The 55,891-nt window shown below is 67.8% G+C and carries 52 protein-coding genes (1 of these 52 cut by a window edge); 26 read left to right on the top strand and 26 right to left on the bottom strand.

Going from position 1 to position 55,891, the window contains the following annotated elements; genetic code table 11:
- The 6 genes from bioA to aceK form a co-directional block, all read right to left on the bottom strand.
- Nucleotides 1–743 carry the 5' portion of an adenosylmethionine--8-amino-7-oxononanoate transaminase gene (gene bioA, locus QZM72_RS30765; RefSeq protein ID WP_179233444.1) on the bottom strand. It extends 604 nt beyond the left edge of the window, so 743 of the gene's 1,347 nt are visible here — the first part of the coding sequence; it begins with the start codon at nt 741–743; the stop codon falls past the left edge of the window.
- Nucleotides 744–1,253: 510 nt separating this feature from the next.
- On the bottom strand, nt 1,254–2,522 hold the full coding sequence (locus QZM72_RS30760) for a dienelactone hydrolase family protein (RefSeq protein WP_301739936.1): 1,269 nt from the start codon (nt 2,520–2,522) through the stop codon (nt 1,254–1,256).
- Nucleotides 2,523–2,628: 106 nt separating this feature from the next.
- Entirely contained in the window at nt 2,629–3,066 is a 438-nt protein-coding gene (locus QZM72_RS30755; protein ID WP_301739935.1) for a YchJ family protein, read from the bottom strand.
- 38 nt (nt 3,067–3,104) lie between these two features.
- On the bottom strand, nt 3,105–3,782 hold the full coding sequence (locus QZM72_RS30750) for an SDR family oxidoreductase (RefSeq protein ID WP_301739934.1): 678 nt from the start codon (nt 3,780–3,782) through the stop codon (nt 3,105–3,107).
- Between the two features lie 108 nt (nt 3,783–3,890).
- On the bottom strand, nt 3,891–4,658 hold the full coding sequence (gene can / locus QZM72_RS30745) for a carbonate dehydratase (RefSeq protein ID WP_089468586.1): 768 nt from the start codon (nt 4,656–4,658) through the stop codon (nt 3,891–3,893).
- 53 nt (nt 4,659–4,711) lie between these two features.
- Entirely contained in the window at nt 4,712–6,529 is a 1,818-nt protein-coding gene (gene aceK / locus QZM72_RS30740) for a bifunctional isocitrate dehydrogenase kinase/phosphatase (protein ID WP_301739933.1), read from the bottom strand.
- A 304-nt stretch (nt 6,530–6,833) separates the two neighbouring features.
- On the opposite strand from aceK, the gene QZM72_RS30735 reads away from it, so the two are divergent.
- The 3 genes from QZM72_RS30735 to QZM72_RS30725 all read left to right on the top strand — a co-directional run bounded on the left by QZM72_RS30735 (nt 6,834) and on the right by QZM72_RS30725 (nt 10,053).
- Complete coding sequence (locus tag QZM72_RS30735) at nt 6,834–7,910, top strand: MBL fold metallo-hydrolase (protein WP_301739932.1); 1,077 nt, start codon at nt 6,834–6,836, stop codon at nt 7,908–7,910.
- A 70-nt stretch (nt 7,911–7,980) separates the two neighbouring features.
- Nucleotides 7,981–9,765 carry an SWIM zinc finger domain-containing protein gene (locus QZM72_RS30730; RefSeq protein WP_301739931.1) on the top strand — a complete coding sequence of 595 codons (1,785 nt, stop codon included), beginning with the start codon at nt 7,981–7,983 and terminating at the stop codon, nt 9,763–9,765.
- A gap of 30 nt (nt 9,766–9,795) precedes the next feature.
- A complete protein-coding gene (locus QZM72_RS30725) occupies nt 9,796–10,053 on the top strand; it encodes a DUF6429 family protein (RefSeq protein WP_301739973.1) in 258 nt (85 codons plus the stop codon).
- A gap of 7 nt (nt 10,054–10,060) precedes the next feature.
- On the opposite strand, the gene QZM72_RS30720 is transcribed toward QZM72_RS30725, so the two are convergent.
- The 6 genes from QZM72_RS30720 to argS all read right to left on the bottom strand — a co-directional run bounded on the left by QZM72_RS30720 (nt 10,061) and on the right by argS (nt 18,258).
- Entirely contained in the window at nt 10,061–11,719 is a 1,659-nt protein-coding gene (locus QZM72_RS30720) for an ABC-F family ATP-binding cassette domain-containing protein (RefSeq protein WP_089468581.1), read from the bottom strand.
- Between the two features lie 192 nt (nt 11,720–11,911).
- Nucleotides 11,912–13,516: an ABC transporter substrate-binding protein gene (locus QZM72_RS30715; protein ID WP_089468580.1), complete on the bottom strand. Its 1,605-nt coding sequence runs from the start codon at nt 13,514–13,516 to the stop codon at nt 11,912–11,914.
- 444 nt (nt 13,517–13,960) lie between these two features.
- A complete protein-coding gene (locus tag QZM72_RS30710; protein WP_089468579.1) occupies nt 13,961–14,734 on the bottom strand; it encodes an SDR family oxidoreductase in 774 nt (257 codons plus the stop codon).
- A gap of 19 nt (nt 14,735–14,753) precedes the next feature.
- Nucleotides 14,754–15,392 carry a thiol:disulfide interchange protein DsbA/DsbL gene (locus tag QZM72_RS30705; protein WP_089468578.1) on the bottom strand — a complete coding sequence of 213 codons (639 nt, stop codon included), beginning with the start codon at nt 15,390–15,392 and terminating at the stop codon, nt 14,754–14,756.
- A gap of 70 nt (nt 15,393–15,462) precedes the next feature.
- On the bottom strand, nt 15,463–16,356 hold the full coding sequence (locus QZM72_RS30700) for an SPOR domain-containing protein (RefSeq protein ID WP_301739930.1): 894 nt from the start codon (nt 16,354–16,356) through the stop codon (nt 15,463–15,465).
- Between the two features lie 120 nt (nt 16,357–16,476).
- Nucleotides 16,477–18,258: an arginine--tRNA ligase gene (gene argS, locus QZM72_RS30695; RefSeq protein ID WP_089468576.1), complete on the bottom strand. Its 1,782-nt coding sequence runs from the start codon at nt 18,256–18,258 to the stop codon at nt 16,477–16,479.
- Between the two features lie 200 nt (nt 18,259–18,458).
- Between argS and QZM72_RS30690 the strand changes: the two genes are divergently transcribed.
- Complete coding sequence (locus QZM72_RS30690; protein ID WP_006489103.1) at nt 18,459–18,782, top strand: DUF1840 domain-containing protein; 324 nt, start codon at nt 18,459–18,461, stop codon at nt 18,780–18,782.
- A gap of 306 nt (nt 18,783–19,088) precedes the next feature.
- Here QZM72_RS30690 and QZM72_RS30685 read toward each other — a convergent pair whose 3' ends face one another.
- The 6 genes from QZM72_RS30685 to QZM72_RS30660 form a co-directional block, all read right to left on the bottom strand.
- Complete coding sequence (locus QZM72_RS30685) at nt 19,089–19,529, bottom strand: hypothetical protein (RefSeq protein ID WP_301739929.1); 441 nt, start codon at nt 19,527–19,529, stop codon at nt 19,089–19,091.
- Nucleotides 19,530–19,613: 84 nt separating this feature from the next.
- Nucleotides 19,614–22,352, bottom strand: a complete 2,739-nt coding sequence (gene metH, locus QZM72_RS30680) for a methionine synthase (RefSeq protein ID WP_256979684.1) — start codon at nt 22,350–22,352, stop codon at nt 19,614–19,616.
- A gap of 20 nt (nt 22,353–22,372) precedes the next feature.
- Nucleotides 22,373–23,440 (bottom strand): homocysteine S-methyltransferase family protein, encoded by a 1,068-nt coding sequence (locus tag QZM72_RS30675; RefSeq protein ID WP_301739928.1) that lies wholly within the window; start codon nt 23,438–23,440, stop codon nt 22,373–22,375.
- A 202-nt stretch (nt 23,441–23,642) separates the two neighbouring features.
- On the bottom strand, nt 23,643–23,900 hold the full coding sequence (locus QZM72_RS30670) for a DUF3567 domain-containing protein (RefSeq protein ID WP_006477667.1): 258 nt from the start codon (nt 23,898–23,900) through the stop codon (nt 23,643–23,645).
- Between the two features lie 243 nt (nt 23,901–24,143).
- On the bottom strand, nt 24,144–25,406 hold the full coding sequence (locus tag QZM72_RS30665; RefSeq protein WP_301739927.1) for a DUF3108 domain-containing protein: 1,263 nt from the start codon (nt 25,404–25,406) through the stop codon (nt 24,144–24,146).
- Between the two features lie 119 nt (nt 25,407–25,525).
- Nucleotides 25,526–26,392, bottom strand: a complete 867-nt coding sequence (locus tag QZM72_RS30660) for an IclR family transcriptional regulator (RefSeq protein ID WP_089468572.1) — start codon at nt 26,390–26,392, stop codon at nt 25,526–25,528.
- Nucleotides 26,393–26,534: 142 nt separating this feature from the next.
- Between QZM72_RS30660 and QZM72_RS30655 the strand changes: the two genes are divergently transcribed.
- The 6 genes from QZM72_RS30655 to rfaE2 all read left to right on the top strand — a co-directional run bounded on the left by QZM72_RS30655 (nt 26,535) and on the right by rfaE2 (nt 32,543).
- A complete protein-coding gene (locus QZM72_RS30655; RefSeq protein WP_089468571.1) occupies nt 26,535–27,527 on the top strand; it encodes a fumarylacetoacetate hydrolase family protein in 993 nt (330 codons plus the stop codon).
- Between the two features lie 130 nt (nt 27,528–27,657).
- Entirely contained in the window at nt 27,658–28,485 is an 828-nt protein-coding gene (locus QZM72_RS30650) for an enoyl-CoA hydratase/isomerase family protein (protein WP_089468570.1), read from the top strand.
- A gap of 81 nt (nt 28,486–28,566) precedes the next feature.
- Complete coding sequence (locus QZM72_RS30645) at nt 28,567–29,295, top strand: PhaM family polyhydroxyalkanoate granule multifunctional regulatory protein (protein ID WP_089468569.1); 729 nt, start codon at nt 28,567–28,569, stop codon at nt 29,293–29,295.
- Nucleotides 29,296–29,319: 24 nt separating this feature from the next.
- Nucleotides 29,320–30,546, top strand: a complete 1,227-nt coding sequence (locus tag QZM72_RS30640; RefSeq protein WP_089468568.1) for a patatin-like phospholipase family protein — start codon at nt 29,320–29,322, stop codon at nt 30,544–30,546.
- A gap of 465 nt (nt 30,547–31,011) precedes the next feature.
- A complete protein-coding gene (locus QZM72_RS30635) occupies nt 31,012–31,890 on the top strand; it encodes a diiron oxygenase (RefSeq protein ID WP_011353352.1) in 879 nt (292 codons plus the stop codon).
- A 167-nt stretch (nt 31,891–32,057) separates the two neighbouring features.
- Nucleotides 32,058–32,543 carry a D-glycero-beta-D-manno-heptose 1-phosphate adenylyltransferase gene (rfaE2, locus tag QZM72_RS30630; RefSeq protein WP_006497810.1) on the top strand — a complete coding sequence of 162 codons (486 nt, stop codon included), beginning with the start codon at nt 32,058–32,060 and terminating at the stop codon, nt 32,541–32,543.
- Nucleotides 32,544–32,559: 16 nt separating this feature from the next.
- On the opposite strand, the gene QZM72_RS30625 is transcribed toward rfaE2, so the two are convergent.
- From QZM72_RS30625 to QZM72_RS30615, 3 genes are all read right to left on the bottom strand, one after another.
- Complete coding sequence (locus QZM72_RS30625) at nt 32,560–32,802, bottom strand: hypothetical protein (protein ID WP_089468567.1); 243 nt, start codon at nt 32,800–32,802, stop codon at nt 32,560–32,562.
- Nucleotides 32,803–33,009: 207 nt separating this feature from the next.
- Complete coding sequence (locus QZM72_RS30620) at nt 33,010–33,810, bottom strand: type III pantothenate kinase (protein ID WP_089468566.1); 801 nt, start codon at nt 33,808–33,810, stop codon at nt 33,010–33,012.
- Complete coding sequence (locus tag QZM72_RS30615; protein ID WP_089468565.1) at nt 33,807–34,727, bottom strand: biotin--[acetyl-CoA-carboxylase] ligase; 921 nt, start codon at nt 34,725–34,727, stop codon at nt 33,807–33,809. The genes QZM72_RS30620 and QZM72_RS30615 overlap by 4 nt, the downstream gene beginning before the upstream one ends.
- Before the next feature lie 490 nt (nt 34,728–35,217).
- On the opposite strand from QZM72_RS30615, the gene QZM72_RS30610 reads away from it, so the two are divergent.
- The 3 genes from QZM72_RS30610 to QZM72_RS35725 are packed head-to-tail and all read left to right on the top strand — an operon-like array spanning nt 35,218 to nt 36,854.
- Nucleotides 35,218–35,769, top strand: a complete 552-nt coding sequence (locus QZM72_RS30610; protein WP_089468564.1) for a hypothetical protein — start codon at nt 35,218–35,220, stop codon at nt 35,767–35,769.
- On the top strand, nt 35,759–36,433 hold the full coding sequence (locus QZM72_RS30605) for a M35 family metallo-endopeptidase (protein ID WP_226211326.1): 675 nt from the start codon (nt 35,759–35,761) through the stop codon (nt 36,431–36,433). Before QZM72_RS30610 ends, QZM72_RS30605 begins: the two co-directional genes overlap by 11 nt.
- The gene (locus tag QZM72_RS35725) at nt 36,336–36,854 is read left to right on the top strand and encodes an OmpA family protein (RefSeq protein WP_089468562.1); all 519 of its coding nucleotides are present in this window, start codon (nt 36,336–36,338) and stop codon (nt 36,852–36,854) included. Before QZM72_RS30605 ends, QZM72_RS35725 begins: the two co-directional genes overlap by 98 nt.
- A gap of 67 nt (nt 36,855–36,921) precedes the next feature.
- On the opposite strand, the gene QZM72_RS30600 is transcribed toward QZM72_RS35725, so the two are convergent.
- The 3 genes from QZM72_RS30600 to QZM72_RS30590 form a co-directional block, all read right to left on the bottom strand.
- Nucleotides 36,922–37,467 carry a hypothetical protein gene (locus QZM72_RS30600; protein ID WP_089468561.1) on the bottom strand — a complete coding sequence of 182 codons (546 nt, stop codon included), beginning with the start codon at nt 37,465–37,467 and terminating at the stop codon, nt 36,922–36,924.
- A 143-nt stretch (nt 37,468–37,610) separates the two neighbouring features.
- Nucleotides 37,611–38,456 carry a tetratricopeptide repeat protein gene (locus QZM72_RS30595; protein ID WP_301739926.1) on the bottom strand — a complete coding sequence of 282 codons (846 nt, stop codon included), beginning with the start codon at nt 38,454–38,456 and terminating at the stop codon, nt 37,611–37,613.
- A gap of 8 nt (nt 38,457–38,464) precedes the next feature.
- A complete protein-coding gene (locus QZM72_RS30590) occupies nt 38,465–40,534 on the bottom strand; it encodes a bifunctional 2',3'-cyclic-nucleotide 2'-phosphodiesterase/3'-nucleotidase (protein ID WP_301739925.1) in 2,070 nt (689 codons plus the stop codon).
- 391 nt (nt 40,535–40,925) lie between these two features.
- On the opposite strand from QZM72_RS30590, the gene QZM72_RS30585 reads away from it, so the two are divergent.
- The 10 genes from QZM72_RS30585 (at nt 40,926) to QZM72_RS30540 (ending at nt 50,029) form a co-directional block, all read left to right on the top strand.
- On the top strand, nt 40,926–42,050 hold the full coding sequence (locus QZM72_RS30585) for an ABC transporter permease (protein ID WP_089468558.1): 1,125 nt from the start codon (nt 40,926–40,928) through the stop codon (nt 42,048–42,050).
- A complete protein-coding gene (locus QZM72_RS30580) occupies nt 42,047–42,961 on the top strand; it encodes an ABC transporter ATP-binding protein (RefSeq protein ID WP_089468557.1) in 915 nt (304 codons plus the stop codon). The genes QZM72_RS30585 and QZM72_RS30580 overlap by 4 nt, the downstream gene beginning before the upstream one ends.
- A 17-nt stretch (nt 42,962–42,978) precedes the next feature.
- Nucleotides 42,979–43,908, top strand: a complete 930-nt coding sequence (locus tag QZM72_RS30575) for an MlaD family protein (protein WP_089468556.1) — start codon at nt 42,979–42,981, stop codon at nt 43,906–43,908.
- A gap of 88 nt (nt 43,909–43,996) precedes the next feature.
- Complete coding sequence (locus tag QZM72_RS30570; RefSeq protein WP_089468798.1) at nt 43,997–44,620, top strand: ABC-type transport auxiliary lipoprotein family protein; 624 nt, start codon at nt 43,997–43,999, stop codon at nt 44,618–44,620.
- A 43-nt stretch (nt 44,621–44,663) separates the two neighbouring features.
- Nucleotides 44,664–45,815 (top strand): VanZ family protein, encoded by a 1,152-nt coding sequence (locus tag QZM72_RS30565; protein WP_301739924.1) that lies wholly within the window; start codon nt 44,664–44,666, stop codon nt 45,813–45,815.
- 154 nt (nt 45,816–45,969) lie between these two features.
- Nucleotides 45,970–46,287 (top strand): ferredoxin, encoded by a 318-nt coding sequence (locus tag QZM72_RS30560; protein WP_027785549.1) that lies wholly within the window; start codon nt 45,970–45,972, stop codon nt 46,285–46,287.
- A 13-nt stretch (nt 46,288–46,300) separates the two neighbouring features.
- Nucleotides 46,301–46,945 (top strand): alpha/beta hydrolase, encoded by a 645-nt coding sequence (locus QZM72_RS30555; RefSeq protein ID WP_301739923.1) that lies wholly within the window; start codon nt 46,301–46,303, stop codon nt 46,943–46,945.
- 490 nt (nt 46,946–47,435) lie between these two features.
- Complete coding sequence (locus tag QZM72_RS30550; RefSeq protein ID WP_089468552.1) at nt 47,436–48,746, top strand: D-alanyl-D-alanine carboxypeptidase family protein; 1,311 nt, start codon at nt 47,436–47,438, stop codon at nt 48,744–48,746.
- A gap of 48 nt (nt 48,747–48,794) precedes the next feature.
- Nucleotides 48,795–49,721: a D-amino acid aminotransferase gene (locus QZM72_RS30545; protein WP_301739922.1), complete on the top strand. Its 927-nt coding sequence runs from the start codon at nt 48,795–48,797 to the stop codon at nt 49,719–49,721.
- Nucleotides 49,721–50,029, top strand: coding sequence for a YbeD family protein (locus QZM72_RS30540; RefSeq protein WP_011546305.1), 309 nt, complete (start codon nt 49,721–49,723; stop codon nt 50,027–50,029). Before QZM72_RS30545 ends, QZM72_RS30540 begins: the two co-directional genes overlap by 1 nt.
- A gap of 19 nt (nt 50,030–50,048) precedes the next feature.
- Here QZM72_RS30540 and QZM72_RS30535 read toward each other — a convergent pair whose 3' ends face one another.
- Entirely contained in the window at nt 50,049–51,038 is a 990-nt protein-coding gene (locus QZM72_RS30535; RefSeq protein ID WP_089468550.1) for a transcriptional regulator GcvA, read from the bottom strand.
- Between the two features lie 102 nt (nt 51,039–51,140).
- On the opposite strand from QZM72_RS30535, the gene QZM72_RS30530 reads away from it, so the two are divergent.
- The 3 genes from QZM72_RS30530 (at nt 51,141) to lipA (ending at nt 53,293) form a co-directional block, all read left to right on the top strand.
- Nucleotides 51,141–51,467, top strand: coding sequence for a DUF2917 domain-containing protein (locus QZM72_RS30530; protein WP_089468797.1), 327 nt, complete (start codon nt 51,141–51,143; stop codon nt 51,465–51,467).
- Between the two features lie 85 nt (nt 51,468–51,552).
- Nucleotides 51,553–52,308: a lipoyl(octanoyl) transferase LipB gene (gene lipB / locus QZM72_RS30525; RefSeq protein WP_301739921.1), complete on the top strand. Its 756-nt coding sequence runs from the start codon at nt 51,553–51,555 to the stop codon at nt 52,306–52,308.
- Nucleotides 52,301–53,293, top strand: a complete 993-nt coding sequence (lipA, locus tag QZM72_RS30520; protein WP_006477693.1) for a lipoyl synthase — start codon at nt 52,301–52,303, stop codon at nt 53,291–53,293. The genes lipB and lipA overlap by 8 nt, the downstream gene beginning before the upstream one ends.
- Before the next feature lie 333 nt (nt 53,294–53,626).
- Here the strand turns inward: lipA and QZM72_RS30515 are convergent, their stop codons facing one another.
- Nucleotides 53,627–55,456: a YadA family autotransporter adhesin gene (locus tag QZM72_RS30515; RefSeq protein WP_301739920.1), complete on the bottom strand. Its 1,830-nt coding sequence runs from the start codon at nt 55,454–55,456 to the stop codon at nt 53,627–53,629.
- Between the last annotated feature and the right edge of the window lie 435 nt (nt 55,457–55,891).

Genomic DNA, 55,891 nt, shown 5'->3' with positions numbered 1-55,891 from the left:
TCGCACAGCGCGCGCAGCCCGCGCACGTACGACGGATCGTGCATCGCCATGCCGGCCGCGCATTGCACGAGCGGCTCGACGATCAGCGCGGCGATCCGGTCGCCGCGCTCGACGAACAGTCGGCGCACGTCCGCGAGCGCGCGGCCAGCGACGTCGGCGGCCGTCTCGCCCGGCAGCGCGCCGCGCGCATCGGGCGACGCGACCACGTGCGCGTGGCGGATCAGCGGGTCGTACGCATCCTTGAACAGCGCGACGTCGGTCACGCCGAGCGCGCCGATCGTCTCGCCGTGATAGCTGTTCGCGACGCAGACGAATTCCTGCTTGTTCGCGCGGCCGCGGTTGCGCCACGCGTGGAAGCTCATCTTCAGCGCGATCTCGACGGCCGACGCGCCGTCCGACGCGAAGAACGCATGGCCGAGCGTGCGCGCGGTGAGCGCATGCAGCCGTTCGGCGAGCTCGATCGCGGGCTCGTGCGTGCAGCCAGCGAGCATCGCGTGCTCGAGCGTGTCGAGCTGGTCCTTCAGCGCGGCGTTGATGTCCGGGTTCGCATGGCCGAACAGGTTGACCCACCACGAGCTGATCGCGTCAAAGTAGCGGCGGCCGTCACGGTCGTACAGCCACAGGCCCGCGCCGCGCGCGACGGGGACGAGCGGCAGGCGCTCGTGGTGCTTCATCTGGGTGCAGGGATGCCAGACCGCGCGCAGGCTGCGCGCGACCCAGTCGTCGGTGGCTGGCGTACTCAAGGCGACTCCGGGGGTAAAACGACCGCGCGGCATCGACGGAATGCCGCGCGGCGGGATACGAAACGCGCAGAGATTAGCGTGTTCCGCCGGACGTTGCACTAGCGGTTACAAACGCCGCGAAGCCTTGCTGGGCGGGAGTTCGGCGCAGTTCGTGGGTGCTCGGGACGGAACGCGGCGGATCCGGAGAAATGCGCGCAGATGACGACGTTCGAGTGACACCCCCCGACAGAAAAAATCGTGGGACGGGGGCGGCCGGGGCGGCGAAATAGGGGAACGATGACGGGCGGTATTGGTGGCGACAACGGGGCGATCTTGCTCCGCGGATTGTCCGATCAATGGGGCGGCGCAAGGCCGGACGACTGGAGGAGATCTGGCGCGAATTCAAGTCGATTGCTCGTAAAAACGAGCATTACGTAGCGTATGCGCGATTTGACGAGCAGGCGGGGGAGTGCCGCGGTGAGCGTGAATCGACGGCGCGCGAAGGGAAGCAGGAGGAAAGGCAGCCGCGCGTCAGCGCGAAGCCAGTGCGCGCGTATCGGTATCGCGGGCGCGATCGCCGTTGTCGGCCGTCTGGGTCGTGTCGGCGTTCCACACGACGCGGTTGTTGACCGCATACAGCCGGCACGCGCCGGCGCCTTGCTTCGCGCAGTTGTCGAGCGCGAGCGCCATCGGATCGTCGCCGCCTTCGGCCCACGACCACGCGCCTTCCGACGACACCGCGAACGCGCGGCTCGGATGCTGGTTCAGGAAGCGGCGATAGCCTTCGCGGCCGGCTTCGTCGACGTAGGGCACCGCGTTGACCGCGTCGATCGACGCGTAGCCGGTCGCTTTCGGCTCGTGCGGGTCGGCGACCGCATAGCGCACCGCGGTCGGCAGGTTCAGTTCGGCGAGGAACGCGTGCACGGCCGGCCACCACACCGGCACGCCGTCGCGATCGACGATCAGCCGGTGCGCGTCGTCCTTGTAGCGGCCGAAATCGACGAACTGCGCCTGCGTGCCGTGCGACACGTACGCATCGTGCATCCGCGCGACGAGCGCGGGCGTCCATACCGAATCGTTGTCGCCGTACAGCCACAGCGAGCGCACGGCCGTGTGCGCGCCGTACTGGTCGAATGCGTCGACGAGGTTGCGCTGCCAGCCGTCGCACAGGTCCTGGCGCAGCCCGCCGGAGAAGTTGATGATGCCGCGCACGCCCGCCGCGGCTTCGGTGCCGTATGCGACCGACACGAGCCCGCCGTGCGACGTGCCGGCGACGACGATGCGCGACGCATCGACGTACGGCTGGCGCGACATGTAGCGCACCGTCGCATCGACGTCGGCGGCCTGCGCGAGGCCGTTCTTGCCGACGTTGCAGCCTTCCTGCTGATACGTGCCGCCCGAACTGGCGAAACCCTGGCGATTCGGCGCGATCACCGCATAGCCGCGGCGCACGAATTCGCGCGCGAACGCGAGCGGCCGGCTGCGCGGCTGCAGATGCAGATCGCCGGTATTTTTGCCGTGGTTGAAGACGACGAGCGGGAACGGGCCGGGCCCGTTCGGCTTGAACAGCGTCGCCTCGAGCGTGATGGCGCCCGACGCGTCGGCCGGAATGCGGAGGATCTGCTCGTTGAGATCGGCGGCGACCTGCGGCAGGTTCGAGTCGGCGTAGTCGAAATGCTCGGCGTGAGCGAGCGACCCGCTGGCGCCCGCGCCCGTATCGGCGCTCGGCAGCGTACCGGCCTGAGCGGCCGACAGCGCGCCGGCCGCCATCCATCCCACCAATACCTTGCTGAACGCCATCCGTAAGCCCTGCCACGCAACATGACCAAGTCGAACCCATCGTAGCCCGACAAAATCAGGTTGTGCAATGCGGGAATTACCCGGCGTCTGACATGGCAACTATTTGTCAGCGTTCACTTACTTCGCCGTCGACATAGCGCCAGAAACCCTGCTCGTCGCGCTCGAAACGGCTCGTCTCGTGGAGCCGGTAAGCGCGTCCGCCGACCTTGTAGCGGGCCACGAATTCGACCTCCGCGTGCCGGTCGTCGAGCGGTACGTGCCGTTTGACCGCGAGGCCGAGCCAGCGCGGCGCGTCCGGCGCGTCCGGATCGGTGTCGAGATCGGGCGGGCAGGTGCGCGCGGCCCACGTCGCGCGCAGGTAGTCGGTCGCGCCGAGCACGTACGCGCTGTACCGCGAGCGCATCAATTCGAGCGCGGTCGGCGCGGCTTGCCCGCCGTCGATGAAGCGGCCGCAGCAGGCCGCGTAGCGCGGTGCCGGCGCGTTGCCGGCGGGCGCTGCGGACGCGCCGCCGCACGGGCACGCGTCAGGTCGATTCAAAGTCATGCGTAATATGAATTAACAACGATCGGTGGCTGGGCCGCTCACCAACTCAGCTCGATGCCGTCGTACTGGAAGAACCGGCCGTTCGCCTGGGACACGTCCGAAGCGGATTCGGCGATCACGCGACGCATGCCGGTCACGCTCGTTTCCGGATCGATCGCGGCCTGCGCGCCGCCCATGTCGGTGCGCACCCAGCCCGGGTGCAGCGAAATGCACGCGGCATGGCGCGTCTGCAGCGACGCGATGCGCAGCGCGTCGTTCAGCGCGGCCTTGCTCGCGCGGTAGAGCCAGCCGGTCGTGCCGGTCGCCTCGGCGATGCTGCCCATCCGGCTCGACACGACGGCCAGCACGCCGCGCGCGTCCTCGACGAGCGGCAGCAGGATCGGCAGCAACTGCATCGGCCCGCGCACGTTCGTATGCATCACCGCGTCGAAATCCTCTGCGGTGATCGTCTCGACGCCTTCGGTGCGCGGCCCGTACACGCCGGACACGAGCACGGCCGCATCGAGCCGCTCGCCGTCGAGCTTCCAGCCGAGCGCCGCGATCTGCGCGGGCTGCGCGATGTCGAGCGCATGCGGCTGCACGCCGAGCGCACGCAGCGCATCGAGCGACGCCGCGTCGCGCGCGGTGGCGATCACGTTCCAGCCGTCGCGCCGGTATTGCCGGACGAATTCACGGCCGAGGCCGCGCGATGCGCCGACGATCAATACGGTTTTCATACCCGTCGCTCCTTGGATTGGCGCCGCCGTGGCGGTGCCGGTGTCAGTCCGTTCGAGGCGCGCCGCGCCCGTGTGGCCGCCGCCGGGCGGCGGGCGCGTCACCGCACGTTACTGCGCGTCGTCGCACGGTTTCAGCGTGGCGGCGACGGCCTGCGCGACGCCTTCGAGCCGCGCGGCATCCGCCGCGACCATGTCGTTGTCCGGCGCGTGCTGGCCGCGTGCGGTCAGCGCGGCCACGCAGCGCTTGTAGGTCTCGTCGAGCGCGTCGAAGTTGGACACGGACATCCCGAGGTTGCGCATCCGGCCGTCGTGCACGCCGTACACGAGCCCGTGCACGGTGAGCGACTGGCCGCGCGCCCACGCGTCGTTGACGATCGTCGTGCGGCACACGTTGACGACCTGTTCGATCGAATTCAGCTCGATCAGGCGGCGATACCGCGCTTCGCCGACCGGCCATTCGTCGAGCAGCGCCGCATGGCGCTCGCGCACGTCCTGCACGTGATGCAGCCAGTTGTCCGCGAGGCCGACACGGCGGTTGTGCAGCGCCGCGTTCACGCCCGAGCAGCCGTAGTGGCCGACCACCATGATGTGCTTCACGCGCAGGATGTCGACCGCGAACTGGATCACCGACAGGCAGTTCAGGTCGCTGTGCACGACCACGTTCGCGATGTTGCGGTGCACGAACACTTCACCCGGCGGCAGGCCGATGATCTGGTTCGCCGGCACGCGCGAATCGGAGCAGCCGATCCACAGATATTCCGGCGCCTGCTGGTCGGCGAGCCGTGCGAAGAAATCGGGATCGTCGGCGAGCTGGCGTTTGACCCAGGCATCGTTGTTGTCGAACAGATGTGAAAGCGGATTGTCTTGGGTAGTCATCGGTGTGGATCCCGTTGGCGGAAATCAAGTCGATATCGGTGGGGGCACCGGCGTCAGGCGGCGCGCTGCGCGTCGCCCGCGCCGTCGTTCCGGCCCGTCGCGTCGAAGCGCGCGGGGTAGCGCACGCTGAAGCGCAGGGCCGTGTCGTACGGATAAAAATCGGGCAATTCGCCCTGCATCAGCTTGTCCTTGCTCGCCTGCCACAGCGCGGGATCGAAAAAGTCCGCGTGATGCTTCATGAAGACGTCGCGCACGCGCGGGTCGCCGAGCAGGAACGGCCCGTAGGTCTCCGGAAAGATGTCGTGCGGGCCGACGGTATACCACGGTTCGCCGGACAGCTCGTCTTCCTCGTTGCGCGGCGGCGGCACGCGCCGCACGTTGCAGTCGGTCAGGTACTCGATCTCGTCGTAGTCGTAGAACACGACGCGGCCGTGGCGCGTGACGCCGAAATTCTTGTACAGCATGTCGCCGGGGAAGATGTTCGCCTTCATCAGCTCCTTCACCGCGTTGCCGTATTCCTTCACGCCGTGCTCGACGTCCGCGTCGCTGCCGTTCTGCAGGTACAGGTTCAGCGGCGTCATCCGGCGCTCGATGTACAGGTGCTCGATCACGAGCTTGTCGTCCTCGTATTCGAGCAGCGACGGCACTTCCTTTTCGAGTTCGCGCACGAGCGCGTGATCGAGCCGCGCGAGCGGCAGCGCGACGCTCGAATACTCGAGCGTGTCGGCCATCCGCCCGAGGCGGTCGTGGCGCTTCACGAGCTGGTACTTCTCCATGATCTGCGCGCGCGTCGTTTCCTTCGGCGGCGGGAAGTAATCCTTGATGATCTTGAACACGTACGGGAACGACGGCAGCGTGAACACGAGCATCACGAGGCCCTTGATCCCGGGCGCGACGATGAAGCGGTCGCTCGAATGCGACAGATGGTGCAGCAGGTCGCGGTAGAACAGGTTCTTGCCCTGCTTCTGCAGCCCGACCGACGTGTAGATCTCGGCCTTCGGCTTGCCCGGCATGATCGTGCAGAGGAAATCCACGTATGCGGACGGCACGCCCATGTCGACGAGGAAGTACGAGTGCGAGAAGCTGAAGATGATCTGCAGCAAGTCGCGGCGCAGCAGCACGGTGTCGAGCGCGAGCACGCCCGGGCGCACGTGGCGGATCGGCACCGCGAACGGCAGCACGCGGTCGGCGTTGATGATGCGGCCGATGATGTACGCGCTCTTGTTGCGGAAGAACAGCGACGACAGCACGTGGATCTGGAAATTCGGCGCTTCGTCGAAGTGGCCGAATTCGTCGTCGATCGCCTGCATCACGCAGCCGATGTCGCGCGTGAGATCCTCGAACGCCGGCTCGAGCTGGAAGTTCGTGACGATGCGCTCGAGCGTGACCGCGAGACCGTCGGTGGCCGGATAGTACGCGCGGTAGGTCGGCTTCGCGGCCGGCTCGTCGTTCTCCAGATACTCGGTCGAGATCGCCGGGCGCACGAAGATGAAATCATTGCTGAAATACGAGCGGTGCAGGATCTTGCAGCACACCGAATTGAAGAAGGTTTCCGCGCACTCGGGCTGGCGGTGCGACGTGAGCAGTCCGATGTAGTGCAGCTTGATCTGCTGCCACACTTCGTCGTCGATGTTCTCCGCGTCATATTCGTCTTCCAGCACCTCGACGCATTCCTTCACGCGATCGTCGTACGACGTGATCCGCTCGCGCGCGAGCCGCTGCAGCCCGTGCCAGTCGCCGCGCTCGAACAGCGTCTTCGCGTCGACCGCCGCTTTGCGGAAGATCCGGTAATGGCGATCGAAGTATTCGAGCATCGTCTGGGCGACGTCGAAACCGATCTGCGACGACAGCAGTTTGGGGAAGTGATTCATCGCGTGCAGGCTCGTTCAAGGGGCTGTAAGCACTCGCCATTTTAGCGCCCAAGTCGGCGTTTCAATGACTTTCGCGGTGACGCGCGAACGGCCGTCAATCGGCGCGTTGATCGCCGTTGGGCGCCGTTCGATGCATCTTCGCGTAAAGATACGGGTACGGAACCGATTCTGACACGAACTTTTTTCTGGCGGGCCGGCGTGCGTCGGGCACCCGTTTCGCGCGACGGCGATAGAATCGACGCACCGCCCGCCGCGCGCTGCCGCCGGCACGCATTCGCACCGATAACGACGAGACGCCCCACCGATGAACGCCCTGGAACACCAACTCGAGTACCCCTTCGCCGACACGCTGCCCGCCGCGGGCGATACGTTCGAGGTCGCGCCCGGCGTGCGCTGGCTGCGCATGCCGCTGCCGTTCTCGCTCGACCACATCAATCTCTGGCTGCTGCGCGACGAGATCGACGGGCAGGCCGGCTGGACGATCGTCGATTGCGGGATCGCGTCGGATGCGATCCGCACGCACTGGGAGCAGATCTTCGACGCGCATCTCGACGGCCTGCCCGTGCTGCGCGTGCTCGTCACGCACTGCCACCCCGATCACTTCGGCCTCGCGAACTGGCTGTGCGAAGGCGGCGACAAGGGCCGCTGGAACGTGCGGCTGTGGATGACGCTGGGCGAATATATGTTCGGCTGCCTGATGGCGGCCGGCAACGGGTCGAACGCGGGCGGCGCGGCCGCCGCCGAGCACTTCGCGCGCCACGGGCTGACCGATCCGGCCGCGCTCGACCAGCTGCGCAACCGCCGCGGCTATTACTCGGACCTCGTGCCGGCCGTGCCGCCGCGCTACCGGCGCCTGCGCGAAGGCGACGCGGTGGCGATCGGCGCGCGCACGTGGCGCGTCGTTACCGGCTTCGGCCATTCGCCTGAACATTGCGCGCTCCACAGCGAAGCGGACGGCGTGCTGATTTCCGGCGACATGGTGCTGCCGCGCATCTCGACGAACGTGTCGGTGTTCGATCTCGAACCGGAAGCGAACCCGCTCGCGCTGTACCTCGAATCGCTCGCCCGCTACGAGACGATGGCGCCCGACACGCTCGTGCTGCCGTCGCACGGCAAGCCGTTCCGCGGCGTGCGCACGCGCATCGCGCAACTGCGCGAACACCACGATGCGCGCCTGGCCGAAGTGCGCGTCGCGTGCGCGGAGCAGCCGATGAGCGCGGCCGACGTCGTGCCGATCATGTTCCGCCGCCGCGAGCTCGACATCCACCAGATGACCTTCGCGCTCGGCGAGGCGCTCGCGCACCTGAACCTGCTGTGGCTCGCGGGCGAACTCGTGCGCGAGCAGGGAGACGACGGGGTGATTCGCTTCGCGCGAGCCTGAGTTCGCCGGTTGCGGAGTGGGAACAGTTTGTCCATCATTTCCGATTCAGCCCCGATACGCTCTATCAGTCATGCCACGCAATGTCAGTCTCTCCGACCTCATCACGCTGTCGGCCATCCGGACACTGGCCGACCCGACATCCTTCGAGCGCGGCCGAGCTTACCATCACGACGGCGCCGTTTCGGGGTTAACCGAACGCGACGGCGAACTGTCGGCGACCGTGCGCGGCACGTATCGCTATCGCGTCGCATTCGCGGTGGGTAACGACGACACGCTGGACTACGCGTGCAATTGCCCGGTCGGTGACGGCGGCGCGTTCTGCAAGCATGCGGTGGCGGTTGCGTTGTCGTGGCTGGGCGACAGCGGCGAAACGGTCTTTCACGACGAAGCGCCCGAGCCGGCGCGGCCGCGGCGCAAGCGCAAGACGCACGCGGAGCTGATTCGCGATCATCTGGAGACGCTCGACGAGCACGCGTTGCGCCGTTACCTGCTCGACGCGGCCGAGCGCGACCGATCGTTGCGCGACAGGCTGCTGTTCGACGCACGTGCCGCGAATGCCGACGACATCGCGAGCCTGCGCACCGCCGTCCGGCAAATGGCCCGTGTGTCGCGGCCGCTTGGCTGGGACGAAGCGCACATTTTTGGAGAAGGGCTGTTTGAACTCGCCGACATGCTGCGCCGACAACTGGCGGGCGCCCATGCAGCGCAGGTCGTCGAGCTGACAGAGCTGGCGATTGCCGACGCGGAAGCGAGCCTCGAACAGATCGACGATTCGGACGGCAGCGTCGCGCCCGGCATCGGCGAACTGGCCGCTCTGCATCTCGATGCGTGCATTCAAACGCGGCCGGATCCGATCAAGCTGGCCGACCGGCTGTTTCGTCTGCAAGCCGGCGGCCAGTGGGATACGTTCCGCGATGTGCTGCCGGCGTACGCACCGGCGCTGGGCGACGCGGGATTGAACCGTTATCGGGAGCGGGTAGAGGAGAGTTGGGCCGTGCTGCCCGCGCAGCCGGCGAACAAGCGCGACGAGTACGCACATGACACGGTGCGCCACAATCTGGAACATGCGATGGAGACGCTCGCGAAACATGACGGCGACGTCGATGCGCTGATACGCATCTGGTCGAAGGACCTGTCGGCGTCGTACCGGTATGCGCAAATCGCCGAATTGTGCGCGGCGCACCGTCGTTTCGACGAGGGGCTTGCATGGGCCGAACGCGGGATGCGCGAGCTGAAGGATCGGCACGACGACCGCCTGCTTGGCTTCTGCATCGAAGAGCATGTGCGCCGACGCGCGTTCGATCGGGCGGACGAGCTTGCGTGGCAACGCTTCGCGCATTACCCGACGGCGGATGCATTTCGCGCGTTGATGAAGGTCGCGAAGCGGATCAGGCGAGACGCCGCCGTGAAAGCGCGTGCGGTTTCGCATCTCCAGTCGCTGGCCCGCGAGCGGGAATCGGCGGGGCGGCCGAGCGTCGGCGCACGGCGCTGGGAGCCGCCGCCGCGCACCGAACTGGTGAAGCTTTTGCTTGCGGAGCGGGATGACGACGCAGCGTGGGAGGCGTTCCAGGGTGGGCCGGTCGATACCCTCGTATGGCCGACGATGGCGGCGGCGCGCGCGAAGACGCATCCGGATGACGCGATCGCGCTGTATCACCGGTATCTGCCGTTCGCGCTCGACCATGGCGCGGGCAGTGCGCGGTACGACGAGGCATTCGGTATCGTGCGCGAGATTCGTGGGCTCCGGGTTGCGCATCGTCAGGAGGCGGCATTCGACGCGGAACTGGAAGCCATTCGCAAGACATACCGGGCGAAACGCAACTTCATCAAGCTGCTCGAGAAGCTCGGCGCGTGATGCGGCCGGCGGAAGGGAGGGTAGATGGAGATGAATATCGATCTGCGGGCTATCGACGACACCGTGCCCGCGCTTCTTCATCTGACGTTGCCCGACGGTAATCGCGCGTGGAAAAGCTTCGATTGGCATGCGTTGAATCGATTGCACGAGCGCGGGCTGATCGGCGATCCGGCCAACAAGGCGAAATCCGTCGTCCTCACCGATGAAGGCTTGCGTGCGTCGGAGCGCCTTTTCGCCCGGCTGTTTGTCGTCGCATCGGACGATGCGCGGACGGACGAGCAAGCGTAGTCCTCACTCATGTGGCGGGTTCGTAACGCCATCCGCCGCGATCCCACTGCATCGTGTGCGTCGGTTCGAGCGCCGCGAGAAATGCGGCGTCGTGCGATGCGACCACGATCGCGCCGGGGAAGCCGGCCAGCGCGGCTTCGATCGCGCGCACCGATTCGAGATCGAGGTGATTGGTCGGCTCGTCGAGCAGCAGCAATTGCGCGGGCGTGCCGCGCCACAACGCGCACGCGAGCGCGGCCTTCAGCCGTTCGCCGCCGCTCAGTTGCCGCGCCGGTTGCGTCGCCCGCGCCGCGTCGAGCTGCAGCAGCGCGAGACGGCTGCGCAGGTCGCCTTCGGCGAGCGGCGTATCGAGCGCGCCCAGTTGCTCGACGATCGAGCGTTCGGGGTCGAGCAGCGCGAGCCGCTGGTCGAGATACGCGGCGCTCACGTGCGTCGTGCAGATACCTGAGCGCGGCGCGAGCTCGCCCGCGAGCATCCTCAGCAACGTCGACTTGCCACAGCCGTTCGGGCCCGTCAGCGCGATGCGCACGGCGCCGCTCGCCGACCACGTGATCGTGTCGGCGTCGCCCGCGACGCGCCACGGCAATCGCGCGCGTTCGAGCGTGAACAGCTGGCGGCGCGCGCTGACTTCCGTGCCGGGCAGCGAGACGAGCACCGGCGCGTCGGCTTCGACGCGCGCGGCCGCTTCCTGCACGCGTATGTCGAGCGTCGCCTTGAAGTCGCTCTGATGACGCCGGACCGTTCCCATGATCGCGCGCGCCGCGCCCTTGCGGCTCTGGCGCGCCATCGACGACAGGTTGGCCGTCTTCGCGTCGCGCAGCGATGCGGCCGCGTGGCGCTGGATCGTGTCGTGTTCCTGTTCGAGCCTGCGCCGCACGCGTCCGCGCTCGGTGCGCGCATGGTCGAGCGCCGCGTGCGCGGCCTCCTGTTGCGCGTCGCGCTGCGCGCGGTAGAGCGCGTAATTGCCGCCGTACGAGCGCGCGCCGTGCGGCGTCAGCTCGACGATGCGCTGCACGCCGGCGAGCAACGCACGGTCGTGGCTCACGATGACGACGCCGCCGCGCCAGCCGTCGAGCGCCGCGCGCAGCCACGCGCGGCCCGGTGTGTCGAGATGGTTGGTCGGTTCGTCCAGCACGAGCAGGCCGGCGCCCGACAGCAGCGCACCGATCAGCGCGACGCGCGCGAGCTGGCCGCCGCTCAGCGCATGCGCGGGCGTGTCGGCGTGGACGTCGTGCAGGCTGGCCGTGTCGAGCGCCGTGCGCAGGCGTTCGGCGAGATCCCAGCGATCGCCGATCAGGTCGAAGTCGTGCGGTGTCGCACGGCCGTCCGCGAGACGCGCGAGCGCGCCGAGCGGCGCATCGAGCGCGGCGATCTGCGCGACGGTCGGCGGGCCGGCCGCCGCGTCGTCGCGGTCGAGGTCGTGATCATGCTGCTGCGCGACGTAGACGACGTGCGCATGCCGCTCGATCGTCCCCGCGCTCGGCGTGCGCTGCCCCGCGATCAGTTGCGCGAGCAGGCTCTTGCCGACGCCGTTGCGGCCGACGATGCCGGTCGGCGTGCGATCGATCGACAGGTCGAGCGAATCGAACAGCGTGACGCCGTCGTCGAAGCGGAAGGAAACGTGATGAAGCGCGACGAGCGCGCCGGTGGGCGTGGCTGCAGCCATAAGCACCTCCAAAAATGCATGAAGACCTTCGCGCGCGGCGTGCGTGGCACGGGCGGCGAAAACATTTCGGGAAGGCTTAGTCGTTCACTTTGGCTGGCGTCCGGTATGAGGAATAGGCGCGCAGTGTAGCAAGCGCGGCGCGCGGGCCGCAAGCGAGCGGCGCGAACGCCGTCGCTTGCGCGCCACGCACGGTTACTGCACGGCGACCGTCGTGAAGTTCTGCCGTCCGAACGGACTCACGTGATAGCCGCTCACGTTGGTGCGCGTCAACGCGGCCGCGGTCGGGTAGCTGAGCGGGATCCACAGCGCCTCGTCGTGGATGATCTTCTGCGCGCTTTCATAGAGCTTCGCGCGCTTGGCCTGATCGGCGGTCGACTTGCCGTCGGCGATCAGCTTGTCGAGCTGCGCATCGCAGAAGCGCGCGAAGTTGATGCCCGACTTCACCGCGTTGCAGCTGAACAGCGGCGACAAGTAGTTGTCCGGATCGCCGTTGTCGCCGGCCCAGCCCATGAACAGCATGTCGTGCTGGCCGAGCTTCGCCTGCTTGATCAACTCGCCCCATTCGATCACCTTCACCTCGGCCTTCACGCCGATCTTCGCGAGGTCGGCCTGCAGCAGTTCCGCGCCGACCTTCGGGTTCGGGTTCAGCACGCTGCCGGTCGGGCGCGTCCAGATGGTCGTCGAGAAGCCGTTCGGGAAGCCGGCCTGCGCGAGCAGCTGCTTCGCCTTCGCGGGATCGTACGCATACGGCGCGACGTCCTTCGCGTAGCTCCACGTGTTCGGCGGATACGGGTTGTTCGCGGCCGTCGCGGTATTGTCGAACACCACCTTCAGATAGGTCGCGCGGTCGAACGCGAGGTTCAGCGCCTCGCGCACCTTGTCGTTGTCGAGCGGCTTCTTCTGCGTGTTCAGCGCGACGAACGCGGTCATGAATGCGGGCGTCTGCACGACTTTCAGCGCGCTTTCGCCCTTCGCGGCGAGCACGTCCTGCGGCTTCGGCGACAGCGCGATCTGGCATTCGCCGGCCTTCACCTTCTGCAGGCGCACCGACGGGTCGGGCGTGATCGCATAGATCAGCCGGTCGACCTTCGGTTTCGTGCCCCAGTACGTCGGGTTCGCGTCGTAGCGGATCAGCGCGTCCTTCGTGTAGCTCTTCAGCACGAACGGGCCGGTGCCGATCGGCTTCGCGTTCAGGTCGGCCTGCTTGCCGGCCTTCAGCAACTGGTCCGCGTATTCGGCCGAGTAGATCGACGCGAAGCCCATCGTCAGGATCGGCACGAACGTCGCGTTCGGCTCGTTCAGCACGAATTTCACCGTGCTGTCGTCGACCTTCGTGACCGACTTCACGAGCTTCACGAGGCCCATCGACTGCGCGTGCGGGAAGCCGCTCGCGCCGGCCACCTTGTGCCACGGGTTTGCGTCGTCGAGCATTCGCGTGAACGTGAACACGACGTCGTCCGCGTTCAGCGTGCGGCCCGGCTTGAAATAGTCGGTGGTCTGGAACGCGACGTTCGGGCGCAGATGGAACGTGTACGTGAGGCCGTCGGCGCTTGCTTCCCATTTGTCCGCGAGCGCCGGCACGACCTTCTTCGCGGCTTCGTCGTAGGACACGAGCGTGTTGAAGATCACGTCGGCCGATGCGTTGGTCGTGACGAGCGAGTTGTACTGCACGACGTCGAAGCCGTCCGGGCTCGATTCCGTGCAGACGGTGAGCGGCTTGGCGGCGGCGACGCCGGGGGCGGCAAGGGCGGCGAGGGTCGTGGCCACGGCGGCCGCGGCGAACAGCTTGACGTGCATAGGATCTCCCACGTGGCGTGTGTTTTTCGCTGGATGACGGAGGCAGGCGCGGCGCGGTCGAGGAGCGGCCGACGCGGCTTGCAAATAGCATACCGTCAAAGCGCGCGACGCGTGGAAAAAGGCGCCGGAACGTGGTGAATTGAGCGACAAACGGCTGCGTTCGCGACGAAACGCGTGTTGGGGCGGCGGTGCGGGCAGGTTAGGAGCGATGCGCGAGGCGACGGCGTCGAGGCGACAGTCGATCGCGATGCGCTGGGCAAATGCGGGGTGCGACTCGAGCGACGAAACGGATACGATCGCGCCAGCGACGCGCGACGCGTGGTGTGGCAGGGCGTCTGGAATGCGGGAATGCGGGAGGATGGGAATCCGCTCGGCGGCGCGCGATCCGACCGCGACGATCAAGTCGCGCCCCGGCGCGCGACGCGCGCCGGATCCGCGACACACTCAGTGCGCGCCGGCCTTCGGCTTGCGCGGCGCCTTCTCGAACAGGCGGTCGTACAGCCAGCGCGGCAGTACGTGCAGCACCTTCGCGACGACGCCCATCTGCCACGGAATCACGCGGAACGCGTGCTGCCGGGCGATCGCGCGCGCCGCGCGTGCGGCGAAGCGGTCGGCGTCCATCAGGAACGGCATCCGGTACGGGTTGTGCGCGGTCATCGGCGTGCGAATGTAGCCGGGCGCGATCGTCACGACGCCGACGCCGGCCGGCCGCAGCTCGACGCGCAACGCTTCCAGATACTTGATCGCGGCCGATTTCGACGCGCTGTATGCGCCCGAGCCGGGCAGCCCGCGCACGCCGGCGACGCTCGCGACGCCGGCCAGCGTGCCGTGGCGCGCGGCCGTCATCGGGCCGACGAACGGCTCGAACGTCGCGACCATCCCGTAGTAGTTGATGTCCATCACGTCGCGGAACGTCGCGAGGTCGCCCTGGCCCGTGACGGCGCCCTGGCTGATGCCCGCGTTCGCGATGACGACGTCGGGGCAGCCGTGCACGGCGATGAACGACGCGGCGGCCGTCGCGAGCGCATCGGCGTCGCGCACGTCGGCGCAATAGACGGAGATGGACAGCTTCGGGAACCGCCGCGCGAACGCATCGAGGGCATCGGTGCGCCGCGCGACGAGCGCGAGCGTGGCGCCCTGGCGAGCGTATTCCTCGGCCATCGCGAGGCCGAGGCCGCTCGACGCGCCGGTGATGAAGACCTTCAGCGGAGTAGTCATGCCGGCGCGCGGGCGGGGATCAGAGCTTCTTGTCCTGAACCTGCTTCACGAGGAAGTCGAGCACCTGCGCGGTACCCGGGATGCTGTTCGTGTAAGCCGGGCCCGTCTTGTACTTGCCCTGGACGACGACCGTCGGCACGCCGTCGATCGCGTAGTCCTTCAGCAGCTTGGCGGACTGGTTCACCTCGCCCTGCACGCTGAACGAGTTGTACGCGTCCATGAACTTCTTCTTGTCGACGCCCTGCGTGGCCAGGAAGTCGGCCTGCGCCTGCGGCGTCAGCAGGTAGTTCTTCTGCTTGTGGATCGCGTTGAAGATCGCCGGCGTGACCTTCTCCGAGATGCCGAGCGCGGACACCGCGTAGTACAGCTTCGAGTGCGGGATGAAATCGTCACGGAAGGCGACCGGCACGCGCTTGAAGTCGATGTTGTTGCCCTGTTTCTTCACCCAGGCCTCGATCGTCGGCTCGAATTCGTAGCAGTGCGGGCAGCCGTACCAGAAGAACTCGATGACCTCGACCTTGCCGGCCGGCGCGGACACCGGCTGCGGCGACTTCATCACCTCGAAGTCCTTGCCGGCGGCCGGCGCGGCGGGCGTGGCCTGCGCGAGGCCCGCGGCCAGACCCAGGGACAGAAGGAGCGTGCTAAGCAGTTTTTTCATGTTGTGAACGTCGAATCAGTTGCTCGGGTTACGGAACGTAACGGGTTCTGCGTGGGCGCGGCCGGTTGGCTTACTGCTTCGTGAAGCGGATCACCGCCGTGTCGACACCTGCATCGGACAGGCGCTGACGGGCCGAGTTCATATCCTCGAACTTCGAGAACGGGCCGACGCGCACGCGGAAATAGGTCACGCCGCTGACGTCGCGCTTCGACACCTTCGATTCGAAGCCCTGGAAGCCCAGGCGCGCACGCTGCTGCTCGGCATCGCCTTCCGTCTTGTACGCACCGACCTGCAGGAAGTAGCCGGTGTTCGCGTCGTTCGCGGTCGGCGGCTTCGCCGTTGCCGCCGCCGCGGCCGCGGCCGACGACGTCGGCTTCGGCGTGTTCGCGGCCTGCTGCTGTTGCTGCTGCTTTTGCGCGGCGGCCTGCTGCGCCTGCTTCTGCGCGGCGAAGCGTGCGAGGTCGTCCTCGCCGCCTTGCTGCTGTTGCTGCGCCTGCTGCGTCTTCTTCGGCGGCGTGGTGTCGGCCGGCTTCGGCGCGACGGCGACGCCGTTGCCCGACGACGGATTGTTCGACGCGGTGGTGTTGTTCGAGCCGGTGGCGCCGTTCGCGTTACCCGACGGCGGCACTTCGACGATCTGCGGCTCGGGCAGCAGGCCGCCCTGGGTCTGGTTCGCGGCCTGGCCGGGCGCGGTGTTGGGCGGCGCGGATTGCGCGGCCTGCGGCACCGGCTGGCCGGGCGTCTTGCCCTGCAGCACGCGGTTCGGGTCGAACTGCTGCGGCTGGCTCGCGCCGTTGTCGGCCGGCGGCGGCGCGACCTTCGACACGAACGGCGACGGCGAACGCGTGATGTAGAGCGCCACCACCACGGCGATCGCGAGGCCGACGATCAGGCCCAGCACGATTCCAAGAAATGTCCCTCCTGCTTGTTTCGATTGCTTCGAAGTTCGGCGTGGTTGTGCCATTGCTTGAGTCACCTGCAAAAAGAATCGTGAGAGGGCTGCGGCGAGCATCCGGCGGCGGGCATTCGCCGGCGGGTGCTGCCGCAGCCATTCGCGGCCCGGTTCGGGGCCGCGCGGACATCCTTACATCTTGGCGGGCGCGGATACGCCGAGCACCGCCAGGCCGTTCTCGAGCACCTGCCGCGTCGCGGCGAGCAGCGCGGCGCGCGCATTGCGCGGCGCTTCGTCGTCGACCAGCACGCGCTCCGCATTGTAGAACGAGTGGAATTCGCCAGCGAGATCGCGCAGGTAGAACGCGACCGCGTGCGGCGCCAGCTCGTTCGCCGCGTGCGTGAGCATGTCCGGATACTCGGCGAGCTTCTGCATCAGCGACGCCGCTTGCGTGCTCGTCAGTTGCGACAGGTCCGCGCCCGGCAGTTGCGCGACGTCCACGTTGTAGCGCGACTTCAGTTCGTTGAGCACCGAGCAGATCCGCGCATGCGCGTACTGGACGTAGTAGACCGGGTTTTCGTCGTTCTGTTTCAGCGCGAGGTCGATGTCGAACACGAACTCGGTATCGGCCTTGCGCGAGATCAGGAAGAAGCGCACCGCGTCGCGGCCGCGCGTGATGGTCGCCTCGTCGATCAGGTCGGGTGCCGCTTCCTGGCCCGCGGCCGCGCCGCCCGACCATTCGATCAGGTCGCGCACCGTCACGTAGCTGCCCGCGCGCTTCGAGATCTTCACTTCCTGGCCGTCGCGCATCACCGTGACCATCTTGTGCAGCACGTAGTCGGGATAGCCCTTCGGGATCCCGACGTGCAGCCCCTGCAGGCCGGCGCGCACGCGCGCGATCGTGCCGTGGTGGTCCGAACCCTGGATGTTGATCACCTTCGTGAAGCCGCGCTCCCACTTCGTCACGTGGTACGCGACGTCCGGCACGAAGTACGTGTACGTGCCGTCCGACTTGCGCATCACGCGATCCTTGTCGTCGCCTTCGTCGGTCGTGCGCAGCCACAGCGCGCCGTCCTGCTCGTAGGTCATGCCGGCCTTGACCAGCGCGTCGACCGTCTTCTCGACGCGGCCTTCGCTGTAGAGCGACGACTCGAGGTAGTACTGGTCGAACTTCACGCCGAACGCCTGCAGGTCCATGTCCTGTTCGCGACGCAGGTACGTGACCGCGAACTTGCGGATCGCGTCGAGATCCTCGACGTCGCCCGTGCCCTTGACCGGCTCGCCGTCCGACGCGGCGACCGTTTCGCCGTTCAGGTAATCGCGCGCGATGTCCGCGATGTATTCGCCGTTGTACGCGGCTTCCGGCCAGCCCGCGTCGCCCGGCTTCAGGCCGCGGGCGCGCGCCTGCGTCGAGATCGCCAGGTTGCCGATCTGCACGCCCGCGTCGTTGTAGTAGAACTCGCGGTGCACCGCGTAGCCCTGGCTCGCGATCACGTTCGCGAGCACGTCGCCGAGCGCGGCCTGGCGGCCGTGGCCGACGTGCAGCGGGCCGGTCGGATTGGCCGACACGAATTCGAGCAGCACCTGCTTGCCTTTCTCGCGATCCGACGTGCCGAACGCGCGGCCCTGGTCGAACACGGCGGCGATCACCGCCTGCTTCGCGGCGGCCGACAGGCGCAGGTTGATGAAGCCGGGGCCGGCGATCTCCGCGGCTTCGACGAGGCCTTGCGCGGCCGGCTGCGCGGTGAGCGCGGCGACGATCTGCTCGGCGAGCTGGCGCGGGTTCGTGCCGAGCGGCTTCGCGAGCTGCATCGCGACGTTGCACGCGACGTCGCCGTGCGCGGCGACCTTCGGGCGCTCCAGCGTGATGGCGGGGGCGACGAATGCCGCGTCGGCGCCTTTCAGCGCGTGTGCGACCTGCTTGACGCTATCCGCGAGCAGGGCTTCGAGGGTCTGTTTGTGTGCTGGCAGCATGCTGGTAGAAGGCTTCGTTGGTGGCGGCCGGAAACGCCGGCCCGCCGGCGCGCTTTTTAAGCGCGCGTTTCAGGGATCGCAGAATTTTAACAGGTGCTAATATGCCGCTCAGGCGGCCCGCGTCCGCGAGGCCGGACGCCGGTCTGCCGGCGTTCCCCAACCGCGCCGCGCAGGCACAACAAGATGAAAAGGGAATTGTCATGATTACGTTCAAGAGCAAGGCGGCACAGGATCTCGACGTGCTGAAGGATTTCGCCGTGTATGTGCTGGGTCTCGTCGGCAAGCAACTGGGCGAGCGTGGTGTCATTACGCACGACGAACTGGACCACGCGATCGCCAAGCTGGAAGGCGCGGTCGCGCAGGCGAAGCAGGAGCGCGCCGAGCACGCCGGCCATTTCCACGAGGACGAAGCCGACCACGCGCACCACGAAGTGCCGCCGAGCCTGGCCCAGCGCGTCGCGCCGTTCCTGACGATGCTGCGCGAAGCGAAGGCCGGCCAGGCCGACGTGCACTGGGGCTTCTGAGCTTCCTTGCTTGGCGGATCGAACGGTTCGCCGGAAAGCAAAGAGCCCGCTTTCGAGCGGGCTTTTTATTTTGTCTGATGAAAGCCGCGCCGAGCGGAAGACGGGCGCGAAATCGGGACGGCAGCGTGGCGCTTGCCTTGACCGACGGGTGAAATTCCTTACAACTCAACGCAAGACTATGTGAAAGCGGGTGCGAAAACATAGCGCCGCCCGGGCAACCGGGTCCCACCTGGAGTGGGTATTTCGTCGAAAGACGGAAAGAGAATCCCGCATGCGACGGCTGCCGAAAGGCGGCCGTTGGTTTTTCTACGCCCGGATCTTGCGGCCTTCGAGGCTTGTGCGCAGCAACGTGCGCAACGCGACTTTCCGGGCTTCCCGCTGGCGCCGGTTCAGGCCGCCTTCCAGCATGCAGGCCGACTGTACGCGCAGGATGAGGCGGCGTTTCCTGATCCGGTCCTTCGACACCTCGAAGAACACGGCGTACACGCGTTGCATGCCGTCCGTTGCGACCGCTTCCACCGTGACGAAATGGGGTTGCCGTTCATCGGCGACGACGATCCGGCGCGTCGCCAGCCCGACGATCATGCCGCGCAGCAGCTCCCGTGACGCGCGATACCGGTCCGCGCAGAGCACGCGTGTCTCGCGGCCGTCGTCGTATATCTCGTCGTCCGAAATGGCATCGCGGGTGCGTCCGTCCCATTTGAAGCTGCGTGTGAAGCAGTGGCACGAGAACAGGACGAGCACCATCCTGATGAAGTGAGTCATTGTGCGACGCGCCCCTGGATCGGGGCGCGTGGCGATGGACGCGGCGGGTCGCCGCAGTCGACGCGGCTACAGTTGCGGCGCGAGCGCGCGGCGCGCGTCGTCGAGCGACAGCGCCATGCGTTGCGCGTAGTCCTCGAGCTGGTCCTGCCCGATTTTGCCGACCGAGAAATAGCGGCTGTCCGGATGCGCGAGGTAGAAGCCCGACACGCTCGCCGCCGGTAGCATCGCCAGCGAATCGGTCACGCTCATGCCGATCTCGTCCGCGTGCAGCACGTCGAACATGTCGCGCTTCACGAGGTGGTCGGGGCAGGCCGGGTAGCCGGGCGCCGGGCGGATGCCCGCGTACTTCTCCGCGATCAGCGCGTCGTTGTCGAGCGTCTCGCCGCTCGCATAGCCCCACAGCTCGCGCCGCACGCGCGCGTGCATCGCTTCGGCGAACGCTTCCGCGAAGCGGTCGGCGAGCGCCTTCAGCATGATCGCGCTGTAGTCGTCGTGGTCGGCTTCGAACTGCTTTTCCTTCACGTCGACGCCGAGGCCGGCCGTCACCGCGAACATTCCGATGTAGTCGGCGACACCCGATTCCTTCGGCGCGATGAAATCGGCGAGCGAACGGTTTGGCCGCATCACGCCGTCGACCACCGGGCGCACGCTCTGCTGGCGCAGGTTGCGCCACGTGAGCAGCACTTCCGAGCGCGACTCGTCGCTGTAGATCTCGATGTCGTCGTCGTTGACGGTGTTCGCCGGCAACAGCGCGATCACGCCGTTCGCGGTCAGCCAGCGGCCCTGGATCAGGCGCGCGAGCATCGATTTCGCATCGGAGAACACGCGCCGCGCCGATTCGCCGACGATCTCGTCGTTCAGGATCGCCGGGTACGGGCCCGCGAGATCCCACGTCTGGAAGAACGGGCCCCAGTCGATGTAGTTCGCGAGTTCGTTCAGGTCGTAGTTCCTGAACACGCGGCGGCCGATGAACTTCGGCTTCACCGGCTGGTAGCCGGCCCAGTCGATCTTCGTCTTGTTCGCGCGCGCGTCGGCGAGCGTGACCATCGGCTGTGCCTTGCGGTTCGCGTGCTGGTCGCGGATCCGTTCGTAGTCGGACTTCAGCTCGTCGAGATACTTCGCCGCGCCTTCGTCGGACAGCAGGTTCGACGCGACCGACACCGAGCGCGACGCATCGGGCACGTAGACGACCGGGCCTTCGTAGTGCGGCGCGATCTTCACGGCCGTATGCACGCGCGACGTCGTCGCGCCGCCGATCAGCAGCGGAATCTTCTTCACGCGGAAGTAGTCGTCGCGCTGCATTTCGGACGCGACGTACGCCATTTCCTCGAGGCTCGGCGTGATGAGGCCCGACAGCCCGATGATGTCCGCGCCCTCGACCTTCGCCTTCGCGAGGATCTCGTTGCACGGGACCATCACGCCCATGTTGACGACCTCGAAGTTGTTGCATTGGAGCACGACCGACACGATGTTCTTGCCGATGTCGTGCACGTCGCCCTTCACGGTCGCGATGACGATCTTGCCCTTCGCGCGCACGTCGCCGCCCGCTTCCGCGAGCAGGCGCTTTTCTTCCTCGATGAACGGGATCAGGTGCGCGACTGCCTGCTTCATCACGCGCGCCGACTTCACGACCTGCGGCAGGAACATCTTGCCCTGGCCGAACAAGTCGCCGACGATGTTCATCCCGTCCATCAGCGGGCCTTCGATCACGTTGATCGGACGGCCGCCGGCCGCGGCGATCTTCGCGCGCACTTCCTCGGTATCCTCGACGATGAAGGTCGTGATGCCGTGCACGAGCGCGTGCGAGAGCCGCTTCTCGACCGGCTGGTTGCGCCACTCGAGGTTCTCTTCCTTCTTCGCGCCGCCCGCCTTGAACTTGTCGGCGATCTCGAGCAGGCGATCGGTGGAATCGTCGCGGCGGTTCAGGATCACGTCTTCCACGCGCTCGCGCAGCTCCGCGTCGAGATCGGCGTACACGCCGAGCTGGCCCGCGTTCACGATGCCCATGTCCATGCCCGCCTGGATCGCGTGATACAGGAACACGGTGTGGATCGCCTCGCGCACCGGGTCGTTGCCGCGGAACGAGAACGACACGTTCGACACGCCGCCGCTCACCTTCGCGAACGGCAAGTTCTGCTTGATCCAGCGGGTCGCCTCGATGAAGTCGACCGCGTAGTTGTTGTGCTCCTCGATGCCGGTCGCGACCGCGAAGATGTTCGGGTCGAAGATGATGTCTTCCGGCGGGAAGCCGACTTCGTTCACGAGGAAGTCGTACGAGCGCTTGCAGATCTCGGTCTTGCGCGCGTAGGTATCGGCCTGGCCGGTTTCGTCGAACGCCATCACGACCGCGGCCGCGCCGTAGCGGCGGATCAGGTTCGCATGGTGGCGGAACGCGTCCTCGCCTTCCTTCAGCGAGATCGAGTTCACGATCGCCTTGCCCTGCACGCACTTGAGGCCGGCCTCGATCACGTCCCACTTCGACGAGTCGATCATGATCGGCACGCGCGCGATGTCCGGCTCCGACGCGATCAGGTTCAGGAAGCGCACCATCGCCGCCTTCGAGTCGAGCATCGCCTCGTCCATGTTGATGTCGATCACCTGCGCGCCGTTCTCGACCTGCTGGCGCGCGACGGCGAGCGCCTCGTCGAACTGGCCGTTGAGGATCATCCGTGCGAACGCCTTCGAGCCGGTGACGTTGGTGCGTTCGCCGACGTTGATGAAGAGCGTTCCGGGCGTGACGTTGAACGGCTCGAGGCCGGCAAGGCGCATCATGTGATCGGTCATGGCGGTGCGAATTCTTTTGATGAAGGACGTGGGGCGGTCGGTCAGGCGTGGTCGCTGTACTGGTTCGGCCAGCGGCGCGGCTTCACGTCGGCGAGCGCCTTCGCGATCTCGGCGATGTGCTCGGGCGTCGTGCCGCAGCAGCCGCCCGCGAGGTTCACGAGGCCGGCCTGCGCGAATTCCTTCAGCAGGCCCGACGTGACGTCGGGGGTTTCGTCGAAACCGGTGTCGCTCATCGGATTCGGCAGGCCCGCGTTCGGGTAGCACGATACGTAGGTGTCGCACAGCTTCGCGAGCTCGGCGATGTACGGGCGCATCAGCGCCGCGCCGAGCGCGCAGTTCAGGCCGAACGTGAGCGGCTTCGCGTGGCGCAGCGAATTCCAGAACGCCTCGACGGTCTGGCCCGACAGGATCCGGCCCGACGCGTCGGTGACGGTGCCCGAGATCATGATCGGCAGGCGCTCGCCGGTGTCCTCGAACAGCTCGTCGAGCGCGAACAGCGCGGCTTTCGCGTTCAGCGTGTCGAAGATCGTCTCGACGAGGAACAGGTCGACGCCGCCGTCGAGCAGCGCCTTCGCCTGCTGGTAGTACGACGTGCGCAGCTCGTCGAACGTGACGTTGCGTGCGCCCGGATCGTTGACGTCCGGCGAGATGCTGGCCGTCTTCGGCGTCGGCCCGATCGCGCCGGCGACGAAGCGCGGCTTGGTCCGAGTCGCGTATTTCGCGGCCGATTCGCGCGCGAGCTTCGCCGATTCGACGTTCATCTCGACGACCAGATCCTCCATCCCGTAGTCGGCCTGCGCGACGGTCGTCGCGCCGAACGTGTTGGTTTCGACGATGTCGGCGCCGGCCGCGAAGTACTGGTCGTGGATCTCGCGGATGATCTGCGGCTGCGTGAGCGACAGCAGCTCGTTGTTGCCCTTGACGTCGCGCGGGAAATCCTTGAAGCGCTCGCCGCGATACGCGGCTTCGTCGAGCTTGTAGCGCTGGATCATCGTGCCCATCGCGCCGTCGAGGATCAGGATGCGCGATTTCAGCAGCGCGGGCAGGGCGGCGCCGCGCGTGTAGCGCGCGTCGAGCGGGACGGGAGCGGCGAGAGGAGTCGCAGACATGGGCGGGAGACCGGCGAAGACGGAAAACCGTCATTGTAGCCGGTGCGTCAAGCGGTCGTCGGCCCTCGCCGTGCGGGCCGGACGGCCCGCCAAAGGAAAGCCCCCGCCGGCGAGCCGGACGGGGGCAGGATCGGAGTGCACGCGGCGCCGCATCGATGCGCGGCGAATGGCCCGGCCGCATGACGCGCCGGGCCGCGAGTCGTCAGTGCAGCACGACCGGCATCATCATCAGGCTGTCGAATTGTCCGAGGAATTCGTCGACTTCGTCGAGCGACGGCTCATCCTCGATCAGCTGCTTCACGTGCGCGCGGAATCGTTCGGCAAGTTCGCCGTCGATGAAGATTTCGCGCTGCGCGTTCTTGTCGACGATTTCGTATCCGCCGGCATTCATCAGGTGATGGCCGGCCTGCGGCGCAAATTCGACGACGCAGTAGTTGGGGCTGTTGTAGATCATTTGCATGGCGGCACTCCTCTTCGCAGTGGCATCTGGCCTTGTTGTCCCCTAGGTGGGGCAAGCCTTGCCGGTTTCAAGGGGCTTGCGCTGCACACCCCGTTCTCCCGTTGCGTGGGGTGTATCGGTTAGAAGCCGATGTCTATCAAACGTTTCTCATTGTGAGCCGGTGGACTGAAATAGTTGTTAAAGAGTGTCATCGGCCATTTCCGGAAAAACTGTAATCGGTCGAAATTGCCGATTCATGTGAGTTTATGGCTGTGTGACCGTCGACGACGCCGGTGGTTGCATCGTCGCGGGCGGTGCCGATGGCGCCGGTTCCGCGGGCGATGCGTGGGAGGGCGATGCCGCGGCGGGCGCGTTCATTGCGCCGCCCGCCGGCGCGGCGTCGGCGGGCACGTTCGGTGCGGCGAGGCGGCCGTGCCACAGCAACTCGATCTGCGCACCGTTCGGCTCTGTCTGCACGAGCCGCGCGGGCAGCCAGCCGAGCGACGGCGCGAGCCACATGTCGATGCGACGGGTGTCGCCGTCGCGGCGCGGCAGGCGCATGAAGTGCCGCGCCGCGACGATGCCGGCCTGCGTCTGCACCTGCTCGTCGCCGATCACCGTGATCGGCCAGGTCTCGCCGCTGTTGTTGTCGATCACGAAGAACTGCTGCGTGACGCCCGGTTTGTAGGCCGCGGGATTGCCGCGCAGCAGCCCCGACAACTGCATCAGCATGCTGAAACGGTCCTGCACGCCGTCGGGCAGCGGTGCGTTGTTCGGCGTGCGCGTGAACACCACCTGCCGGAGCTCGCGGTTGAAGATCGCGATGTCTTCCGGCCGCTTGCCGCGTTTCTCGACGTAACGGTCGGGCGCGACGCCGAATGCGTCGATGCGGCCTTCGCTGCGATAGGTGAACGGGCCGACGAACGGCACCGGCATCGACACCGACAGGTCGTACGTGTGCCCGTCGGTGCGCCAGTGGATCGTGCCGATCATGTTCTGCATGCCGTTGTAGAACGTGTCGTACTGCAGGTCGCCGGACGGCGGCGCGGAGAACTTCACGCCGCTCGTGGCCGGCCCCGGCGTCGCGGCGCCGGGGCCCGCGGCCGACGCGGCTTGCGCGCCCGACGCACCCGATGCGCCGCTCGCCGCGGATGTAGCGGCGGCCGGCGGCGCGCCGTGCTCGGCCGTTTGCGTGGAGGTGAGGACCGGCTCGTGCGACGGCGCGGATTTCGGCGGGGCCACCTTCGGCGGGGCCGCCTTCGGCGGGGCCGCTGTCGGCGCGGCCGGCCGTTCGACCGGCTTCGACTGCGGTGGCGTGGGCCGACGCTCGATCGGCTGCGGTTTCAGCAGCTCGATCTGCACGGGGATGTCGGCGGGTGGCGGCGGCGTGAACGATTCGCGATTGCGCATCAGCCAGAACCCGGCAAGCGCATGCAGCACCAGCACGGCGGCGAGCGCGACGCCCACGCGCAGCCAGCGGCGGGGTAGGGCGTGACGCGGGCGAAGGTCGGCAGACTGCATGGGCATCGGAACAGGGTCGGGGCGCTGGCGTGACGGCGGGCGCGCGGCGCGCGCCACAGGAATCGGACCGTCGGATGCGCTGCGCGTTCGCGACGCGATGCGTGACGTGGCGTGAATCGGATGCGTCAGGCGTCGCGTGCGTCGGGACTATAGCCGAGTTCGTAGGACAGTTTCCGCGCGCAGGCGCGCAGCGCGGTGTCGATCTCGCCGCCCCACGCGATGTCGAACGAGCCTTCCTGGCCGAGCGCGACGATCGCGAGCGCGAGTTCGCCGACCGCGTCGAACACCGGCATGCAGAACGCGTGGATCGTCGGCAGCAGCATCCCCTCGACGCGCGCGGCCTGGTGCTCGCGCACGTCGGCGAGCACCGCATCGACTTCGTCGAGCGTGCGCGGGCCCCCGTGGTGCGGCGAGCGGCGCGTATCGGCGAGTTCGCGCTCGAGCATCGCGGCGGTCTTGCTGCGCGGCAGGTATGCGGCGAACAGCAGGCCCGTCGCGGAGCCGAGCAGCGGCATCACGTCGCCGAGCTTCAGCGACGCCTTTGCCGGATGGCTCGATTCCATCCAGTGCACGATCGTCGGCCCCTGGTTGCCCCATACCGCGATGCCGACCGTCTGGTCGAGACGGTCGCGGAATTCGGTCAGCGCGATCCGCGCGAGCTTCACGCCGTCGACGCGCGCGAGCCGCGCAAGCCCCATCTGCAGCGCGAAGCCGCCGAGCTCGTAACGGCCCGAGACGGGATCCTGCGACACGACGCCGAGCCGCGAGAAGCTGACCAGGTAGCGGTGCGCCTTCGCCGGGCTCATGCCCGCGCGCTGCGCGAGATCGCGCAGCATCATCGCGCGCGGCTCGCTCGTCAGCACGTCGAGCAGGCGGAAGCCGACCTCGATCGACTGGATGCCGGAACGGACTTTCTCGCCGTGCTCGCCGGAGGCGGCGTCGTCGGTATCGGAGTCGGCGAGATCGTCGTCGGGGAGCGGGCTGGCGGGCATGGGCGGCGGGTGGGCGAAAATGCGGCAGGAAACGGAGCGAAAAAACGGGGCGAAAACGGCGTGCGCGATCACGGCGCGCCGCATGGATTCACCATCGTAAAATAGATTCCTTCCATCGTCACTACAACGGCAGATCCTCCCTATGAAACTTGCTTCGCTGAAGGACGGCACGCGCGACGGCCAGCTGATCGTCGTGTCGCGCGACCTGCACACCGCGGCGATTGCCGATGCGATCGCGCCGACGCTGCAGCGCGTCCTCGACGACTGGGCGTTCTATGCGCCGCAACTGCGCGACCTGTACGACGCGCTGAACCACGGCCGCGCGCGCAACGCGTTCGCGTTCGACCCGGCCAACTGCATGGCGCCGCTGCCGCGCGCGTTCCAGTGGGCCGACGGTTCCGCGTACGTGAACCACGTCGAGCTCGTGCGCCGCGCGCGCGGCGCCGAGATGCCGGCCGAGTTCTGGACCGATCCGCTGATGTACCAGGGCGGCAGCGACGATTTCCTGGGGCCGCGCGACGACGTCGTGTGCCCGTCCGAGGAATGGGGCATCGATTTCGAGGCGGAAGTCGCGGTGATCACCGGAGACGTGCCGATGAGCGCGTCGCCCGACGACGCACTGAAGGCCGTGCGGCTCGTCACGCTCGTGAACGACGTGTCGCTGCGCAACCTGATTCCGGCCGAACTCGCGAAGGGCTTCGGCTTCTTCCAGAGCAAGCCGGCCACCGCGTTCGCGCCGGTCGCCGTCACGCCCGACGAACTCGGCGACGAATGGCGCGAGGGCCGCGTGCATCGCCCGATGATCGTCCACTGGAACGGCAAGAAGGTCGGCCAACCCGACGCCGGCACCGACATGGTGTTCCACTTCGGCCAGTTGATCGCGCACGCGGCGAAGACGCGCAACCTGCGTGCCGGCTCGATCGTCGGCTCGGGCACGGTGTCGAACAAGGATGCGAAGCGCGGCTACTGCTGCATCGCCGAGAAGCGCTGCCTCGAGACGATCGAGCACGGCGCGCCGCAGACCGAATTCATGCGCTACGGCGACACCGTGCGCATCGAGATGTTCGATGCGGCCGGCAAGTCGATCTTCGGCGCGATCGAGCAGTCGGTTTCGCCGCCCGACGGCGCGGCATAAGCGGCGCGATACGCAACGACACGGCGAAACCCGGCTTCGGCCCGCGCGCCGGGTTTCGCCCGATGTTTGACCGCGCGGGCTTGGCTACACTCGATTCAAGCGCTCGAGCGCCTCGAGCAAGGAGCAGCAGATGGCCGATCTCGCCGCATACGGCGGCTACGAAGCACTGAAGGTGACGCGCCGCGCCCATGGCGTGCTCGACATCGTGATGAGCGGCGAGGGCGCGAACCGCAGCGGCCTCGCGACCGCGAACGCGCGCATGCATCGCGAGCTCGCCGACATCTGGCGCGACGTCGATCGCGATCCCGACACGCGCGTCGCGGTGATCCGCGGCGAAGGCAAGGGCTTTTCGGCGGGCGGCGATCTCGCGCTCGTCGAGGACATGGCGAACGATTTCGACGTGCGCGCCCGCGTGTGGCGCGAGGCGCGCGATCTCGTCTACAACGTGATCAACTGCAGCAAGCCGATCGTGTCGGCGATGCACGGGCCGGCCGTCGGCGCGGGGCTCGTCGCCGGGCTGCTCGCCGACATCTCGATCGCCGCGAAGGATGCGCGCATCATCGACGGCCATACGCGGCTCGGCGTCGCGGCCGGCGACCACGCGGCGATCGTGTGGCCGCTCTTGTGCGGGATGGCGAAGGCGAAGTACTACCTGATGCTGTGCGAGCCCGTGAGCGGCGAGGAGGCCGAGCGGATCGGGCTGGTCTCGCTCGCGGTCGAGCCGGCCGACCTGCTGCCGAAGGCATACGAAGTGGCCGAGCGGCTCGCGCACGGTTCGCAGTCGGCGATCCGCTGGACCAAGTACGCGCTGAACAACTGGCTGCGCACGGCCGGGCCCACCTTCGATACGTCGCTCGCGCTCGAATTCATGGGTTTTTCGGGGCCCGACGTGCAGGAAGGCATCCGCTCGCTGCGCGAACGGCGCCCGCCCGCATTTCCCGGAGACGCACCGTTCTGACGTGCGCGCTATGATCGAACCACGCGCGGCTGCGCGACGCTCGGCGGCCGCCTCGCTCCCCCAGTCAACCAGGATGCCCGTATGACGACCGATGCCTCCGGCGCCAACCCTTTCGCCGGCTTTGCCGGGTTCCAGCCCGCCGACATGATGGACCGGATGTGGGACATGATGCGGATGTCGCCGTTCGGCGGGATGGCGCCGTTTCCAGGCGCCACGCACGGGCTGCCGCCGTCGCTGTCGAGCATGTCCGACATGATGTCGCCGCTCACGAACGTCGAGGAACTCGACAAGCGGATCACCGATCTGCGCGCGGTCGAGCAGTGGCTGAAGCTCAATCTCGGGATGCTGCAGTCCGCGATCCAGGCGCTCGAGGTGCAGCGCGCGACGCTCGCGACGCTGCGTGCGTTCGGCGCGTTCGCGCAAAGCTCGATGTCGGCGGCCGAGGAAGCGGCCGTGGCCGCCGCGCAGGCCGCGAAACCCGCGTCGGCGGGCGAGGCCGCGGCCGATGCTGCGGATGCGCCGGAAGGCGACCCCGCGCAGCAGCCGTTCGATCCGTCCGGCTGGTGGAATCTGCTGCAGACGCAATTCAACCAGCTCGCGAGCCTCGCGATGGCGCAGCCGGGCATGCAGCCGGCCGCGCCGGACGCCGCGCCGCCGGAGACCGCCGCCGCGCCGGAACCCGCCGCGAAGTCCGCCGCGGCCGCGCCGCGCAAGCCCGCCGCGAAGCGCGCGAAGCCGTCCGGCTCGGCCGCGGCGCGCGCGGCGGCCGCTTCGTCGCCCGAAACGCGTCCGCCGAAGCGCTCGACGTGATGCGGCGCAGGTAGCAGGCCGATCATGCGACTCGCGCTCGTTCTGATGGGAGGCGGCGCGCGCGCCGCATACCAGGTCGGCGTGCTGAAGGCGCTGGCCGAGATCGCGCGCGAGGCCGATCCGCGGCGGCATACGGTGCCGTTCGCGGTCGTGTGCGGTTCGTCGGCCGGCGCGATCAACGCGACGTCGATCGCGAGCCACGCGGACGACTTCTCCCACGGCGTGCGGCGCCTGCTCGAATTCTGGGAGCCGCTGCGCGCCGATTACGTGTATCGCACCGACTGGCTCGGCATCGCGGGCGCCGGCGCGCGCTGGCTCGCGACGATGACGTTCGGCTGGGCGGCCCGCCGCTCGCCGCGCGGGCTGCTCGACAACACGCCGCTCGCGCACCTGCTGCAACGCGAGCTCAGCTTCCACCGGATCGAGCAGATGCTCGAGGCGCGCCTGCTGCACGCGCTCGCGATCACCGCGCTCAGCTATTCGAGCGGCCGGCACCTCACGTTCTATCAGGCCGCCGAGCCGATCCAGGCATGGCGGCGCGCGCAGCGCACCGCGCGGCTCGTCGACCTGTCGGCGTCGCACCTGCTCGCGTCGTCGGCCATTCCGTTCGTGTTCCCCGCCGTGCCGCTCGTGCTCGACGGGCAGGTCGAGTACTTCGGCGACGGCTCGATCCGGCAGATCGCGCCGCTGTCGCCGGCGATCCACTTCGGCGCGGACCGGATCGTCGTCGTCGGCGCGGCCGATCCGCGGCCCGAGATTCCGGCCGCGAACGGCACGGGACGGGCCCGTGGCTACCCGACGCTCGCGCAGATCGGCCAGCAGGTGCTCGCGAGCGTGTTCCTCGACTCGATCGGCTCGGACATCGAACGGATCGAGCACATCAACCAGATGATCGAGCACCTGCCGCACCAGGTCGAGATCGACAGCGGCTGGCGGCACGTCGACGTGCTCGCGATCGCGCCGTCCGAGCGCATCGAACTGATCGCCGCGAAGCACCTGAAGCAGATGCCGGCGACGATGCGCGGGCTGCTCGGCGCGATCGGCGGCAGCCAGCCGGCCGGCGCGTCGTTCGCCAGCTACCTGCTGTTCGAGGAAGCGTTCACGCGCGAGCTGATCGAGCTCGGCTACCGCGACGGCCGGGCCCAGCAGGAGACGCTCGCCGGCTGGATCGCGGGGGCGGACGGCGGCAGTGCGCCGGCGGCCGGCACGCCGCCGGAAGGCGGCCTCGCGACCGGCGAAATACGGATCTGACACGCGCAGGCGTACTGTAAGGTTGCATTTTCGCGACGGCCGGCCGCGACCGATCGCCGCACCCCGGTTGGCGGCGCGCGACCGGCCGGGCGTCTCGGAACCGTCATGCACGCGTGCTATCATGGCCGCCGCCGTATACACCATATCGAGCAGCCCGCCGATCCGGTATCCGCACGGGGCCTTTCGGGGACCCGCCTGGGGCAGGGGACGGGCGCGCCAACGAGCCGGCCAGCGCCGGCCCCCCACTCAGGCAAGCGCGGCCGGCTCCGCTCGAACGGAGCGGGTCGCGGCATGCCCAACGGCGGCAACGCGGCCGCCTGGCTGCCGGACGAGGAATCGGCGTCCGGCGGGTCGGTTTCCCGCGTAAAATTACAGTCTTGGCTGCAAAAAGCGCGCGCGGCGCGCTTGCGCGGCAACAGTCACGTTTAGAGAAGTCGCATTGCGCAGAACAGGGGTGGGACCATCATGAACACCATGCTTTATCCGGAACTTTACAGGTCGCTCGAAGCTGTCCGCTGGGACATGGAGAAGGACATTCCGTGGGACAAGTTCGACGCTTCGCTGCTCACCGACGAGCAGGCGAAGACGATCAAGATGAACGCGATCACCGAATGGTCGGCGCTGCCCGCGACGGAAATGTTCCTGCGCGACAACCAGCACGACAGCGATTTTTCCGCGTTCATGAGCGTATGGTTCTTCGAGGAGCAGAAGCATTCGCTCGTGCTGATGGAATACCTGCGCCGCTTCAAGCCGGAGATGGTGCCGACCGAAGAGGAACTGCACGCGGTGCGCTTCCAGTTCGATCCGGCGCCGCCGCTCGAGACGCTGATGCTGCACTTCTGCGGCGAAATCCGCCTGAACCACTGGTACCGCTGCGCGGCCGACTGGCACACCGAGCCCGTCATCAAGCAGATCTACGAAACGATTTCGCGCGACGAAGCGCGTCATGGCGGCGCGTACCTGCGCTACATGAAGAAAGCGCTGAACAACTGCGGCGACGTCGCCCGTGCCGCATTCGCGAAGATCGGCGTGCTGATGGCGTCGGCGCGTCGCACCGAGAAGCCGCTGCACCCGACCAACCTGCACGTGAACCAGGCGCTGTTCCCGCGCGACACCGTGCAGTCGCGCCTGCCGGATCCGGAATGGCTCGAGCGCTGGCTCGACGAGCAGATCCGTTTCGACGGCGAGTGGGAGAAGAAGGTCGTCGAGCGGATCCTGCACAACCTGTCGATCCTGTTCGAGCGCACGTTCGCGACCGCGCAGGAACTGAACCGCTACCGCAAGGAAGTCACCGGCCGCCTGCAGGCCGAAAGCGGCCCGTCGTCGGCCGCGCAGCCGGCCTGAGGCCGGCCGGCGCCGCCGCCGCAAGTCGGGTCCGATTCACACCCGATTCGCGCGGCTCGCGGCACCGTGTCGCGTTCGTTGCATGAAGCCCGCCCGGTCGATCCGGCGGGCTTTTTATCGGGTGCCGCCGTCGCGCGCGCCGTCGTTCATTCCGTCCGATCTCCATCATGTCCGCCACCTTCGAACGCAAGCTGATCACCCGTGATGCCCTCGTCGCGCTGCGCGCGTCGCTGCCGTCGCCCGTCGTGTTCACCAACGGCGTGTTCGACATCCTGCATCGCGGTCACGTCACGTATCTCGCCGATGCGAAAGCGCTCGGCGCCTGCCTGATCGTCGGCGTGAACAGCGATGCGTCGGTGCGCATGCTCGGCAAGGGCGACGACCGGCCGATCAACCGCGAAGAGGATCGTGCGGCCTTGCTGGCGGCGCTGGAAAGCGTCGACTGGGTCGTGACGTTCGCGGAAAAGACGCCCGTGTCGCTGATCGAGGCCGTCCGTCCGGACATCCTCGTGAAGGGCGGCGATTACGACATGGATGCGCTGCCGGAATCCGCGCTCGTGCGCGGCTGGGGCGGCCGGGCGCTGGCGATTCCGTTCGAGCACGATCGCTCGACCACTGCATTGCTGAAGAAGGTGCGCGCGCAACAGCCGTGAGCGCGACGCGGCGCCGTCACGGGGCGGACGCGGCGAGCGGTGCGGTCGTGACGGCCGGCGCCGCGATCGGGCCGCCGACGACGGGCTGGTCGGTCGCCCGCATGAGCGGTGTCACGCGCAATGCGTCGGGCCGCACCTGCCTCGTCAGCACGGCGGGTTCGCGCGGGCCGGCCGCGGGCAGCGGCCCGAACATGCCGCGCGCCACCACGAACGCGAGCATGTTGGCGAGAAAGAGAACAGCGATCAGCCAGCGCAGCATCGTCGAAACTCCTTGTCGTCATCGACGTAAATCACGTCGTTCAGTCGAGCCGGCCGCGTGGCCGGCTTTTTTCATGGCTTTCGTTGACCGTTCGTGCGGACCGCTGGGGCGGCACCGCGCGTATTGCATCGTCGGCGTGACGCGGGCCGGTCGGGCTCACTTTGGCCTGCGTCGGCATCGCGCCGGCCCGATGCCGACGCTTTTGCGTCAATCCTGCACCGTTGCCGGGCCGGCTGCCTCCGCTGCGATCAGCGCGAGCCCGGACAGGATCAGCGCGTCATGCCGCGTATGCGGGACCGTCAGCGCACGCGCGACGTCGTCCGCCGCACCGCCTGCCAGCACGAGCCGCACGGGCGCCTGCCACGCAGCGACGAGATCGCGCCACGCGCGTTCGATCAGGCCGGCCTGCGCGTACAGGCAGCCGGCCGACAGCGAGCGCGGCGTATCGATCTGGAACGGTTCGGCCTGCGCGTCCGCAAGCAGGCCGCTGGCGATATCGGTGGTCAGCGTCGGCAACTGCGCGGTGTGCGTGCCGAGCGCGCGCATCATCAGCGCCCAGCCCGGCGCGATCAGCCCGCCCGTGAAGCGGCCGTCCGCGCGCAACGCCTCGAGCGTCGTCGCGGTGCCGAACGTCGCGATCAGCAGATGCTCGCCAGGAAACGCCGCGTGCGCGCCGATCAGGCCGGCCCACCGGTCGCTGCCGAGCTGTTCGGGCGTCGTATAGCCGTTCGTCACGCCGCATTGCGCGGGCCGCGAGCGGATCGTCGTGCGCGGCAGGCTCGGCCAGCGCGCGTCGAGCAGCGCATCGATCCGTGCAGCCACGTCGGCGCCCGCGACGTTCGAGATCCACGCGCCGCGCGGCCGGGGCAGCATCGACCAGTCGGGATCGGCGCCGCCGTCGCGCGTATGGCCGAACGCGCCCGTGTCGACCAGTGTGCGCCGCGCGTCGGCGAGCGCCCACTTGATCCGGCTATTGCCGGCGTCGATCAGCAGGTACGGTTCGCTCATTGCGCTTCGCGCAGCGATACGTCGCCGGCCGCGATCGATTGCACGCCGCTCGGCGTGTCGAGCAGCAACTGGCCGGTCGCGTCGATGCCCGTCGCGATGCCGCGCGCGCGTTCGACGCCCTGTTCGAGCAGCACGACTTCGCGGCCCGCGTACGCGTGCAGCGCGTGCCAGCGCGGCAGGAACGGCGCGAGGCCCTCGGTGCCGAACTGCGCGAGCGCGGGCGTGAGTGCGTTCAGCGACGCGGCGAGCGTATCGGTGAGGTTCGCCGACGCGCACGCGATCGACAACGCGGCCGGCGGCAGCCCGCTCGCGAGCGTCGCTTCGCGCGCGCGCAGCGCGTCGACTTGCGCGGCGACGGCTTCCGCGCCGCGCACGTTGATGCCGAAGCCGATCACGACGGCGGTGGCGTCGGCGGTGGTCCAGACGGTTTCGATCAGGATCCCGGCGAGCTTGCCGACGATGCGCGGCGTGCCGTCGTCGTCGGCCGTCAGCAGCAGGTCGTTCGGCCATTTGAGCGCAACGCGCATGCAGGCGTCGAGCGGCAGCGTGGCCAGCCCCTCGGCGAGCGCGACGCCGATCGCGATGCTGAGGCCGCCGAGCGCATCGACGGTGCGCGGCACGATGCAGCCGACCGAGCACAGCAGCGCATTGCCGGGCTGCGCGAACCACGGGCGGCCCTGCCGGCCGCGGCCGGCCGTCTGCTCGAACGCGACGCGCACGAGCGGCGCGGGCAACGCGTTCGCGCTGCGCGGCAGCGCCTTGAGCCGCGTTGCGACGTCGGCGTTGGTCGAGCCGGTGGCGGCGACGATGTCGAGCGGCCACGCGCGCGGTGCGGCGTCCAGATGGGCCTCGAGCCGGTTGCGCGCGATGTGCGCGTCGCCGGATTCGGGTGTGTCGGAGGAGGTTGGGGCGTTCATGGCGCCTATTGTAGCGACAGGGGGCGTTGGCGCGTCGGCAAGCGGGGGAATGGTCATTTCCCCGGGAGGCAGGGGCCGATTGAAGTGCGACGCGTCGCGCGAATGCGCTTGTGCCGAATTGAGAGAAGTTGCATGCAGGTAGTTGTGCGCATGCGAGCTGGAATCAATGTAGCTCCGACATTCCGGTTGATCGATCGACGAAACATCGTCGACCGATATCGATCGGTCAGGATTTCGAATTCGTATGATGGATTTTCGTGTGGCGATCGTGCATTTTGGTGCGATGAGATTTGCACTGATAGCGACGAGAGGGAATCCGGATGAATGGTGGCGAGCAATGGTTACTCGAGTCTTCGTTGGTTGTTGTCGGCCGGTTGATGGTTAGCGGCGGCCTATATGCCGCTGGCAGGCCGACCGTTGTCAGATGCGCGACGCTCGGTGCTTTCACGGATGAGCGTTGCTCGGGCGCGATGAGCCGAGGTGATACCGCATGATCCGCTATTTCCTCGCCAAGGGCGATCGGGGCGGGAGCGCGACGATCACCGAGGGACTGGAATGTGTCACGTGTTCCAATCCGCCGCCACGTGTGCAGATCGCCACGCTCTACATGAAAACCTATTGCACGGCTTGCGAGCGGGTCGGGTTTGTCGCGCCGAAAGGACCGCGCTTGCCCGGCAGGGCACCGAATGGTCAGGGATGGGCGTTGAGTGGGGATATCAATGCATGCGGGTGCAGTCCGCCGCCTGTGTTCTATGCCGAGCGGGGCATGAGAATGCGGGTCGGTGACGGGGCGGCTGACCAGAAAGGGCTGGGAGAGGAACATTCTCACTCGCCCGTCGCTGGGGCGGAATGCGACGAGCAGTATGTATTGAAAAACGAGAAGACGGGGCAGCCCTTGGCATGCGTGCCGTATCGAATACATACCAGTTCCGGCCGGGTCTTCAGCGGTATGACTGATCGTGCCGGGCACACACAGCGCGTAGCGACGCGGCATTCGGAGAAACTGCGAATTGAAATAGTGGAGCATGGTCATGCCGCATGATGACTACGAATACGTGACCGTGCATGACTCGGCCATGACGAATACGACGCGTGGTTCGAAGGTTGAGCTTTTATTGGCAGTCGACGGGCCGCCGATCTGCAAAAACATGACCGATGCGGCATTTCGGAAGAAAGTCCTGACGTTGCGCGACGATGCCGTAAAAATAATCACGCAGCGAATTGACGAACTCGATGTCTGGAGAGAGCCTGCGCGGGCGAGAGTCAGAGAGTGGTTCGGGATTGCCGACGAACCCACTCGCGGGGTGCTGACGAACGGATTGGTGGCGTTGATCACAGTCATGAATGGATTGACGGCGAGGAATTTCGTTCGCTCCGATCCCGACCTTGATCGGGCTCTCGGCTGTACGCCGAATACCAAAAATCTAGACGGCGAAGTTGCGCACGTTTGCGGCCCCGATACCGCCACGCACACGATATCGATTTCCCCGAAGTTCTGTGAGCTTCCGGATACGAGTGCGGGTACGTTTTCCTCGATGCAACTGACCATTGTTCACGAGTGCGTGCACTTTCGGGATACATTCGGAGCGGTTGACTACAAGAACACCTATGGACAATTTCTCAGCAGGCGACTCGCCAAAGAGGCTCCGACAATGGCGATCAGGAATGCGGACAATATTGCGTGGTATATCTTGTGCATCGATTAGCCTTGCGGGGCTTTGTGCGTCAGGCGTCGTGTTTGCTTGTAGCTTTTCCTTGCAATATGCCAGTAAGCTCGACCGCGGCGTCGTGACCATTTCGAATGCTGACCGGATCGCGCTCGCCAGCTTGTTGGTTAGAGTTCGGGACAGTGCGGCCAATAACGGTCCCGTCGTGATCTACGGATATGCCGACGAGCACGAGCGAGACGCAATTTCGACCGCCCGTACTCGGGCCAATGCTGTCCGAGCGTATCTGCTCGATCTCGGCGTAGCAAAAGATCGGATTCACATGGACTCTAAAATCTGGCGAAGCAACTCCGTTGTTCCGTCGAGTGAACGCAATCAGATAGAGATAGAGTTCATTCCAGCGTGTTCATCGGAAGGTTGCGAGAATCCGTGCGGTACGGTCTTGCCGGAGCAGAAGTAACGACGTACGGTATTCGCATGCGAGATATCCCCGCAGTGGCGTTGCGTTGCGCCAGCGCTCCGTCTGCTTAGCGCTGCTTCTCCATCTGCTCCAGCGCCTTGATGTCCTCTTCGGACGTCATTTCGCAGGCCAGCAGCGTCTTGCCCTTCAGCGCCGGGCCCTGGCGGGCCGACACGAGGATCAGCGCGCCGCCCGGGCCGCGGACGGTCAGCCGGCGCGAATAGCCGACCGACGACGCGCCCAGCAGGCTGCCCTTCTCGCGGGTGAGCTGGTAGCGCTCGGCGAGCTGGCTGGCGACTTCGCCGTCGACGAGCACGCCGATGCCGGTACTGACGAACACCACGTGCTGCGTCGTGAAGCCGTCGCGGTGGATCGGCTCGGGCAGGCGATAGACGGCAGCGCCCAGCATCGACTGGTCCGGCTTCGGATCGGTCGCCTTCGCGGTGTTGTAGATCGAATCCATCAGGTCCGACGTGAACGGTGGCTTGCAGAGCGCGGCGTTGAAGATGTCGTAGTGGGCGGGCGGTGCGGCGAGTGCCGCGAGCGGGGCGGCCGTGACCGAAATGACGGCCACGCCGAGGACGGCGCGAAGCCGCGACAGGCGATTGGACATGATGCGGTTCTCTCAGGTTTTATTGTGAGGCTGCATGTTGATGCATGGCGGCACGCGCATCGATCGACGCCCCGCGACCGATTCCGTTTCCGGACGATCGATGCGCAGGGCGTCGGATCAAGCCTGTCCCGGCCGAACCGCCGTCACGGCGCGACGACCGGATGCTTCAGCGCATGCGCGGTCTCGATCCACTGCGCGTGGAATTCGTCCGCGTCGGGCCGCAGCCCGAGTTCGCCGTTGCGATAGGCCATCGCGAGCGTCTGCACGGCTTCCGGCAGTTCATGCTCGGCGGCCCGGCGATACAGCGCGAGCGCGCGCGCTTCGTCGCGCGGCACGCCGCTGCCGTCGCGGTACGCGTTCGCGAGCATGAAGTCGGCGGCCGGAATGTCCGCGCGCGACGCGATGTCGAACCAGTGCGCGGCCTGCACCGGGTCGGCGGCGATGCCGTAGCCGCTGCGGTAGATCAGCCCGAGGTAATAGGCGGCGGCCGGATCGCCGTTCGAAGCCGCCGCGCCGAGCAGCGCGCGGGCGCGCGCATAGTCTTTCGGGAGGTCGCCGCTGCCGAGCAGCAACGCCTTGCCGAGCGCGAGCTGCGCGCGCCGCGCAGCCGGCGCGTCGGCCTTGCCGTCGGCCGCCGCGGCCGTTTCCAGCCAGCCGCGTCCCTCGTCGCGCAGCCCCGGTTCATGCGCATCGGAGAGCGCGATGCCGAGCGCCGCCTGCGCGTCGCCCGAGCCGCGGCGCGCGAGCGTGCGTAACTGGGCGAGCGCATGCGGCTCGGTCGCCTGCGCGACCATCGCCTGCCATTCGTCGAGCTGCGCGGCGCTTGGCGCGGGGCCGCTGCCGCGCAGGCCGGTCGCCGCAACGACCGCCGCGACGGTCACGGCCGCCGCCGCGAGCAGCGCGGCCGGCGGGAGTTTCGCGCGCAGCATGCGCCGCGCGGCGGCGGCGAAGCCGGTTTCGGCGGGCCGCATCGTCCGGATCGGTTGCATCGCGTGTCTCATTGCGTGAGGTCGATCTCGTAGGTTGCGAGGTTCTTGCCCGAGCCGTCGTCGGCCGCGACCTGCGTGATGCCGGTCAGGCCCGCCGCCGTCGCGTCGCCGAGGCGGTTCGGCGCGGACGCGAACCGCACGTGCGCGACCGAGCTTGCAAGCTTCGTGAAGCGCCAGCTGCGCTGCGCGCCGTCGGCCGCGCGCGTGATCGCGCCGCGCTTCTTGATGAACGCGATCAGCACGTCGCGGTTCGCGTCGGGCGACGCGAAGATCGTCTTGCTGCCATCGAGGCCCGGGAAGTTGCCGCCGCCGCTCGCGCGGTAGTTGTTGGTCGCGACGATGAACTGCGCGTTCGGGTCGATCGGCGCGCCCTTGTACGTCAGGTTCCGGATGCGGCTGCCGACCGGCTGCGTGACGTCGATTTCATAGGCGAGATCGGCCGACGTGAACATGTCGAAGTTGTAGCCGGGGAAGGTGCTGACGAGCGGTTGCACGGTGGCCTGGGTCGGGTCGATCGTGTTGAAGCGCTTCGCGGCCGTCTCGAGCCAGTTCTTCACGTCGGCGCCGCTCACCTTCACCGCGTACACGGTGTTCGGATACAGGTACAGGTCGGCCGCGTTGTTGATCGCGAGCGCGCCCGGCGCGACGTCGGTGTAGTCGGTGCCGCCGCCGAAGCCGCTCTTGAACGGCGCGCTGACCGACAGCACCGGCAGCGACGCGTATTGCGGCAGGTTCGCCTGCACGTAGGTCTTCACGTAGTCGGCCTGCGCCTCGTTGACGATCTGGATCGCGCCCGGATCGCCGACGTCCGCGAAGTACGAGTTCATCCGGTAGTCGGTCGAGCCGATCGGCGTCTTCACGTAGTCGATCGTCGCCTGGTGCTCGGCCGCGATCGCGGCGGAGACCGACGGGTCGGCCGCGACGTAGCTCTTGTCGGCGTTCTGGATCGGCCGCGCCTCGACGGTCGTCTGCGACTTGTCGACGATCCACGTCTTGCCGTCGAACTTCAGGCCGAGCTTGATCACGCCGAGGTGCTTGCCCCAGTAGTTGGCCATCACGGTCGGCACGCCGTTGACGGTGCCCTTGACCTTGTCGACGCCCGGCAGGTTGAATTGCGCCACGGTGCTGTTCGCGTCCGGGAACACCTGGTGCGAGTGGCCGATCAGCATCGCGTCGATGCCGGGCACCTTCGACAGCCACCAGCTGCCGTTTTCCATCGTCGGCGAGTACGCGGAATCGTCGAGGCCGCCGTGCGAGATCGCGACGACGAGATCGGCGCCCTTCGCGCGCATCTCCGGAATGTACTTCTCGGCCGCTTCCTTCAACCCGGTCGTGTAGACCTTGCCGTCGAGCCAGCGCTTGTCCCAGTTCATGATCGCGGGCGGCGTGAAGCCGATGATGCCGATCTTCACGGGCGCGCTGACCGTCTTGCCGTCCGGCGTCGTGGCCGTCACCGTGCGCGTCAGGATCGTGTATGGCGTGAACAGCGGCGCATTGGTCTTCGCGCTGATCACGTTCGCGAGCACCTGCGGGAAGTTCGGGCCCGCGCACTTCTTCTGCTGGGCCGGCGCCGGCAGGCCGTCGATCTCGAACGTGTTGCCGGTCACCTGCGACAGGTACGGCAGCCCGTAGTTGAACTCGTGGTTGCCGATCCCGCCGCCGTCGAATTTCGCGGCGTTCATCACCTTGTAGATCGCGAGCGTCTGGTCGCAGCCGACCGGCTTGACCAGCGCCTGGTAGTCCGCCAGCGCGGTGCCCTGGATCGTGTCGCCGTTGTCGAGCAGCAGCGTGTTCGGGTATTGCTTGCGCGCCTGCGCGATCAGCGTGGACACGCGTTCGAAGCCGAGCGAATTGTCGGCGGCGAGCTTGAAATAGTCGTACGACAGCACGTTGGTGTGCAGGTCGGTCGTCTCGAGCAGCGCGAGCGTGGCCGTCGTGCCGACGGGCGCCTGGGCTTCGGGCCGCGACGGCGGCGTGGCGGTGACGTCGTCGCCGCCGCAGCCGGCGAGGACGAAGGCGAGGCTGGCGAGCGCGGCGGCGGCCGGTACGCGGCGGCGGGAAAGCGGGGGGAGACGCATCGGATGTCCTGTTCGGTGTTCTGTTTTATGAAACGCGAGGTACGCACGAATGGCGGCGCGGCGCGCCGACGGCCTGAGGTGCGGCGCGTGAGAGTATCGAAAGGAAACGTGACGGAACAATGAAAGGTCGCGACGCCGGCCGCGAGCCGAGGTCCGCGTCGGTTCGGGCTGGTCCCGGCCAGCACCGGCCGGCACCGGCCCGGCGCCCGGGCTGAGCGCCCGAGCCCGGCGCCTCGATCGCGCGCCCCGCGTTCGGCGCCCCCGGCCCCGCGCCCCGGCTGCGCCTCCCGAGTTCGCGCCGCCGGCTGCGCAACCCGCCGAAATCCTCGCGTCGCGGCATCGGGCGGTTCGCTACAATGGCCGCTGTCATCCTTTTGCAAACAACCCGCCCTTGGACTTCGAGACTCCTCCCGGCCTGTCGGTCGATGCCGGCGGCCAGGGCCAGACGGTGCGCCTGACCGGACAGTGGACCGCGCTCTCGCTCGCGCGCAACCGCGGCGCCGTGGCGCGCCGCATCGCGAGCATCGCCAACGGGCGCGTGAGCGAATGGGATCTGTCCGGCATCGAGCGCCTCGACCACGTCGGTGGCCAGGCGCTGTGGCGCGTGTGGGGGCGCAAGCTGCCGGCCGGCGTCGCGCTGAGCGCCACGCAGCGCACGATCTTCGAGCGCATCGAACGCCTCGACAGCCAGCGCGAGGCGCCCGAGCGCATCGTGCGGTTCGATCCCGTCACGCGGCTCGGCCTGGCGATCTTCACGTTCGGCGAACACCTGCAGGGCGGCATCGCGATGTTCGGCCGCGTGGTCCTCGATGCGCTGTCGGTGCTGCGCCGCCCGCGGACGATGCCGTGGAAGGAAACCTCGGCGAACATCTACAGCGCCGGCGCGCAGGCGCTGCCGATCACCGCGCTCGTCGCGTTCCTGATCGGCATCGTGCTCAGCTACCTGTCCGCGCAGCAGTTGCAGATGTTCGGCGCGAACCGCTACATCGTGAACATCCTCGGGCTGTCGGTGATCCGCGAGCTCGGCCCCGTGCTGTCGGCGATCCTCGTCGCGGGCCGCTCGGGCTCGGCGATCACCGCGCAGATCGGCGTGATGCGCGTGACCGAGGAGCTCGACGCGATGCGCGTGATGGGCATCCCGCACGGGCTGCGGCTGATCCTGCCGCGCGTGCTCGCGCTCGGCGTCGCGATGCCGCTGCTCGTGATGTGGACCAACATCATCGCGCTGACGGGCGGCGCGCTCGCCGCGAAGCTGGTGCTCGGCATCGACATCAACTATTTCGTGCGCTCGCTGCCGGGCGTCGTGCCGATCGCGAACCTGTACATCGGGGTCGGCAAGGGCGTCGTGTTCGGCATGCTGATCGCGCTGGTCGCGTGCCATTTCGGCTTCCGCATCAAGGCGAACTCGCAGAGCCTCGGCGAAGGCACGACCACGTCGGTCGTGTCGTCGATCACGGTCGTGATCCTCGCCGACGCGGTGTTCGCGATCCTGTTCCAGAACGTGGGGCTCGGATGAACGCATCGAACGAACCGACCGCGCATGCCGCGGCGATCGGCGCCGGGTCGGTCGGCGCCGGGCCGGACGCGGCCGCCGATGCCGGCGACCTCGTGATCGAGGTGCGCAACCTGACCAAGCGCTACGGGCGCAACATCGTTCACCAGAAACTCGACTTCGACGTGCGGCGCGGCGAGATCGTGTCGATCGTCGGCGGGTCGGGTTCCGGCAAGACGACGCTCGTGCGCCAGATCCTCGGCCTCGAACGGCCAACGTCGGGCACGATCAAGGTGTTCGGCGAGGATACGGCGACGATCGACGATGCAAGCGCGCGGATGATGCGCACGCGTTCGGGGATGCTGTTCCAGCAGGGCGCGCTGTTCTCGTCGATGACGGTGTTCGACAACGTCGCGCAGCCGCTGCGCGAACTCGGCCGCGTGCCGCCCGACCTGCTGCACGACATCGTGATGCTGAAGCTCGAGATGGTCGGGCTGCCCTGCAAGCACGCGTCGAAGATGCCGGCCGCGCTGTCGGGCGGGATGGTGAAGCGGGTCGGCATCGCGCGCGCGATCGCGCTGGAGCCCGAGCTGCTGTTCCTCGACGAGCCGACGGCCGGCCTGGATCCGCAGGCGTCCGACGAATTCGTCGAGCTGATCGCGACGCTGCATCGCACGCTCGGGCTGACCGTCGTGATGGTGACGCACGACCTCGACACGATGGTCGCGCTGTCGACGCGCGTCGCGGTGCTGGCCGACCGCAAGGTGCTGGTCGCCGCGCCGGTCGAGGAGGCCGCGAACGTCGACCATCCGTTCATCCACGAATATTTCCTGGGGCTGCGCGGGCGCCGCGCATTGCAGGCGCTGCCGCCCGAGCGGCGCGCGAAGCTGCCGAAGGCGGCCCTCGAACCGGCGCTGTCGAGCGTCGAGCTGTAGAAGCAAGGAACCCGCGAATGGAAAACAAATCACATGCGTTCTGGGCCGGCCTGTTCACGATCGCGCTGACGCTCGCGATCGCGGGCACCGTGTTCTGGTTCAACGTCGACCGCACCGTGCGCGTGCCGTACGACCTGCTCGCGCGCACCAACGTGACGGGGCTGTTTCCGGACGCGGCCGTGCGCTTTCGCGGCCTCGACGTCGGCAAGGTGCAGTCGATCGGCTTCGATCGCACGCATCCGGGCCAGATCCGGATCCGCATCCTCGTCGATCACGACGCGCCGATCACGCAGTCGACCTACGGCAGCCTCGGCTTCCAGGGCGTGACCGGCATCGCGTTCGTGCAGCTCGAGGATACGGGGCGCGATCTGGCGCCGCTGCCGTCGTCCGCGAAGTCGATCGCGCAGATCCCGATGCGGCCGAGCCTGTTCGACCAGATCCAGGAGCGCGGCGACGTGCTGCTGCGGCAGCTCGAACTGGCCGCGAAGAGCGCGAACGCGCTGATGTCGCCCGAGATGCGCGAGCAGTTGCGCGCGACCGCCGAAAGCCTGCAGCACGCGGCCGACGGCGCCGCGACGCTGACGAAGCAGCTCGGCCCGGCCGTCACCGCGCTGCCGGAAACGATGCACGAGGTGAACCGCGCGATGGCGTCGGCGAATTCGCTGTTGCAGCCGAACGGGCCGCTCGTGTCGAACCTGAACAAGGCCGGCACGGCCGCCGAGCAGGTCGGCGTCGCGCTGAACGGCCTCAACGCGCGCGTGCAGTACGACACGCTGCCGCGCTTCAATGCGCTGGCGGACAGCGTCGGCGACGCGTCGCGGCAATTGAAGGACGTCGCCGGTGAACTTGGCCGCAACCCGCGCAGTCTGTTGTTCGGTTCGCCCGGCGCGGCGCCGGGGCCCGGCGAAGCGGGCTTCGTCTGGCCGGGCGCGACGGCCGGGAAGTGACGCCCGGAGGCCGCCTGTCGACCGTCCGGCCGGAAACGGCCGGGCACTGACGCTCATCGAAACCGCAAATCTCATGCAGGAACACGCCATGCCACGAATTCTTGACCGCGCGCTGCGCCCGGCCGCGGCCGCGCTGGCCGTACTGACGCTCGCACTCGCGGCCGGCTGCGCCGGCAACGACGCGGTGCTGTCGAACATCCGCTACGACCTCGGGCCCGCATCGTCGGTGACGACCGCCGGTTCGGGGCCCGCGCTGAAGGTGCTCGACGTCGCCGCGCCCGACGCGCTCGATTCCGACAAGTTCGCGTACCGCCTCGCGTACGCCGATGCGCAGCACGTGGCCGTCTATCGCGACAGCCGCTGGACCGCGCCGCCCGCGCAGTTGCTCACGCAGCGGCTGCGCGGCGCGCTGTCGTCGCGCGGGACGGTGCTCGAAGGCGCCGACGGCGTGCGTGCGCCGACGCTCAAGGTCGACCTGAGCGAATTCGAACAGGTCTTCGACGGGCAGTCGCAAAGCCACGGCGCGGTGACCGCGCGCGCGACGCTGATGCAGGACGGCAAGGTGCTCGGCCAGCGTACGTTCGTCGCGCGCGCGCCGTCGAGCACGCCCGACGCGGCCGGCGGCGCGCGTGCGCTCGCGGCGGCCAGCGACGAACTCGTGTCGCAGATCGCCGCGTGGGTCGGCGTGCAGGCGTACGCGGGCACGCCGTGACGCCCGACGTGCAGCCGCGATCGCATCCGCGATTGCATCCGCGATGAACGTGCCGGGCACGCATCGCGCGTCGCCGCTCGCACGGCAGGCGTTTGCCGCCTATGCGGCGCTGATCGTCTATGCGTCGCTGTATCCGTTCGAAGGCTGGGTGTCGCTCGGCATCGGCCCGTTCGATTACCTGTTCGCGCCGATGCAGCGCTACGTGACCGCGTTCGACGTGGTCACGAACGTGCTCGGTTATCTGCCGTTCGGCGCGCTCGGCGTGCTCGCGCTGCACCCGCGCTGGCGCGGTGTGGCCGCGACGCTGATCGCGGGCGGGCTCGGCGTGCTGCTGTCGGGCACGATGGAAGCGCTGCAGACCTACCTGCCGACGCGCGTCGCGTCGAATCTCGATCTCGGCGCCAACGCGCTCGGCGCGCTGCTGGGCGCGGCGCTCGCCGCGCCGGCCACCGGCGCGCTGCTGGACCGCGGCGCGCTGCGCCGGCTGCGTTTCGCGTGGCTGGAGGCCGACGGTTCGACGCCGCTGCTGCTCGCCGCGCTGTGGCCGTTCGCGATCGTGTTTCCGTCGCCGTTCCTGTTCGGCATCGGCGACTGGCCGGCCGCGCTGTGGGAGCGCGCCGACGCGTCGATGCAGGACGCGCTGCTCGCCTGGCTGCCGGCCGCGTGGCACGTCAGCGAATGGCCCGAGCGGGTCGACGGCTGGCTGTCCGATTCCGCGTGGGAAGCGGTGCTCGGCGGGCTGATGCTGTTCGCCGCGCTGGCGATCGCGTCGCTCGCGATGCGCCCGCGTGCGCCGCGCATCCGGCTGCTGATCGCGCTGGTGGTCGCCACGCTCGTGCTGAAGGCGGCCGCGACGTTCATGCAGTCGGCCACCGGCCTCGTCGTCGTGTGGGCGACGCCCGGCGCGCGGCTCGGCATCGAGCTCGGTTTCGCGGCGGCGCTCGTCGCGTTGCGCGTGCCGGCGACGTGGCGCGCGCTGCTCGCCGCGCTCGCGCTGCTGGCCGGCGTCGCGCTCGTGAACCTGCTGCCGGTCAACCCGTTCTTCGACTTCACGCTGTCGGGGTGGCGGCAGGGCCGCTACGTGCATTTCAACAGCATCGCGCGCTGGCTCGCATGGATCTGGCCCTACGCGGCGCTGATCTGGCTCGGCCAGCGGGTCGAGCACGCGTGGCTGCCGGCCGTGCTGCGCCGCTGACACGGCAGCCCGGGCCGCACGGCGGCGGCCGTGCCGCGGGCAGCCGCGTGCGCCGCTCGCTATAATCGTCCGCATCCTCCGTTGCCCGTTCGTGCAGCGGCAATCCATCGCCCCTCTTTGCGCACGGCCTCGTGCCGGCCCGCTCGTCACCATCATGGATTCCTACTACCAGCACCACGTCTTCTTCTGCCTGAACCAGCGCGATCCGGGCGCCGAGCGCCCGAGCTGCGCGCAATGCAATGCGCAGACCATGCAGGAATACGCGAAAAAGCGCGTGAAGGAACTCGGTCTCGCGGGGCCCGGCAAGGTTCGCATCAACAAGGCCGGCTGCCTCGACCGCTGCGAGGAAGGGCCGGTGATGGTCGTGTATCCGGAAGGCACGTGGTACACGTACGTCGACCAGGCCGACATCGACGAGATCGTCGAATCGCACCTGCGCGACGGCAAGGTCGTCGACCGCCTGAAGATCTGAGCGGGCCGGCCGAATGAACGTTCATACGCAGAAATCGCTGATCGCGGGCCCGATCGGCCGGATCGAAATCGCGGTCGACCTGCCCGACGCCGTGCGCGAAGGCGGCACCGTGCCGCGCGGCATCGCGCTCGTCGCGCATCCGCACCCGCTGTTCGGCGGCACGATGGACAACAAAGTCGCGCAGACGCTCGCGCGCACGCTCGTGCAACTGAACTACGTCGTCTACCGGTCGAACTTCCGTGGGGTCGGCGCGACCGAAGGCGTGCACGACAACGGCACGGGCGAGGCCGACGACCTGCTCGCGGTGCTCGCGCACATGCGCGCGCAGCCCGCGTACGCGGACCTGCCGCTCGTGCTCGCGGGCTTCTCGTTCGGCACCTTCGTGCTGTCGCACGTCGCGAAGCGCCTGCGCGACGCGGGCGAGACGATCGAGCGGATGGTGTTCGTCGGCACGGCCGCGAGCCGCTGGCAGGTGGCCGACGTGCCCGAGAACACGCTCGTGATCCACGGCGAAACCGACGACACGGTGCCGATCGCGTCGGTGTACGACTGGGCGCGGCCGCAGGAGCTGCCGGTCGTCGTGATCCCCGGCGCCGAGCATTTCCTCCATCGCAAGCTGCACGTGCTGAAGCGCATCATCGTCGACGCGTGGCGTTAGCCCGCTTGCGGGCGCCGGCGCAAGCGCCGGCGGCCCGTACCGCGCACCGGCGCCCGGCCGGACGATGCGCGACCCTTCCCGAAGCTTCATGCGACATCGCGCCGCCTGCCGCCGGCGGCGCAACCCGGCTTGCACGCCGCCTGCGGCCGCCTTTCACGCGGCTTCGAGCACGCGCGCCCGCCGCATTCCCGTGCCATGCTCTCGCAACGGGTAGTCGGGCGTTCGCGGCCGGGTTCGCAAAAGCGCCGTGCGCGGCCACGTATAATGGCCGCTTTCGCGTTGCCCGCGGCCCGGCTGGGCCCATGCGGCGCTCGTTTCGCCGCCTGTCCGCCCGCTCGCGACGGCCGCGAACCGAACGCGCCCGCACGAGTCCAACCGGCGCGTTTCGCGTCGCCCGACGGTATCGGGCGAATGCCCGACACGCCCGCCGCCTTGCCGTTCAACCCTGCGCGTTTCGCACCGCACTTTCTGCCATCAGCCTGAATCGATCATGCGTCTGTCTTCCCAAGGCCTCAAGTCCCTCGCTTCCTCCATCGCCTTCAGCACGGCCGCGCGCAACGTCGCGCTCGGCGTGATGCTGCCCGTCGCGCTCGCATCGACGATCGTCGTCGCCGAGGCGAAGCCGGCCGCCAAGGCCAAGGCCGCGCATGCGGCGCCGGCCGCCGAGCAGTCCACCGGCGCGCCCGCGACCTACATGCCGGGCGCGGTGCCGCCGCCGGGCGTGAACGCACGCTCGTGGGTGCTCGTCGACGCGACCAGCAACACGGTGCTCGCATCGGGCAATGCGGACGAACGCGTCGAGCCGGCGTCGCTGACGAAGCTGATGACGGCCTACCTCGTGTTCGAGGCGCTCGACAAGAAGAAGATCTCGATGGAGCAGATCGTCACGCCGAGCGACGCGGTGCGCCGCGTCGGCCGCGACGAGTCGCGCATGTTCATCGAGGCGAACAAGCCGGTGTCCGTGCACGACCTTGTGTACGGGATGATCATCCAGTCGGGCAACGACGCCGCGATCGCGCTGGCCGAACTGGTCGGCGGCAGCGAAGGGCAGTTCGTCACGCTGATGAACGACGAGGCGGCGCGCCTCGGCATGAAGGGCACGCACTTCGCCGACGTGAACGGCATGCCCGACCCGAACCACTACACGACGGCCGGCGACCTCGCGAAGCTGTCGGCCCACCTGATCCGCGATTTTCCGCAGTACTACGGCATCTTCTCGGAGAAGGAATTCAAGTACAACAACATCCGCCAGGGCAACCGCAACCGGCTGCTGTGGCTGGATCCGACCGTCGACGGCCTGAAGACGGGCCACACGCAGGCGGCCGGTTACTGCCTGATCGCATCGGCGAAGCGCGCGATCCCGGGCGTCGACGGCCAGCGCCGCCTGGTGTCGGTGATGATGGGCGAGCCGAAGGAAGGCGACCGTACGCAGGACAGCATGAAGATGCTGAACTACGGCTACAGCGCGTTCGATTCGGTGCGCCTGTTCAAGGGCGGCCAGGCGATCTCGACGCCGCGCGTCTACAAGGGCAAGGACAACACCGTGCAGGTCGGCGTGACGGCCGACCAGTGGGCGACCGTGCCGCGCGGCCTCGGCGACAAGGTCAAGACCGAGGTCGACGTCAACGCGCCGCTGATCGCACCGCTCGCGCAAGGCCAGCAGGTCGGCACCGTGAAGATCGTCGCCGACGGCAAGACGCTGTCCGAATTCCCGGTCGTCGCGCTGCAGGCGGTGCCGGAAGCGGGTATCTTCGGACGTATCTGGGACTCGATCCTGCTGATGTTCAGCAAGAAGAAGTAAGCACGACGGGCCTTTGTTTTCACGACTTCATCCCCATCTGTCACAGCCATGAGCCAAGCCGAATTCGAACCGATCGTCTACCTCAGCGTCTCGGCGCAGGAGGAACTGGTACCGCTGTCCGAAGCCCGTGTGCCGGTGCTCGACCGCGGGTTCATCTTCGGCGACGGCGTGTATGAAGTCGTCCCCGTCTATGCGCACGACGGCGCGCACGTGCCGTTCCGGATCGAACAGCATCTGGAGCGGCTCGCGCGCAGCCTGAAGAAGATCGGCATCGACGATCCGCACGACGCGGCCGGCTGGCGCGCGCTGATCGAGCGGGTGGTCGCGGCGAACGCCGAGGGCCTCGGCGACGGCAACGCGCTCGTCTACCTGCAGGTGACGCGCGGCGTCGCGAAGCGCGGCCACGCGTTCCCGGCGAACGCGGTGCCGACGGTGTTCGCGATGGCGAGCCCGCTGCGGCTGCCGTCGGAAGCGGAGCGCGCGAAGGGCGTGCGCTGCGTGACGGCCGAGGATCGCCGCTGGCTGCATTGCGACATCAAGTCGATCTCGCTGCTCGGCAACGTGTTGATGGCGCAGCATGCGGCCGAACGCGACGCGTTCGAGACGATCCAGCTGCGCGACGACAACGTGACCGAAGGCTCGTCGTCGAACGTGTGGATCGTGAAGAACGGCGAGCTGTTCGCGCCGCCGCGCAGCAACAAGATCCTCGAAGGGATCCGCTACGCGCTGGTCGAGCAACTGGCCGAAGAGTGCGGGATCCGGTTCGTCGCGCGCGAGATCAGCGAGGTCGAGCTGCGCTCGGCCGACGAGATCATGCTGACGTCGGCCACCAAGGAAATCCTGCCTGTGACGTCGCTCGACGATCTGCCCGTGCAGGGCGGCAAGCCGGGCCCGGTATTCGCGGCGCTGTATGACGCGTACCAGCGTGCGAAGGCACGCGAGTTTGAAGAGTTTGACCTAACCCGGAGAAAATGATGAGCGAACCGACCAAAACCGTCGAGGTCACCGGCGCGATCGAGACCCGGAAGGAGTCGCTGCTGGAGTTTCCGTGCGATTTCCCGATCAAGATCATGGGCAAGGCGCACCCCGAATTCAAGGACACGATCTTCAAGGTCGTCGCCGTTCACGACAACGAGATCGACGTCGAGAAAATCGAGGAGCGCGCATCGAGCGGCGGCAATTACACGGGCCTCACGATCACCGTGCGCGCGACGAGCCAGGAACAGCTCGACAACATCTACCGCGCGCTGACCGGCCATCCGATGGTCAAGGTCGTTCTTTAAGCGCCCATTCGGCGCGGGGTCAGCGCAAACGGCCGCTGATCCCTTTCCATCCTCCCTCCAGCGCGCACTCGGCGGGGCATTTCCCCGCCGCGCGCCGCGCGTCCAGCTCGTCGCACAGCCGCTTGTATTCGGCGACTTCCTCGAAAAGCCAGGTCCTGAACGCCTGCACGCGCGGCGTGTTCAAGAGCGGCGGCGGACACACGAAAAAATAGTGCCACGGGCTCGGCCCGTCGATGTCGAACAGGCGCACGATGCGCCCGTCGAGCAGGTCGTGCACCGCGAGCGAGCGGCGCACCAGCGCGATGCCCTGGCCTTCGATCGCGGCCAGCAGCAGGTTCGACGAATCCTGGTACAGAATCCCCCGTTTCGGCTCGGTCAGCGTATCGAGCCCGGCCGCGTCGAACCACGGCCGCCACAGCTCGTCGTCCGAGCGCAGCAGCGGGTAGTGCGCGAGATCGGCGGGCGTCTGCGGCAGCTTGCCGCCGTTCAGCGTCGGCGCGCACGCCGGAAAGAACACCTCCTCGAACAGCGGCTCCACGTGCAGCCCCGGATAGCTGCCGAAGCCGAAGCGGATCGCGAGATCGACGTCGTCGCGCGCGAAGTCGGTGAGCGAGTTGGTCGACTGCAGCTCGACGTCGATTTCAGGGTGGCGCTCGATGAACGTGCCGATGCGCGGCGTGATGAAGCGCGCGGCGAACGACGACAGCATCGAGACCACCAGCCGCCGGTCGCGGTCGCTCGCGCGCACGTCGCGTGTCGCGTCGGCGATCGCCATCAGCGCGGTGCGGATCTGCTGCGCGTAGCGCATGCCGGCGTCGGTCAGGCACAGCCGCTTGCCGTTGCGCGTGAACAGCTGCACGCCGAGCTCTTCCTCGAGCGCGCGCACCTGGTGGCTGACCGCGCCGTGCGTGACGAACAGCTCGTCGGCGGCGCGCGAGAAGTTCTCGTGGCGGGCGGCGGCTTCGAACGCGCGAATCGCGTTCAGCGGCGGCAGCTGGCGGAGGTCCATTTGCTAATTTTCCTCACATCGACGTGAAAATTGGTCGTTTGGTCGGACACCTTCAAGTGACTAGGATTGTAGTCATCGAAGCACTTATTGGCGGAGTCGATCATGCAAGAAATCTCTTCAAGCATCACCTTCGAAATTCCCGCGGGCGAGACCGTGCCGATGAAGGTGCAACGCAGCACGCGGCTGGTCGTCCAGTGCGGGCCGGTGTGGGCGACGCGCAGCAACGACGTCGACGACTACTTCCTGGCCGACGGCGAGACGCTGAAGCTGCGCCGCGGCGAGCGGCTGTGGCTCAGCGCGGAAGGTCGCGAGGGCGCACGTGTCGCGTTCTCGGTGTCGCGGCCGCCGCGGGAAGTCGCGCTCGGCGGGCTGTCCCGGCTGCGCGAACGCGTGAGCGCGCTGCTGCACGACGGCTGGCGCACCGTCTGACCATCGTTTCATCCGACGGATATCGGCGATCCGTCCCCCCATCCAAGGCCGGCGAGACCCACGGGTTTTCGGTAAACTACCGCCCATGTCCGTTTCGCCGGTTTCCATCGTGTCCACGCCTGTCGCCGTTTCCGCATCGCCCGCCGGAGTCCCGGATCAGCCGGCCCAGCCGGTCACCGTGCGGTGGCGGGGCCGCGAGGCGTACGAGGCGAGCTTCGACGCGATGCGCGCATTTACCGACACGCGCACGGCCGATACCGGCGACGAGATCTGGGTGGTCGAGCATCCGCCCGTCTACACGCTCGGCCAGGCCGGCGACCCGGCGCACCTGCTGGTGGCCGACAGCGGCGTGCCGCTCGTGAAGGTCGACCGCGGCGGACAGATCACCTATCACGGCCCCGGCCAGATCGTCGTCTACCTGTTGCTGGACCTGCGCCGGCGCAAGCTGATGGTGCGCACGCTCGTGACGAAGATCGAGGCGGCCGTGATCGAAACCCTCGCGGCGTATAATCTCGCTTCGGTCCGCAAGGCGGGCGCGCCCGGTATCTACGTGGCATCCGGCGTGCACGAAGGCGCGAAAATCGCGGCCCTCGGCCTGAAGATCCGCAACGGCTGCAGTTATCACGGGCTGAGCCTGAACGTGAAGATGGATCTGCGCCCGTTTCTCGCGATCAACCCGTGCGGCTATGCCGGACTCGAAACCGTCGACATGGCGAGCCTCGAGGTTGCTGCCGACTGGAACGACGTCGCCCACACGCTGGTGAGCCGTCTGATCGCCAACCTCGACGGCGCATCCGCGGCCGCCGACAAGCCGCACGCACTGGAACAATCGAATGACTGACGTTACCGCTTCTCCCGCACCGGCCGATACGGCCGCGACCCCGGCCTACGATCCGACCGCCAAGCAGAAGGCGCAGGCGAAGACGGCACGCATCCCGATCAAGGTCATTCCGATCGAAAAGCTGAAGAAGCCCGAGTGGATCCGCGTGAAGGCGGCCACCGGCAGCTCGCGTTTCAACGAGATCAAGACGATCCTGCGCGAGCACAACCTGCACACCGTGTGCGAGGAAGCGAGCTGCCCGAACATCGGCGAATGCTTCGGCAAGGGCACCGCGACGTTCATGATCATGGGCGACAAGTGCACGCGCCGCTGCCCGTTCTGCGACGTGGGCCACGGCCGTCCCGATCCGCTCGACGCCGATGAACCGAAGAACCTCGCGCGCACGATCGCCGCGCTCAAGCTCAAGTACGTGGTGATCACGAGCGTCGACCGCGACGACTTGCGCGACGGCGGCGCCGCCCACTTCGTCGAGTGCATCCGCGAAACGCGTGCGCAGTCGCCGGACACGCGCATCGAGATCCTGACGCCGGACTTCCGCGGCCGTCTCGACCGTGCGATCTCGATCCTGAACGCCGCGCCGCCCGACGTGATGAATCACAACCTCGAAACGGTGCCGCGTTTGTACAAGGAAGCGCGTCCGGGTTCGGACTACGCGCACTCGCTGAAGCTCTTGAAGGACTTCAAGGCGCTGCATCCGGACGTCGCGACGAAGTCGGGCCTGATGGTCGGCCTCGGCGAGACCGAAGAGGAAATCCTGCAGGTGATGCGCGACCTGCGCGCGCACGACGTCGACATGCTGACGATCGGCCAGTACCTGCAGCCGTCCGAGCACCACCTGCCGGTGCGGGCGTACGTACATCCGGATACGTTCAAGATGTACGAGGAAGAGGCGTACAAGATGGGCTTCACGCACGCGGCCGTCGGCGCGATGGTGCGCTCGAGCTATCACGCCGACCTGCAGGCGCACGGGGCAGGGGTGGTTTGATTGCTCGCCGACGCTCCGCGCATAAAAAGACCCGCTTCGCGGGTTTTTTTATGCATTTCTTTGGCTCGCTATCGTGACGCAGCGAAGCATCGGCTTCTAGCGCAGCGCAATTTCGTCAGCGTTCCCAGGATCGCGATCGCGTGGCTGTTCGATCTGGCGAGGCGGTGGGTCGAGCGGCGGGTCGTGCCGGGGAAGGAGCGGGGGTAGGCCGTACGGGCTGCACGGACGCGGGCTGGCGCCCGTATCGAGAAAGCAAGGGGGCCGGGTTCGTATCGATCGAACCTCGGCCCCTGTCGTTTAACGGTCTAACGCGAAGGGTGTCGCCGTGGCGAGTTAAAAGCGATAGCCAGCGCCGGCGCCCACCGCGACCGTGCCGCGAGTATTGGTCGACCCGGACGCCTTGATCACCCAGCGCCCGTTGCGGGTGGCGGTCGACAGGCCGAACGCGACGGCCGATTGCCCGCTGTAGGTGCCGCCGGCGACCGCGACCATGCTTTCACCCGCCAGCGACGCCTGCGGCAGGTTCGCGATCGCGACCGCCGACGCGATCCCGCCGCTTGCATCGCGTCGATAGTGATCCATGTCGGATCGCACGCTGCCGATGCGGTCGTTCAGTTGCTGCACGTTCACGGCATCGGTCGGCGCGGTGCCGGCCGCCACGTTGGTGATCTGCCGCTCCTGCCCCGGTGCGCCGACGGACACCGTGTTGTCGCGATCGGCGACCGAATTGTTGCCGAGTGCAAGCGAATTCTGCCCCGACGCGGTCGCGTTGTTGCCGATCGCGAGACTGCCGTTACCGGATGCGGTCGAGTCCTGGCCGAGCGCCATCGAGTTCGAGCCGGTCGCACCGGAGCCGTCGCCCAGCTGCGCCAACTGGTTGCCGTGCTCGTCGCTCGGCGGCCGGGGAGTCGGGTCGACCCGCTCGATGTTCTTGATGCGTGTGTCGAGCGATTCCAGCCGCGTGTCGAACTGCTGCTGCATCGAGAAGAGCTGCCCGCCGTTGACGGCCTGCATGCTGCTCGCCGCGATCGCGCCTGCCTTGACGTTGTCGAGCAAGGTGCCGCCGACGCCGCCGAGCGTTGCGCGATCCAGCGTCAGGTCGTCGTACACGAGCGCGCCGAGCGCCTTGCCGTTCGGATCGATCAGCCCGGTCGCCTTGAGCTGCGCGACCGTCACGGCATCGGTGTCGCCGGTGCCGTTCGACAGGCCGGTCAGCGTGCGCGTGCCGTCCGTGCCGGCGACGCTGACCGACGTGCCGCCCTTGTCGGCGCCGATCGAGATCGCGAGATTCGCCGGATCCTGCCGGACGAGGCCGGTCGTGCCGTTGTCGAGCCGCGTGCCGAGATCGGTGACGTCGTTGCGGATCGACGTCACGTTGTTTTCGACGGTGGTGACACGGCCGTCGATTGTCGTGACGCGTCCGTCGAGTTGGGTCAGCGCACCGCCGACGTTGTTGAACGATTGTCCGTCGACCGTGTAGGTCGGGCCGCGCACGGTTCCGTCGGCGTTGACGGCCGCATCGCCGCCGAGCGCGGCGACGACGGGCTTCAGCTGCGACAGGTTGGTTCCGTCGGTGTCGCGGGTGCCGGCGCGAAGATTCACGAGCTGGCGCTCGCTGCCCGTATCGCCGATCGATACGGTGTTCGTGCGGTCGGCGACGCTACCCTGGCCGAGCGCGACCGCGCCGTTGGCGGTGACCAGCGACTCCGCGCCGAGCGCGACGCCGCGGACCGCCTGGACGCTCGATGAGGAGCCGAATGCGCTTGAGCGGTCGCCCACGACGGACGACGACACGCCGAACGCGCTCGAGCGGTCGCCCCGGACATGCGCCCCTTCGCCGATGGCAATGGTCGAGCGCCCGTTCGCCTCGGCTTTCGCGCCGATCGCGATCGCCGAGTAATCCCCGCCGGTCTCGCCATTCGCCTGTGCACCCGTTCCGATTGCGATCGAGCCGGCCCCGGACGCGGTGGGCGTGCCACCCGTGCCGTCGTTGACCACCAGATTGTCCAGAATCAGGTCGGCGGCATGGCCGTAGCACGGCGCGAGCGCGACGAGGGCGAACGCGAGCGCCGACAGGCGGACGGAGGGCGCGGGTTGCCGCTTGGGTGCCGCATGGGAGCGGACGCGCGCGGTTCGGGAGGGTGAGGCGAAGGTACGTGACATTTAATCGCAGTCCTGATCGATACGATGTATGACGCAGCGGGCTGACGCATACGTGGCTTGGTCGAAAGGCGCGGGGCGAGGTGTTGTTGCTCGTGAGCGGAAAACCGCGATCACGTAGCCCCGACGTGAGCGAGCGACTATACGGACGGACGCGGGCGCCGTCGATCAGACCGGTACGAAATTGATTTAGCGTGGATAGGCCACGCTACGGTTGCGCGATGGCGGGGCGGCGTGAATGCCGGGATGGGGGGCGGAGCGCTCACGCAGCGCGCGGCCACGGACGGCGCGCGAACGGAGAGACGACAGGAGAACCTGTCCGCATTTTTGTGGGCGAGGCGGTTGAACAACGTGTTACCCACGCGCCTGCATAAATCGCTCTCCGAACAGGATAGCAAACTGATTCATTGCTGATTTCCAGTCGAATGCGGACCGCAC

Origin of the sequence: Burkholderia sp. AU45388 (assembly GCF_030481585.1) — a bacterium.
Lineage (GTDB): Bacteria > Pseudomonadota > Gammaproteobacteria > Burkholderiales > Burkholderiaceae > Burkholderia > Burkholderia sola.
The sequence above is the reverse complement of the archived record's forward strand: the minus strand, read 5'-3'. Positions and strand labels throughout refer to the sequence as shown.

Coding starts and splice junctions, on each gene's coding strand:
- QZM72_RS30515 (WP_301739920.1), bottom strand. CDS start 55,456: ATGTCACGTACCTTCGCCTCACCCTCCCGAACCGCGCGCGTCCGCTCC.
- QZM72_RS35725 (WP_089468562.1), top strand. CDS start 36,336: ATGGACAATTTCTCAGCAGGCGACTCGCCAAAGAGGCTCCGACAATGG.
- QZM72_RS30715 (WP_089468580.1), bottom strand. CDS start 13,516: ATGCACGTCAAGCTGTTCGCCGCGGCCGCCGTGGCCACGACCCTCGCC.
- QZM72_RS30600 (WP_089468561.1), bottom strand. CDS start 37,467: ATGTCCAATCGCCTGTCGCGGCTTCGCGCCGTCCTCGGCGTGGCCGTC.
- QZM72_RS30735 (WP_301739932.1), top strand. CDS start 6,834: ATGAACGCCCTGGAACACCAACTCGAGTACCCCTTCGCCGACACGCTG.
- QZM72_RS30645 (WP_089468569.1), top strand. CDS start 28,567: ATGACGACCGATGCCTCCGGCGCCAACCCTTTCGCCGGCTTTGCCGGG.
- rfaE2 (WP_006497810.1), top strand. CDS start 32,058: ATGTCCGCCACCTTCGAACGCAAGCTGATCACCCGTGATGCCCTCGTC.
- QZM72_RS30540 (WP_011546305.1), top strand. CDS start 49,721: ATGAGCGAACCGACCAAAACCGTCGAGGTCACCGGCGCGATCGAGACC.
- QZM72_RS30570 (WP_089468798.1), top strand. CDS start 43,997: ATGCCACGAATTCTTGACCGCGCGCTGCGCCCGGCCGCGGCCGCGCTG.
- QZM72_RS30590 (WP_301739925.1), bottom strand. CDS start 40,534: ATGCGTCTCCCCCCGCTTTCCCGCCGCCGCGTACCGGCCGCCGCCGCG.
- QZM72_RS30575 (WP_089468556.1), top strand. CDS start 42,979: ATGGAAAACAAATCACATGCGTTCTGGGCCGGCCTGTTCACGATCGCG.
- QZM72_RS30625 (WP_089468567.1), bottom strand. CDS start 32,802: ATGCTGCGCTGGCTGATCGCTGTTCTCTTTCTCGCCAACATGCTCGCG.
- QZM72_RS30660 (WP_089468572.1), bottom strand. CDS start 26,392: ATGCCCGCCAGCCCGCTCCCCGACGACGATCTCGCCGACTCCGATACC.
- QZM72_RS30565 (WP_301739924.1), top strand. CDS start 44,664: ATGAACGTGCCGGGCACGCATCGCGCGTCGCCGCTCGCACGGCAGGCG.
- QZM72_RS30720 (WP_089468581.1), bottom strand. CDS start 11,719: ATGGCTGCAGCCACGCCCACCGGCGCGCTCGTCGCGCTTCATCACGTT.
- QZM72_RS30580 (WP_089468557.1), top strand. CDS start 42,047: ATGAACGCATCGAACGAACCGACCGCGCATGCCGCGGCGATCGGCGCC.
- QZM72_RS30550 (WP_089468552.1), top strand. CDS start 47,436: ATGCGTCTGTCTTCCCAAGGCCTCAAGTCCCTCGCTTCCTCCATCGCC.
- lipA (WP_006477693.1), top strand. CDS start 52,301: ATGACTGACGTTACCGCTTCTCCCGCACCGGCCGATACGGCCGCGACC.
- lipB (WP_301739921.1), top strand. CDS start 51,553: ATGTCCGTTTCGCCGGTTTCCATCGTGTCCACGCCTGTCGCCGTTTCC.
- QZM72_RS30555 (WP_301739923.1), top strand. CDS start 46,301: ATGAACGTTCATACGCAGAAATCGCTGATCGCGGGCCCGATCGGCCGG.
- QZM72_RS30675 (WP_301739928.1), bottom strand. CDS start 23,440: ATGTCTGCGACTCCTCTCGCCGCTCCCGTCCCGCTCGACGCGCGCTAC.
- QZM72_RS30670 (WP_006477667.1), bottom strand. CDS start 23,900: ATGCAAATGATCTACAACAGCCCCAACTACTGCGTCGTCGAATTTGCG.
- can (WP_089468586.1), bottom strand. CDS start 4,658: ATGACTACCCAAGACAATCCGCTTTCACATCTGTTCGACAACAACGAT.
- QZM72_RS30665 (WP_301739927.1), bottom strand. CDS start 25,406: ATGCCCATGCAGTCTGCCGACCTTCGCCCGCGTCACGCCCTACCCCGC.
- QZM72_RS30760 (WP_301739936.1), bottom strand. CDS start 2,522: ATGGCGTTCAGCAAGGTATTGGTGGGATGGATGGCGGCCGGCGCGCTG.
- QZM72_RS30690 (WP_006489103.1), top strand. CDS start 18,459: ATGATTACGTTCAAGAGCAAGGCGGCACAGGATCTCGACGTGCTGAAG.
- QZM72_RS30750 (WP_301739934.1), bottom strand. CDS start 3,782: ATGAAAACCGTATTGATCGTCGGCGCATCGCGCGGCCTCGGCCGTGAA.
- QZM72_RS30650 (WP_089468570.1), top strand. CDS start 27,658: ATGGCCGATCTCGCCGCATACGGCGGCTACGAAGCACTGAAGGTGACG.
- QZM72_RS30535 (WP_089468550.1), bottom strand. CDS start 51,038: ATGGACCTCCGCCAGCTGCCGCCGCTGAACGCGATTCGCGCGTTCGAA.
- QZM72_RS30710 (WP_089468579.1), bottom strand. CDS start 14,734: ATGACTACTCCGCTGAAGGTCTTCATCACCGGCGCGTCGAGCGGCCTC.
- QZM72_RS30530 (WP_089468797.1), top strand. CDS start 51,141: ATGCAAGAAATCTCTTCAAGCATCACCTTCGAAATTCCCGCGGGCGAG.
- QZM72_RS30545 (WP_301739922.1), top strand. CDS start 48,795: ATGAGCCAAGCCGAATTCGAACCGATCGTCTACCTCAGCGTCTCGGCG.
- QZM72_RS30560 (WP_027785549.1), top strand. CDS start 45,970: ATGGATTCCTACTACCAGCACCACGTCTTCTTCTGCCTGAACCAGCGC.
- QZM72_RS30700 (WP_301739930.1), bottom strand. CDS start 16,356: ATGGCACAACCACGCCGAACTTCGAAGCAATCGAAACAAGCAGGAGGG.
- QZM72_RS30685 (WP_301739929.1), bottom strand. CDS start 19,529: ATGGTGCTCGTCCTGTTCTCGTGCCACTGCTTCACACGCAGCTTCAAA.
- QZM72_RS30605 (WP_226211326.1), top strand. CDS start 35,759: ATGCCGCATGATGACTACGAATACGTGACCGTGCATGACTCGGCCATG.
- QZM72_RS30595 (WP_301739926.1), bottom strand. CDS start 38,456: ATGCAACCGATCCGGACGATGCGGCCCGCCGAAACCGGCTTCGCCGCC.
- QZM72_RS30620 (WP_089468566.1), bottom strand. CDS start 33,810: ATGAGCGAACCGTACCTGCTGATCGACGCCGGCAATAGCCGGATCAAG.
- QZM72_RS30730 (WP_301739931.1), top strand. CDS start 7,981: ATGCCACGCAATGTCAGTCTCTCCGACCTCATCACGCTGTCGGCCATC.
- QZM72_RS30635 (WP_011353352.1), top strand. CDS start 31,012: ATGAACACCATGCTTTATCCGGAACTTTACAGGTCGCTCGAAGCTGTC.
- QZM72_RS30610 (WP_089468564.1), top strand. CDS start 35,218: ATGATCCGCTATTTCCTCGCCAAGGGCGATCGGGGCGGGAGCGCGACG.
- QZM72_RS30755 (WP_301739935.1), bottom strand. CDS start 3,066: ATGACTTTGAATCGACCTGACGCGTGCCCGTGCGGCGGCGCGTCCGCA.
- QZM72_RS30655 (WP_089468571.1), top strand. CDS start 26,535: ATGAAACTTGCTTCGCTGAAGGACGGCACGCGCGACGGCCAGCTGATC.
- QZM72_RS30725 (WP_301739973.1), top strand. CDS start 9,796: ATGAATATCGATCTGCGGGCTATCGACGACACCGTGCCCGCGCTTCTT.
- QZM72_RS30615 (WP_089468565.1), bottom strand. CDS start 34,727: ATGAACGCCCCAACCTCCTCCGACACACCCGAATCCGGCGACGCGCAC.
- QZM72_RS30640 (WP_089468568.1), top strand. CDS start 29,320: ATGCGACTCGCGCTCGTTCTGATGGGAGGCGGCGCGCGCGCCGCATAC.
- argS (WP_089468576.1), bottom strand. CDS start 18,258: ATGCTGCCAGCACACAAACAGACCCTCGAAGCCCTGCTCGCGGATAGC.
- QZM72_RS30705 (WP_089468578.1), bottom strand. CDS start 15,392: ATGAAAAAACTGCTTAGCACGCTCCTTCTGTCCCTGGGTCTGGCCGCG.
- aceK (WP_301739933.1), bottom strand. CDS start 6,529: ATGAATCACTTCCCCAAACTGCTGTCGTCGCAGATCGGTTTCGACGTC.